The 57671-nt window shown below is 71.4% G+C and carries 50 protein-coding genes (1 of these 50 running past the window's edge); 32 read left to right on the top strand and 18 right to left on the bottom strand.

Annotated elements, in window-relative coordinates:
• The 7 genes in view from SRB5_RS13215 to SRB5_RS13185 are tightly spaced (at most 37 nt apart) and all read left to right on the top strand, a layout consistent with a single transcriptional unit that may run on beyond the window.
• Positions 1-380 carry the final stretch of a hypothetical protein gene (locus tag SRB5_RS13215; RefSeq protein ID WP_228390022.1) on the top strand. The gene continues 754 nt to the left of window position 1, outside the view, so the window shows 380 of its 1134 coding nt (coding positions 755-1134); its start codon lies beyond the left edge, outside the window; it ends in the stop codon at positions 378-380.
• Positions 377-2968, top strand: coding sequence for a lantibiotic dehydratase (locus SRB5_RS13210; protein WP_153452121.1), 2592 nt, complete (start codon positions 377-379; stop codon positions 2966-2968). The genes SRB5_RS13215 and SRB5_RS13210 overlap by 4 nt, the downstream gene beginning before the upstream one ends.
• Entirely contained in the window at positions 2965-4662 is a 1698-nt protein-coding gene (locus SRB5_RS13205) for a hypothetical protein (RefSeq protein ID WP_323377854.1), read from the top strand. Before SRB5_RS13210 ends, SRB5_RS13205 begins: the two co-directional genes overlap by 4 nt.
• Positions 4652-6562: a TOMM precursor leader peptide-binding protein gene (locus SRB5_RS13200; protein ID WP_153452119.1), complete on the top strand. Its 1911-nt coding sequence runs from the start codon at positions 4652-4654 to the stop codon at positions 6560-6562. Before SRB5_RS13205 ends, SRB5_RS13200 begins: the two co-directional genes overlap by 11 nt.
• Before the next feature lie 7 nt (positions 6563-6569).
• Complete coding sequence (locus SRB5_RS13195) at positions 6570-8087, top strand: hypothetical protein (RefSeq protein ID WP_153452117.1); 1518 nt, start codon at positions 6570-6572, stop codon at positions 8085-8087.
• Between the two features lie 37 nt (positions 8088-8124).
• The gene (locus SRB5_RS13190) at positions 8125-9036 is read left to right on the top strand and encodes a thiopeptide-type bacteriocin biosynthesis protein (protein WP_153452116.1); all 912 of its coding nucleotides are present in this window, start codon (positions 8125-8127) and stop codon (positions 9034-9036) included.
• Positions 9033-10208, top strand: coding sequence for an FAD-dependent monooxygenase (locus tag SRB5_RS13185; protein ID WP_323377853.1), 1176 nt, complete (start codon positions 9033-9035; stop codon positions 10206-10208). Before SRB5_RS13190 ends, SRB5_RS13185 begins: the two co-directional genes overlap by 4 nt.
• 63 nt (positions 10209-10271) lie before the next feature.
• Here the strand turns inward: SRB5_RS13185 and SRB5_RS13180 are convergent, their stop codons facing one another.
• Positions 10272-11780, bottom strand: coding sequence for a SagB/ThcOx family dehydrogenase (locus SRB5_RS13180; RefSeq protein WP_153452114.1), 1509 nt, complete (start codon positions 11778-11780; stop codon positions 10272-10274).
• 180 nt (positions 11781-11960) lie between these two features.
• Between SRB5_RS13180 and SRB5_RS13175 the strand changes: the two genes are divergently transcribed.
• The 3 genes from SRB5_RS13175 to SRB5_RS13165 are packed head-to-tail and all read left to right on the top strand — an operon-like array spanning position 11961 to position 15443.
• On the top strand, positions 11961-13520 hold the full coding sequence (locus tag SRB5_RS13175) for a class I adenylate-forming enzyme family protein (protein ID WP_153452112.1): 1560 nt from the start codon (positions 11961-11963) through the stop codon (positions 13518-13520).
• Positions 13517-14359, top strand: coding sequence for a 2-amino-3,7-dideoxy-D-threo-hept-6-ulosonate synthase (locus SRB5_RS13170; RefSeq protein WP_153452110.1), 843 nt, complete (start codon positions 13517-13519; stop codon positions 14357-14359). Before SRB5_RS13175 ends, SRB5_RS13170 begins: the two co-directional genes overlap by 4 nt.
• Entirely contained in the window at positions 14331-15443 is a 1113-nt protein-coding gene (locus SRB5_RS13165; protein ID WP_153452109.1) for a 3-dehydroquinate synthase II family protein, read from the top strand. The genes SRB5_RS13170 and SRB5_RS13165 overlap by 29 nt, the downstream gene beginning before the upstream one ends.
• A 34-nt stretch (positions 15444-15477) precedes the next feature.
• Here SRB5_RS13165 and SRB5_RS13160 read toward each other — a convergent pair whose 3' ends face one another.
• Positions 15478-16446, bottom strand: coding sequence for a helix-turn-helix transcriptional regulator (locus tag SRB5_RS13160; RefSeq protein WP_153452107.1), 969 nt, complete (start codon positions 16444-16446; stop codon positions 15478-15480).
• 746 nt (positions 16447-17192) lie between these two features.
• Between SRB5_RS13160 and SRB5_RS13155 the strand changes: the two genes are divergently transcribed.
• Complete coding sequence (locus tag SRB5_RS13155) at positions 17193-17702, top strand: Rossmann-fold NAD(P)-binding domain-containing protein (protein ID WP_153452105.1); 510 nt, start codon at positions 17193-17195, stop codon at positions 17700-17702.
• Between the two features lie 53 nt (positions 17703-17755).
• Positions 17756-18361, top strand: coding sequence for a response regulator transcription factor (locus tag SRB5_RS13150; protein WP_153452104.1), 606 nt, complete (start codon positions 17756-17758; stop codon positions 18359-18361).
• Between the two features lie 36 nt (positions 18362-18397).
• On the opposite strand, the gene SRB5_RS13145 is transcribed toward SRB5_RS13150, so the two are convergent.
• On the bottom strand, positions 18398-19912 hold the full coding sequence (locus tag SRB5_RS13145; protein WP_323377852.1) for a class I adenylate-forming enzyme family protein: 1515 nt from the start codon (positions 19910-19912) through the stop codon (positions 18398-18400).
• A 37-nt stretch (positions 19913-19949) separates the two neighbouring features.
• Positions 19950-21404 carry a multicopper oxidase family protein gene (locus tag SRB5_RS13140; protein WP_323377851.1) on the bottom strand — a complete coding sequence of 485 codons (1455 nt, stop codon included), beginning with the start codon at positions 21402-21404 and terminating at the stop codon, positions 19950-19952.
• A 254-nt stretch (positions 21405-21658) separates the two neighbouring features.
• On the opposite strand from SRB5_RS13140, the gene SRB5_RS13135 reads away from it, so the two are divergent.
• On the top strand, positions 21659-21820 hold the full coding sequence (locus tag SRB5_RS13135; RefSeq protein WP_153452100.1) for a thiazolylpeptide-type bacteriocin: 162 nt from the start codon (positions 21659-21661) through the stop codon (positions 21818-21820).
• Positions 21821-21959: 139 nt separating this feature from the next.
• Here the strand turns inward: SRB5_RS13135 and SRB5_RS13130 are convergent, their stop codons facing one another.
• Positions 21960-22763: an ABC transporter permease gene (locus SRB5_RS13130; RefSeq protein WP_153452099.1), complete on the bottom strand. Its 804-nt coding sequence runs from the start codon at positions 22761-22763 to the stop codon at positions 21960-21962.
• The gene (locus SRB5_RS13125; protein ID WP_323377850.1) at positions 22760-23728 is read right to left on the bottom strand and encodes an ABC transporter ATP-binding protein; all 969 of its coding nucleotides are present in this window, start codon (positions 23726-23728) and stop codon (positions 22760-22762) included. Before SRB5_RS13125 ends, SRB5_RS13130 begins: the two co-directional genes overlap by 4 nt.
• Positions 23729-24007: 279 nt before the next feature.
• On the opposite strand from SRB5_RS13125, the gene SRB5_RS13120 reads away from it, so the two are divergent.
• From SRB5_RS13120 to SRB5_RS13075, 10 genes are all read left to right on the top strand, one after another.
• A complete protein-coding gene (locus SRB5_RS13120; RefSeq protein ID WP_323377849.1) occupies positions 24008-25204 on the top strand; it encodes an FAD-dependent monooxygenase in 1197 nt (398 codons plus the stop codon).
• A gap of 150 nt (positions 25205-25354) precedes the next feature.
• A complete protein-coding gene (locus SRB5_RS13115) occupies positions 25355-27526 on the top strand; it encodes an iron-containing redox enzyme family protein (protein WP_153452094.1) in 2172 nt (723 codons plus the stop codon).
• Positions 27523-28896 carry a hypothetical protein gene (locus SRB5_RS13110; protein ID WP_228390021.1) on the top strand — a complete coding sequence of 458 codons (1374 nt, stop codon included), beginning with the start codon at positions 27523-27525 and terminating at the stop codon, positions 28894-28896. Before SRB5_RS13115 ends, SRB5_RS13110 begins: the two co-directional genes overlap by 4 nt.
• Before the next feature lies 1 nt (position 28897).
• Entirely contained in the window at positions 28898-29710 is an 813-nt protein-coding gene (locus SRB5_RS13105) for an MBL fold metallo-hydrolase (RefSeq protein WP_194292917.1), read from the top strand.
• Positions 29711-29723: 13 nt separating this feature from the next.
• Positions 29724-30860: an acyl-CoA dehydrogenase family protein gene (locus SRB5_RS13100; RefSeq protein ID WP_153452091.1), complete on the top strand. Its 1137-nt coding sequence runs from the start codon at positions 29724-29726 to the stop codon at positions 30858-30860.
• A 25-nt stretch (positions 30861-30885) separates the two neighbouring features.
• Positions 30886-32334, top strand: a complete 1449-nt coding sequence (locus tag SRB5_RS13095; protein ID WP_153452089.1) for an FAD-binding oxidoreductase — start codon at positions 30886-30888, stop codon at positions 32332-32334.
• A 31-nt stretch (positions 32335-32365) separates the two neighbouring features.
• A complete protein-coding gene (locus SRB5_RS13090) occupies positions 32366-33805 on the top strand; it encodes a KamA family radical SAM protein (protein ID WP_228390020.1) in 1440 nt (479 codons plus the stop codon).
• Entirely contained in the window at positions 33802-35193 is a 1392-nt protein-coding gene (cysS, locus tag SRB5_RS13085; protein ID WP_323377848.1) for a cysteine--tRNA ligase, read from the top strand. Before SRB5_RS13090 ends, cysS begins: the two co-directional genes overlap by 4 nt.
• 189 nt (positions 35194-35382) lie before the next feature.
• Complete coding sequence (locus SRB5_RS13080; RefSeq protein WP_153452088.1) at positions 35383-36972, top strand: NAD(P)/FAD-dependent oxidoreductase; 1590 nt, start codon at positions 35383-35385, stop codon at positions 36970-36972.
• 72 nt (positions 36973-37044) lie between these two features.
• On the top strand, positions 37045-38346 hold the full coding sequence (locus tag SRB5_RS13075; RefSeq protein WP_153452086.1) for a cation:proton antiporter: 1302 nt from the start codon (positions 37045-37047) through the stop codon (positions 38344-38346).
• A gap of 92 nt (positions 38347-38438) precedes the next feature.
• Here SRB5_RS13075 and SRB5_RS13070 read toward each other — a convergent pair whose 3' ends face one another.
• The 7 genes from SRB5_RS13070 to SRB5_RS36435 form a co-directional block, all read right to left on the bottom strand.
• Positions 38439-39095, bottom strand: a complete 657-nt coding sequence (locus SRB5_RS13070) for a contact-dependent growth inhibition system immunity protein (protein WP_153452084.1) — start codon at positions 39093-39095, stop codon at positions 38439-38441.
• Positions 39096-39105: 10 nt separating this feature from the next.
• Positions 39106-39405 carry an RNase A-like domain-containing protein gene (locus SRB5_RS13065; RefSeq protein ID WP_323377847.1) on the bottom strand — a complete coding sequence of 100 codons (300 nt, stop codon included), beginning with the start codon at positions 39403-39405 and terminating at the stop codon, positions 39106-39108.
• A 31-nt stretch (positions 39406-39436) separates the two neighbouring features.
• Entirely contained in the window at positions 39437-40003 is a 567-nt protein-coding gene (locus SRB5_RS13060; RefSeq protein ID WP_153452082.1) for a hypothetical protein, read from the bottom strand.
• A gap of 14 nt (positions 40004-40017) precedes the next feature.
• Positions 40018-41778, bottom strand: a complete 1761-nt coding sequence (locus tag SRB5_RS13055) for an RNase A-like domain-containing protein (RefSeq protein ID WP_153452081.1) — start codon at positions 41776-41778, stop codon at positions 40018-40020.
• Positions 41778-42080 (bottom strand): WXG100 family type VII secretion target, encoded by a 303-nt coding sequence (locus tag SRB5_RS13050; protein WP_153452079.1) that lies wholly within the window; start codon positions 42078-42080, stop codon positions 41778-41780. Before SRB5_RS13050 ends, SRB5_RS13055 begins: the two co-directional genes overlap by 1 nt.
• Positions 42081-42106: 26 nt before the next feature.
• Positions 42107-42421, bottom strand: coding sequence for a WXG100 family type VII secretion target (locus SRB5_RS13045; RefSeq protein WP_407703913.1), 315 nt, complete (start codon positions 42419-42421; stop codon positions 42107-42109).
• Between the two features lie 579 nt (positions 42422-43000).
• Positions 43001-43432: a helix-turn-helix transcriptional regulator gene (locus SRB5_RS36435; RefSeq protein WP_228390019.1), complete on the bottom strand. Its 432-nt coding sequence runs from the start codon at positions 43430-43432 to the stop codon at positions 43001-43003.
• A gap of 531 nt (positions 43433-43963) precedes the next feature.
• On the opposite strand from SRB5_RS36435, the gene SRB5_RS13035 reads away from it, so the two are divergent.
• Positions 43964-44341, top strand: coding sequence for a VOC family protein (locus tag SRB5_RS13035; protein WP_153452076.1), 378 nt, complete (start codon positions 43964-43966; stop codon positions 44339-44341).
• A gap of 18 nt (positions 44342-44359) precedes the next feature.
• Here the strand turns inward: SRB5_RS13035 and SRB5_RS13030 are convergent, their stop codons facing one another.
• Together SRB5_RS13030 and SRB5_RS13025 are read right to left on the bottom strand one after the other, a co-directional pair.
• The gene (locus tag SRB5_RS13030; RefSeq protein WP_153452074.1) at positions 44360-45778 is read right to left on the bottom strand and encodes a serine/threonine-protein kinase; all 1419 of its coding nucleotides are present in this window, start codon (positions 45776-45778) and stop codon (positions 44360-44362) included.
• Positions 45765-47888, bottom strand: a complete 2124-nt coding sequence (locus SRB5_RS13025; RefSeq protein WP_153452073.1) for a protein kinase domain-containing protein — start codon at positions 47886-47888, stop codon at positions 45765-45767. Before SRB5_RS13025 ends, SRB5_RS13030 begins: the two co-directional genes overlap by 14 nt.
• Positions 47889-48051: 163 nt before the next feature.
• Between SRB5_RS13025 and SRB5_RS13020 the strand changes: the two genes are divergently transcribed.
• Genes SRB5_RS13020 through SRB5_RS13005 form a run of 4 tightly spaced genes read left to right on the top strand, consistent with a single transcriptional unit; the run spans position 48052 to position 50712 of the window.
• Positions 48052-48510 carry a hypothetical protein gene (locus SRB5_RS13020; RefSeq protein ID WP_153452071.1) on the top strand — a complete coding sequence of 153 codons (459 nt, stop codon included), beginning with the start codon at positions 48052-48054 and terminating at the stop codon, positions 48508-48510.
• Between the two features lie 15 nt (positions 48511-48525).
• Positions 48526-49311 (top strand): FHA domain-containing protein, encoded by a 786-nt coding sequence (locus tag SRB5_RS13015; RefSeq protein ID WP_153452070.1) that lies wholly within the window; start codon positions 48526-48528, stop codon positions 49309-49311.
• 44 nt (positions 49312-49355) lie between these two features.
• A complete protein-coding gene (locus SRB5_RS13010; protein WP_153452068.1) occupies positions 49356-50147 on the top strand; it encodes a hypothetical protein in 792 nt (263 codons plus the stop codon).
• A 43-nt stretch (positions 50148-50190) separates the two neighbouring features.
• The gene (locus SRB5_RS13005) at positions 50191-50712 is read left to right on the top strand and encodes an ATP-dependent Clp protease proteolytic subunit (protein WP_153452067.1); all 522 of its coding nucleotides are present in this window, start codon (positions 50191-50193) and stop codon (positions 50710-50712) included.
• A 27-nt stretch (positions 50713-50739) separates the two neighbouring features.
• Here SRB5_RS13005 and SRB5_RS13000 read toward each other — a convergent pair whose 3' ends face one another.
• Both SRB5_RS13000 and SRB5_RS12995 read right to left on the bottom strand, forming a co-directional pair.
• Positions 50740-51606, bottom strand: a complete 867-nt coding sequence (locus SRB5_RS13000) for a DUF7192 family protein (RefSeq protein ID WP_323377846.1) — start codon at positions 51604-51606, stop codon at positions 50740-50742.
• A complete protein-coding gene (locus SRB5_RS12995; RefSeq protein WP_153452065.1) occupies positions 51603-52922 on the bottom strand; it encodes an AAA family ATPase in 1320 nt (439 codons plus the stop codon). Before SRB5_RS12995 ends, SRB5_RS13000 begins: the two co-directional genes overlap by 4 nt.
• 300 nt (positions 52923-53222) lie before the next feature.
• Here SRB5_RS12995 and SRB5_RS12990 point away from each other — a divergent pair, with 300 nt between their 5' ends.
• The 4 genes from SRB5_RS12990 to SRB5_RS12975 all read left to right on the top strand — a co-directional run bounded on the left by SRB5_RS12990 (position 53223) and on the right by SRB5_RS12975 (position 57228).
• A complete protein-coding gene (locus tag SRB5_RS12990; RefSeq protein ID WP_153452064.1) occupies positions 53223-53699 on the top strand; it encodes a hypothetical protein in 477 nt (158 codons plus the stop codon).
• A gap of 38 nt (positions 53700-53737) precedes the next feature.
• Positions 53738-55165 (top strand): hypothetical protein, encoded by a 1428-nt coding sequence (locus SRB5_RS12985; RefSeq protein WP_228390018.1) that lies wholly within the window; start codon positions 53738-53740, stop codon positions 55163-55165.
• A gap of 30 nt (positions 55166-55195) precedes the next feature.
• Positions 55196-55759: a hypothetical protein gene (locus SRB5_RS12980; RefSeq protein ID WP_153452061.1), complete on the top strand. Its 564-nt coding sequence runs from the start codon at positions 55196-55198 to the stop codon at positions 55757-55759.
• Positions 55760-56427: 668 nt separating this feature from the next.
• On the top strand, positions 56428-57228 hold the full coding sequence (locus SRB5_RS12975) for a hypothetical protein (protein WP_228390017.1): 801 nt from the start codon (positions 56428-56430) through the stop codon (positions 57226-57228).
• Here SRB5_RS12975 and SRB5_RS12970 read toward each other — a convergent pair.
• Positions 57188-57671, bottom strand: a 484-nt coding sequence (locus tag SRB5_RS12970; protein WP_153452059.1) for an aldehyde dehydrogenase family protein, incomplete at its 5' end; no start/stop codon positions are given. The two genes, SRB5_RS12975 and SRB5_RS12970, sit on opposite strands and share 41 nt — an antisense overlap.

Raw genomic sequence — 57671 nt, 5'->3', positions numbered from 1 at the left:
CGTTCGCCTACTGCGCCGGTGCGCTGGACAGCAGCGTGGCCGACGGCACGCTCAGCCTGGAGCTGCTGGACTCGATCACCGCGTCGCAGGACCGCTCCGCGATGGGACCACCCGGCGCGCCCGAGGCCGTGCCGACCGGGGACAGTCCGGACAGCGCGTTCCACCGCGTCGTCGACGAGTCCGGCGTCATCGCCGATCCCCCGAAGTGGTTCGCGTCCTACCGGCTCCTCGTCAACCTCTTCTACCAGCAGCTCCCGCTGCTCACCGTGTCACCGATGCAGCGCTACTACATGTGCTACGCGATCTCCGAACTCGTCGACGACGTGCTCGGCGAGTCGTGGCAGAACCGTCTCTCCCGGCAGCGTGGTGACGTGCGATGACGGCCGTTACCGAACACACCGCCGCCGCGACCGGGCCGGACGCCCCCGCGGCGGCGGAACCCCTGTGGTACCTGCGGATCAACCCGCTTTGCCGCACGCGGCTCAGCGATCCCGGGCTGCGCGCGCTGCTCGGCGGGCTCCACGATGCCGAGGGGGCGGTGCGCGGCGCGGCCCGCGCGTGCGAGGACGAACTGTACGGGCTGATCGGTGCGACCACCGACAAGGACGCCCGCCGGCGGCTGGTCGACCTGCGCCGGGTCATCCACAACGACCGGGCACCGAAGACCTCCGACGTACCGGTCCCCTCGGTCGCCCGGTGGCTGGCCGCCCGCGACGAGCGGCAGCGTCTGCGGGACGGCATCGCCGCGGGGTACGAGGAAGCGGCCGAGCGGGAGCGGGCCACGCTGGCCGGGCTGCTCGGCGACGAGAACCTGCGCGGCGCGCTCGCGACGACCGCGCCGGACCTCTACGCCGACGCGGAGCGCTACCGGACCCTGGCGGGGTCCGGCCGCCCGGTTCCGGCGAGCGCCCGTAAGTCGGAGCGCGGCCTGTTGCAGTTCGTGACCCGCGCGATGGTGCGGACCAGCCCGCTGTCCCGGTTCACCGCCGTCGGCCTCTGTGTCCCCGACCCGGCCGGCCCGCCCCCGCAGGACGTGCGGTTCTCCGACGCGGTCTCGTTCCCCACCCTGGACCGCGTCATGCTCGGTTACGTGGTCGGCGGGTTGTACCCCCCGGGCGACGACGTGTGGGTCGGCCTGTCGCCCACCTCGGCGCTCGAGGGCGGCAAGCTGTTCTTCCTGCAGCGGACCGACACCGGGTTCCGCCGGCTCGCCGCGCCGGTGGCCGGGCGGGTCGCGCTGCTGCTCGACGCGGTCGTCATGGGCCCGCGTCACATCCGCGACGTCGCCGGGGACCTGGCGGCCGCGCTGGGCTGCACCCCCGAGGAGGCCGCGGGGACGGTCGCCGGCGCGATACGCCAGGGTCTGCTGTGCACGTACCACGAACCCGAGGACGGCAACGCCCCGCTCGATCACATGCTCACCCACCCGGGTACCCCGGCCGCCGGTCAGCTGGCCGACGTCCGGGCCCGGTTGTCGAGGATGGCCACGGCGCCGCCCGACGAACGGGGCCGGGAGACGGCCGCGATCTCCGCCGCCCTCGCCGAGACGAGCAGGCTGGCGGGGCGTCCCGGGCACGTCATGGTGGTCGAGGACTACGTGATCCCGCCGCAGCCGGTGGCCACCGGGTCGTGGCACCGGCGGCTCGGTGACCTGTCGGCCGGTGTGGAGCTGCTGTCGGTCTTCGACTGGATGCACGACGTACGGGCGGTGCTGACCGCCTCGTTCGTCGACCGGTTCGGTCCCGGCGCCAACGTTCCGCTGGTCGAGCATGCCGGGGCGCTCGTCGGCGAGGTGATGCGGCGGACGGCGGTGCTGGACGCGGCGTTCCGCGCCGGCCCGGGCTCGGGGCTGCTCGACGGCGTCGGACCGGCCGGCGACTGCCTGGAACGGCTGTACGCGCTGCGCCGCTCGGTGACCGAGGAGATCGGGGCCGGCCTGACCCGTGCCGCGGGGGCCGGCGAGCCGGAGCTGGCCCTGCGGGCGGATGAGGCCGTGGAGCTCGTCGCGGCGCTGCCCGAGCGCTTCCGGCGCGACCGGCTCAGCTACGGCGTACTCGTCCAGTCCGCCGGCGACCGGCTGATCTGCAACGATGGCCTGCCCGGCTACGGCATGCTCTACGCCCGGTTCCTGGACGCGGACCGCCGGCTGGGCGGTTCGGCCGTCTCCCATGTGGCCCGCCGGCTCGAGGCGCAGTACGGGTGGGACGGCAGCCGTGTGTTCGAGGACCTCGGGCTGCACCGGCTCAACGTCAACGCCCATCCGCCGGTCCTGCCCGACGGGCTGCGCCCCGCCGACTGGTTCGCCCTGCGCCTCGCGCACGATCCGGACACCGACACGATCCACGTCGAGGACGCCGACGGCCGTCCGTCCCGGGTGCTGCCGCTGGGCACCGGGCATCCGGGCCTGTTCCCGCCGCCGTTGTCGGTCGCGGCCGGGCTGGTGATCAGCGGCCGGCTGTTCAACAGCCTGCCGGGCAGCTGGCACACGGCGAACCCCTGGGACGGGAAGGACACCCGCGTGTGCCCGCGCACGGTGGTCGGCGACGTGGTGATGTCGCGGCGCCGCTGGTACGGCGGCTCGGAGTTCGCCGGGGCGGTCGCGAGCCCGGGCGAGCCGGACCGGCTGCTCGCGCTGACCGCGTGGCGGCAGCGGCACGGCGTACCGGAGGAGGTCGTGGTCAAGACTCCGCCGCAGGAGGAGGGGCCGGGAGCGGTCGGCCCGCCCGACGCGCATGCCCGGCGGCTGCGGCAGAAGCCGCAGTACGTCGATCTGACGAGCGCCCTGGGCGTGCGGGTGCTGCCCCGGATGCTGGCGCGCCGGGGCGAGGACGGGGCCGGGGACGGGGGCGTGGAGTACCTGGAGGAGGCGCTCCCCGCGGTGGCCGACGGCACGTACGCGACCGAGTGGGTGGTCGAGGTCGAGCGGCGGCCCGGCGGGCGGTTCGAGTACGGAGGGGAGCTGTCGTGAGGATCAAGGCGAGGCCCGGGCTGCACTACGCTCCCGTGGCCGGCGGGGTCTACTTCGCCGGGGCCCGGTCCCAGTTCGTGATGCGGGGTTCGGACCTGCTGTTCACCGTGGCCGACGTGTGCGTGCCGCTGCTCGAGGACGGGGCCACCGAGGACGAACTGGTGGCCGCGCTCGGCTCGGAGCGGGCCCGGCCGGCGGTCCGCCATGTGGCCGCCGGCCTGCGGGAGAACGGCCTGCTCCTGGAGGCCGAGCGGCTGACGGCGCCGGAACCGCCGCCCGATGTCCGCGAGCGGTACGCGGAGTCGCTGGCGCTGCTCGAGTCCGTCGGCGCCGACCCGTACGCCGCGTTCGCCCGGCTGCGCGCGGTGACCGTGGCGCTGGCCGGTCCGCCCGAGGCGGTCAAGCCGGCCGCCCGGGGGCTGCACCGGGCGGGTGCGGGCCGGGTCGTCGTCCTCGACGGGGACGGCGGCCGGGACGTCCCGGCCGGCACCGACGCCGACGTGGTGCTCTGGTGTGTCGGTGCCGACGGTGAGCTCCCGCCGCCGGCGGCGGGCGACCGGGCGGTGACCGTCGTGCCGGTGCTGCTCGACGACCGGGTGCTGCTCGCCGGGCCGGTCGTGCGCGACGCCGCCGGTCTGCGCGCCTGGACGGCGCTGCGCTCCCGGGCGCTCGCGTGGGCCGGCGCCGGGGGTGCGGCCGGACCGCCCCGCCCCGTCGCCGACGCCCTGGCGGGCGCGCTCGCCGCGCAGTTGCTGTTCGAGACGGTGACCGACGTCGCCGGCGACGGCGAGGCCCACGTCGTCCACGGCCCGGACCTGAACGCCGACCGGCTGACCGTACGCCCGCCGGCGCCGGCCGGGACGGGTGCCTGGCGGCGGCTCGCCGACGCCCCGCCGGAGGCGACCCCCGCCCCGGACGACGCGCTGGAACTGGCCGGTGCGCTCACCCCGCGATGGACCGGGCTGATGGAGCCCCTCCCCGGCGAGACGCTGCCGCAGATGCCCCTGGCCCTGCGGGAGGCCGAGGCCCGCTCCGGAGTGGCCGGCCCGGTGGCCGGGTGGGGCACCGACCAGCGCTCGGCCACCGTGGCGGCCGTGCTGACGGTGCTGCGCCGTGCGGCCGGCGACGGCTCCGGCGGCACGGCGGGCGCCGTCGGAGCCGCCGGCCTCACCGAGGAGGCGTGGCTGCTCGACGGCACGCTGCGACTGCTCGCCGGGCACACCCGGCCGCTGCGTACGGAGCCCGCCGACGCGCTCGGTCCCGAGGCCCGGCGGTACCTGCGCGAGCTCGAGCGTCTCGAGCCGGGACGGCACACCGTGCAGCTGCGGTCCGTGCCCGGCGTCGACTGGCTGCTCGCCCGGGTCGAGCCGGCCGACGGCGCCGCGGAGGCCGCCCAGGCGTGGGGTCCGGACGCGGACACCGCGGTCCGGTACGCGCTCGGCACGGCACTGGCCCGGGCGCAGACGAGATCCGTGACCGGGGCGCGGGACCGGGTCCCGGCGCTGAATACCGACGCCCTGTCCGCCGCCCCCGCCGGGACGCTCACCGCCCTGCGCCGCCAGGTGTGTGCCGCGTACCCCGCCGGACACCGGGGCCGGCGGACCGGGGCCGACCCGGTCCTCGGCGAACTGCCGCTGTGGTCCGGCCCGGTCGAGTCCGCCCCGACGACGCGGGAGCCCGCCGATGGAGACTGACCTCGACCGACCGCGCCTCGGCCCGGCGCTGGACGGCACCCCGTGGGCCCGGGCGCTCGCCGGCGCGCGGACGCCGTCCGGCGCCGTGGTGACCCTCAACCGGGGCTGGGACCCGGTCTGGGAACGGGCCATGTGGGAGAGCAGCGCGGCCGAGGGCCGCGAGCACCTGTCCGTCCGGATCGAGTACGACGAGGTCGTCATCGGCCCCCGCTGGGTCCCGGACGGCGACGCCGGCTGCGCGGGCTGCGCCGAGACGCGCGACCGGATCATCCGCGACCACCCGCTGACCGACGATCCGGCCCGGGCGCGCACGGCGGCCCGCACCCACCGGGCGATGCTGGCGGACGTGTTCGCCGCCGCCCTCGCGTACCTGGCCGACCACCCGCTCGGCCCCGGCGAACTGTACGCGGTCGGCGGGGACTCGAGCCGCCGGCACCGGGTGCCGCGCAGCGTGCACTGCCCGCTGTGCGGCGCGAAACCGGACCGTCACGACCCGGCCCGCCGGCCCGAGCCGCTGACGCTGCGCTCCCGCCCGGCCGCGCCGGGGAACCCCGCCAGAGGTGCGGCCGGTGCCCGGCTGGGCACGCCCGACTGGCTGCGCGACCGTCTCGTCGACCCCCGGTTCGGTCCGGTGCGCGCCCTCATGCGCGAGTCGCGCACCCCGTTCGCGATGAACATGGCGGTCGTTCCGGACGCCCCGGCGATGGGCCACGGCCGGGCCGTGCGGTTCGCCGACTCCCAGGCGGTGGCGATCCTCGAGGCGTACGAGCGCCTCGGCGGCTTCCCGTTCGACGCGCCGGTGCTCACCGGCCTGCCGTACGCCGCGATCGCCGGCCACGCCGTCGACCCGGGCACCCTCGGCCGGTACACGGACGAGCAGCTGGCCCATCCGACGTGCCGGGTCACGCCGTTCGACGCGTCGACCCCGATGGACTGGGTGTGGGGTCACGAGCTCTCGGGCGGCGAGCCGCTCCTGGTGCCCGCCGACATCGGTTTCTACCAGTACGAGTACAACTTCCGGATGGCCCGGCGGGCCGCGCGGACGGCCGGCACCCGCCACCACCGACACTACTTCCACGAGTCGTCGAGCGGCTGCGCCGCCGGCGGCAGCTTCGAGGAGGCGGCGCTGCACTCACTGTTCGAACTGGCCGAACGAGACGCCTTCCTGACCGCCTGGCACCGGGCGGCGCCGCTGCCGGCCATCACCACGGAGTCGGTCACCGACCCGGCGGCGAGCGCGCTCATCGAGCTGATCGAGTCCCGCGGGTACGACGTACACCTGCTGGTCGCGACCCGGGACATCCCGCTGCCCGTGGTCTGGGTGCTCGCCGTGCACCGCACCGGCGGTTTCCCGGCCACGTTCACCTCGGCCGGATCGGGCGCCGAACCGGGCAGCGCGATTCGCAGCGCCCTGCAGGAGGTCGCCCAGCTCGTCACGAACCCGGTCGACTGGGAGCGCGCCGACGTCGAACCGATGCTCGCCGACCCGTGGCGGGTGGAGGAACTCGAGGACCACGTCCATCTCTACACGCTCCCGGAGGCGCTGCCCCGGGCCACCGCCGCGCTCGGCGGCCCGACGCTGACCCTCGCCGAGGCGTTCCCCGACTGGCCCGGCACCCTGCGCGAGGCGGGCGGCGGTGACGTCCGCGGGGCCCTCGACTGGATGGCCGCCCGGTTCGCCGACGCGGGGATGCCGCGGATCGTCCTGGTCGACCAGACCACCCGGGAGCACGCCGACAACGGCATCGCCGTGGTGAAGGCCGTGGTGCCCGGCATCGTGCCGATGTGCTTCGGCCAGGCGCAGCAGCGGCTGGCCGGTCTGCCGAGGCTCACCGCGGCGCTGGCCGGCACGCCCGGGGCCGGCCGGGCGCTCCCCCTCGACCCGCACCCCTTCCCGTGAGGACACCATGACGGCGACATTCCGGCGTCGCGCCCCGGTCGACCTGCCGGGGCCGGACGGCGACAACACGATCGCCCGCGAGCCGCTGTGGCACGCGTACGGCACCGGTGACGACGACCCCCGGCCGCCGTCCTGGGCCGGGGACCCGACACCGCCGCCCGAGGCGCACGTGCCGCCGCCGCCACCGGCGTCCGTCCGGGACGGGAAGGCCGCGGCGCTGCCGGTCGGCACCGTGGACCTGCTGGAGCGCGCCCCGTACCCGTACGGCCGGATCACCGGCGGGCCCGCCGGGGCGGACCGGCTGTGGCACGCGCTGGTCGCCTCGTTCGGCGTGCACCGGCGCGAACCCGACAACCCCTTCAACGACCACCGCGGGTACGCCTCGCCGCGCTGCCTGTTCCCGGTGTCGGTGTTCGCCGGCGCCGGCGACCGGTGGCGGCTGCTCGATCCCGGCCGGCACACCACGGTCGAACTCGCGGGCGCCGGGCGGCCGGACGGGGCGGCCGATCTCGTACTGGCCGGGCGGTACACCGCCATTCCCCGGTCCTACCAGTGGTTCCGCGGATCGCTCGTCAACCTCGAACTCGGCATCGCGCTGCGGGCGCTGGCCCTCGGGCTCGACCTCTTCGGGCTGGAGGGGCGGCTGGCCCTGCCGGACACCGGCGCCGGCGGGCTGCTGGCCTCGCTCGGACTCGCGCCGGGGGAGTGGTCGCTGCCGCTGACCGTCCGGATGGGGGACGGGCGGCCGGCCGGCACCGCCCCGTCCGCCGAACCGGCGGGGGACGCGGTGGACCCCGAGGACGTGGCTCTCGCGGATCTGGTGCGGGTCAACCGGGCGCAGGCCTTCACCGGGCCGGCCGCGCCGCTGGGACCGGGTGCGCCGGACGGTGCCCTCGTCCCGCCCGGCGCGCCGTCCTGGGCGGAGCTGTTGTGGCGCCGCAACTCCGGCCGGATGCCCCGCGGCATGCACGGCATGACCGGCCGCCGCCGCCGGGTGCCGGCCGAGGCGCTCACCGACGCGCTGCGCTGGCTGCTCGTCCCGCCGCCCGGCGATCCGCTGGCCGCCGCGTTCGCCGGGGTCACCACGACGGTCGTGGTCCAGGACGTCGACGGGTACGCCGACGGTGTCCACCGGGTGCGCGACGGCGAGGCCGTCCTCGTGTCCGCGGACCCGGGGGCGCCGGCGAAGCTGGAGGCGGAGTACGGCTACCCGCTGACCCCCGGGAACGGCTGCGCGCTGCGCCACGCGTCCATGATCTGGTATCTGAGCGTCCGGCCGCGGGACCTGACGGCCCGGCTCGGCCCCGCGGGGTGGACCGCGTCCCAGTACGTGACCGGCTGGGCCGCGCACGGGCTGTGCCTCGCCGCCGCGTCCGCCGGGCTGTTCGCCCGGCCGGTGCGTGCCTACCGGGAGATCCCCACACAGCGAATTCTCGGCCTGGACCCGGACGACATGATCGTGCTCTCGGTGGTCGTCGGCTCGCCCCGGCCGTCCGGTGCGACGCTCCTGGACCTGCGGCTGTGAGTCCCGACGTAATCCCGACGAACACGAGGAGGACCGGATGACCGGACCCCTGCCGACGGTGGCCGCCACCGTGTGGAGCCCGTGGCACCTGCACCTGGCGTCGGACGCCCGGACGCTCGCCGACCGCGTGGTCACCGACGTGGTGGCGCCGCTCGTCGCCGCCGTCGGCGACCGGCCGTGGTTCTTCATCCGCTACTGGCAGGCCGGACCGCACGTGCGGCTGCGTATCGGCGACCTCGACGAGTCGATGTTCGAATTCGTCGAGAACACCCTGCGCAAGCGCTTGGAGGCGGTCGGCGAACTCACCGGCGAGGAACGCCCGGTGTCCGAGGCCGACTACCGGGCCGGCGCGGCGCGGCTCGCGGCCGACCGGCGTGGAACCGACCGGGAGGTCGCCGAGCTGCTCGCCCCGGGCGTCCACCGGGCCCGCTACGAACCCGAGTACGAGCGCTACGGCGGCGAACTCCTGATGCCGCGCACCGAACGGCTGTTCCAGCTGTCCAGCGAGCTCGTGGCCGGCATGCTGCCCCGCCTGACCGGCTCCGGCAAACGGGCGGCGGTAGCGCTGCGCGCCACGATGTCCGCCGCCGCCGCCCTGGGTGATACGGCCGCCCAGGCCGACTTCTACGCGCGCGGGCTGGCCGCGTGGCGCGACGCGGCCCTCGACAACGGCTTCCCGGCCGGGTATCTCGAGCAGCTGTGCCGCCCGGCCGCGGAGGCCGGTGCCGGGGCCCGGGTGGATCCCGCCGCACACGGCGCGTTCGCCGGGTGGCACACCGCGCTCCTGGAGCTCGCGCGTGCGGCGCGCCGCGGCGGCGGTCCGCACCCGGGCCGGATCGTGTCCTCGCACGTCCACATGATCCACAACCGGCTCGGCCTGGGCATGGCGGAGGAACTGCGCACCTACGCCTGGCTCGCCGGGTCACTGCCGGGCGCGGTCCCCTCGTGACGGCGCCCGCCCGGCCCCGGGTCCTGGTGGTCGGCGCGGGCATCGGCGGTCTCACCCTGGCCGCCGTGCTCACCCGCCTCGGCATTCCGTGCGAGGTCTACGAGCGGGCCGAACGGCTCACCGAGGCCGGCGCCGGGCTGCAGCTCGCCCCGAACGCCGTGCGCCCGCTGCTGCGGCTGGGCCTCGGCCCGGCGCTGCGCGAACACGGCGTACGGTTCGCGGCGAGCGAGGTACGCGGCCGGCGGGACGAGCCGATCGCCCGGACGGAGCTCGGGGACGACTGCGAACGCCGGTTCGCCGCACCGTGCTACGGGATGCACCGCCGGCACCTGCACGCCGCCCTGCGCGCGGCGGCCGGGCGGGCCCCGCTGCGGCTGGGACACCGCGTGGTCGGTGTCGAGGATCACGGCGAGGGCGCCCGCGTCGTGTTCGCCGACGGCTCGGACCGCTGGGCCGACCTCGTGGTGGGTGCCGACGGCATCCGTTCGGTGGTCCGTGGGTCGCTGGCCGACGACGCGCCGGTGTTCGCCGGGTTCGGCGCGTATCGTGCGCTGGTCCCGGCGGAACGGCTGCCGCGGGCCGCGCGCGAACCCGTCGTGCGCGTGTGGATGGGGCCGGGCCGGCATCTGGTGAGCTATCCGGTGGCCGGCGGCGGGCTGGTCGGCTTCGCCGCGATACTGCCGCTGGACGCGCCGCCCGCGGACCCCGTCGCCGAACCGGGCGGCCTGCGTGCCGCGTTCACCGGCTGGCGGGGTCTGGTGCCGGACCTCCTCGGAGCGGCGGACACGGTCCGGGTGTGGGCGCTGCAGGACCGTGAACCGCTGGCGCGCTGGGCCACCGGCCGGGTCACCGTACTCGGCGACGCCGCCCATCCGATGCTGCCGTTTCTGGCCCAGGGCGCCAACCAGGCCGTGGAGGACGCGGTGGAACTGGCCGCCGCCCTGGTGATGTGCGGCGGCGATGTCCCCGCCGCGCTCACCTGCTACGAGGCGGCACGCTCACCGCGCACCACGGCGATCCAGCGGCGGGCCCGCGAACACGCCGCCGCGCTGCACCTGCCCGACGGCCCCGGCCGGCGCGCCCGCGACGCCGCGCTCGGCCGTACGCCGGGGCTCGACGACCGGGCCTGGCTGTACGGCCACCGGGCCGGCGTGGTGCGGGTCCCGGCGTAGGGACCCCCTGGAGCCGGCCCGCCCGCGGCCCGCGCCGCTGGGGCAGCGGGCCGCGGGGGTACGTCACCAGGTGGGCTTCGGGAGTTTCGCGCTGGCCGCGAGAGCCCACTCGGGGCTGTTGGCCATGTGCCAGGTGTCGTCGGGCGGCGGTGTGGTGTCACCGGGGGCCCGCAGGCTGCCGAGCATGAAGTCGCCGACCGAGGACTCGCGCAGATAGTCCAGCCCCAGGACCCGTGCGGCCAGGTCGGCGTCGCCGTTGCCCAGACCGCACGGGGCCAGGCCCATCGCCGCGGCGACGAGGTACATCGTCTGGTACAGCACGCCGGTGTGGCGCAGCGTGGTGGCGTACGCGATGGCCCGGTACTTCCAGGACAGGCGCTGGAACCGCGAGGTGACGGTGAACAGCACGTCCGGCCGGTTCGGCAGGCCGGTGGACCGGGAGGCCACGGTGAACATGGCATGCCGGTCGGCCTCGTCGTCGTTGACGAGCACCAGACGGTGGGCGACGGGGTCGTAGTAGTAGATGCCCGCGGCCAGTCCGGCGCAGCGGCGGACCGACACGTACAGCTCGAGGTCGTAGGCGGCACCGCCCGTGGGGTAGGGCCGGGCCGCGACCTCGTCGCCGCCCCCGTCCCCCGGGACGTGACGGGCGCGGACCCGGCCCACCCGGTAGAGGAACTCGCCGAGCTGGTCCGCGGTCATCGGCTCGTCGTCGTACTCCCGCACCGACCGCCGGCCCTCGAGGGCGACGGTGAGCGCCGGGTCGCGGGCCAGCAGTTCGTCGAGCGCGGGCCGGTAGAGCGGCACGGCCGGGCCGGACGGGGGCTCCTTCACGGCCGGTCGCGGTTCGATCTGCCCGGTGTACGGATACACCGCGCCGAACGGGTCGTCATAGCGCCCCGACCGGATCCGGGAGTGGAACAGCAGGTCATGGAAGTCCCACTGCCGCAGGGTGGGATCGGCGTCGGAGCGGAACCGGCCGTCCGGTCCGGCCGCCTCGAGGAGATCGAGCCCGATCAGGTGGCCGAGCAGCGCGGTGACGTCGTCCGCAGAGTGACCGTCCGCGCCGGTGAGTTCCGGTACGGTCCGTGCGGTGCCGAGCGCGGCGACCAGATCGCGGGCGGCCCGGTGGACCAGGACGATCCGGACGGCGGTCAGCGGGGACTCCAGCACCAGCGCGCCGTCGCGGGAACGGCAGAACGCGAAGCGCGACAACCGCAGCGGAACGCCGGACGGCACGTCGCCCGCCCGGGGGGCCACACCGCGTGCCGTCGGCTCGACCCGGGCCAGTTCCCGGCCGCCGGCCGTGATGCTCCACGTGAGCAGATGCCCGGCCCGGCCGAGGAACGAGGCCACCGAGGTACGCTCCGCCGGCGGCAGCGGGGCGAGCAGATCGGCCACCGGCGTGGGCTGTTCGGTCAGCCGGCTCAGCACACCACGCAGACCGTCGCGGACCGGGCGCAGCCGGATCGCTCCGGCCGGGCCGACCAGATCGGCGTGGTCACCGTCGAATTCCACCCGGACGCTGTCGCGGAAGGCGACGGCGCCGGCGGCAGGCGATTGCGTAGGCATGCCGCCGATGGTCCGTCCCGCCGTTGTGCCCGGACCAGCCCCGCGAGCTGATCGATGACCATTGTGTGCGGTGCGGTGACGATTGTCAGCGCGATGTGCCCACCGCCTGTACACGTTAACTCCCGGACCGCACAGTGCTGTCAGAGATCTTCGCTGTCGTACGAGGTGAAGGGGGTGACGATGTCCGCTGGACACCCTGGCACGGATCACCCGGAGCACTATGTGCACCGGATCCTGCACACGGCGGCCGGCCGCCCCGGTGCGGTGGCCCTGCGCCGCGACGGCCGGGCGGTGACGGCGGGTGAGTTCGCCGCATCGGTGACGGACGCCGCGGCGGCGCTGCGCCGCGCCGGTGTCGCCGCCGGCCGTATGGTGGCGATCCTCACCGTGCCGAGCCATCCGATGATGCTGACCGTGCGGTACGCGGCACACCTGCTCGGAGCGCCCGTCGTGCACATCCGGTCGATGAACCCCCGCTCGGACGCGGAGTCGCTGCCCGCCGATATCCAGGCCGAGGTGCTGCGCGCGACCGGCGCGCGGACTCTCGTGGTGGACGGGGACAACGCCGCGCGGGGCCGACTGCTGGCGGAGGCGGTGCCCGGGGTCACGGTCCTGGACGGACGGACCGGGCTGGGCCGTGACGGCGACCCGGTGCCGGAGCCCGCCCCGTACGACCGCGACGCGCTCGCGCTGATCGACTTCACCAGCGGCAGCACCAACCGGCCCAAGATGGTGCGCCAGTTGTTCGGCACCCGGCAGACGCACGTCGACCGGCTCGTCGCCGGCCTCGACCCGGACCGGCCGGCCACGCTGCTGTCGGTCACCCCGCTCAGCCACGCCGGCGCGCCACTGGTCGACGCCGTCCTCGCCGGCGGCGGCACGGTCGTGCTGCACGAGACCTTCGACGCCGGCGCCGTGCTGCGCGACATCGCCGAACTGCGGGTCACCGACGTCTATCTGGGGGTGCCGCACCTCTACCGGCTGCTGGAACACCCCGCGGCGGCACGGGCGGACCTCTCGTCGCTGAGGCAGCTGGTCTACAGCGCCACCCCGGCGGCACCGGCCCGGATCGCCGCGGCCGTGGAGATCTTCGGGGACCGGCTGATCCAGGTGTACGGGACGACCGAGGCCGGCGGCATCACCTGCCTGACGCCGCTCGACCACCGGGAACCCGAACTCCTCGGCACGGTCGGACGCCCGTTCCCGTGGGTGGATGTCGTACTGCGTGACCCGGACGGCGGCGGCGAGGTGCCGCGCGGCGCGATCGGCGAGGTGTACGTCAGGTCGCCCACCGTGACGGCCGGCTACCTCGGTGCCGGCGAGTCGCCGCGGGACGGCTGGCTGCGGACCGGTGACCTCGCCCGGTGGGACCGGCACGGCTATCTCAGGCTGACCGGCCGGGTCGGCCACATCGTCAAGAGCGCCGGCCTGAAGATCTACCCGGCCGAGATCGAGCGGGTGCTGATCGCCCACCCGGCGGTGCACAACGCGACGGTGTACGGCGTCCGCGACGACGACTACGTCGAGCGGGTACACGCCGCCGTGGAGCCGAACGCCGGGGCGCACTGCGACCGCACGGTCCTCGCCGCCCACGTCGCGCAGGCGCTGTCGGCGATCCACGTCCCCTCGGCGATCACGGTATGGGAGCGGCTTCCGCTCCTCGACTCCGGCAAGCCCGACCTGCGCGCGATCCGGGCCGCCGACGCGAACGCCGAAGTGTCCATGAAAGGAGCCAGATGAACGCCCACAGCCATTTCGCCCGTTCGCTGCGTATGCGCCGGCTCTACCACCATGCCCCGACGGGCCTCATGGTGACGCCGCTGGACCATTCCGTCAGCGACGGACCGATCGTGCCGCGCGGCAGCTCGATCGACGCGCTCGCCGGCCAGCTGGCGGCGGCCGGTGTGGACGCGATCGTGGTGCACAAGGGCAGTCTGCGGCACATCTCCGTGGAGCGGTTCGCCCGGATGTCACTGATCGTCCACCTCAACGCGAGTACCGCGCAGGCTCCCGACCCCGACGCCAAGTACCTGGTGACGGGTGTCGAGGACGCGGTACGGATGGGCGCGGACGCGGTCAGCGTGCACGTCAACCTCGGATCGGCCGGTGAACGCCGGCAGATCGCCGACCTGGGCCGCGTCGCCGACGCCTGCGACCGGTGGAACCTGCCGCTGATGGCCATGGTGTACCCGCGCGGGCCCGGCATCGCCGACCCGCGCGACCCGGCCCTCGTCGCGCACGCCGTGACGATCGCGGCCGATCTCGGCGCCGACCTCGTCAAGACGGTGTTCACCGGCTCGTCGGCCGAGATGCTCGACATCACCTCGGCCAGTCCGGTTCCCGTCCTCGTCGCCGGCGGCCCGGCCGGGGCCGGCGAGGACACCGTGCTCGGGTTCGTCGGGGACGCGCTGGCCGGCGGGGCCGCCGGTGTCGCGATGGGCCGCAACATCTTCCAGTCCGCCGACCCGGGGCAACTGGCCGGGAAGGTCGCCCGGCTGGTGCACCGGTTCCCCGGTGATGACCTTGATGACCTGATCGGAGGACGGCACGATGACCGACGAAAAGCTGTGCTGGCTTGATATCCGTACGGCCGGCCCGGCCACCGGCGCCGTCGTCGAGGAGGCCGTGCACCAGCGCGTCGACGGCCTCGTCACGGACGACCCGGCGACCCTAGCGGGCCTGCCCCCCACGGTGCGCAAGGTGCTCGTGTTCCGCGGGGAACCCGGCGACGGTGTGGACTTCGGCGCGGCCGACATCGTGGTCCTGCCGGGCCCGACGGCGGCGCGCGCCGAGCTGACGGCGGCGTACCCCGGCGTCGAGTTCGGCCGGTTCGTCGAGATCGTCGACGCGGACACCCTGGAGGAGGCCTGCCGGTCCGCGCGCACCGAGCGGTGGAGCGTGCTGGACTTCCGCGATCCGACGAAGATCCCGCTGGAGATCGTCATCGCCGCGGCGGCCGGCGCGGACGGCACGATCGTGACCCTTGCCTCGGGCGTGGAGGAGGCCGAGATCATCTTCGGCGTGCTGGAACTCGGCTCCGACGGCGTGCTGATGCCGGCTCGCGCGGTCGGCGACGCCACGGCGCTGCGCCGGGCTGCGCTCGGCGGGGGCGGCGAGCTCACGCTCGTCGAACTGGAGGTGACCGGCAGCACGCACATCGGCATGGGAGAGCGCGCCTGCGTCGACACCTGCGCCTACCTCGGCCAGGACGAGGGCATCCTGGTCGGGTCCCACTCCAAGGGCATGATGCTGTGCGTGAGCGAGACCCATCCGCTGCCGTACATGCCGACCCGGCCGTTCCGGGTGAACGCCGGCGCGATCCACTCGTACACGCTGGCCGGAGCGGGGCGTACCCAGTACCTCAGCGAGCTGCGCTCGGGCGCGAAGGTACTGGCGGTGGACATCAAGGGACGCACCCGGCTCGTCGGCGTCGGCCGGGTGAAGATCGAGTCCCGGCCGCTCATCTCGATCGACGCGGTGGCCCCGAACGGCCGGACGGTCAATCTGATCCTGCAGGACGACTGGCACGTGCGGGTTCTCGGGCCGGGCGGGACCGTGCTCAACAGCACCGAACTGAGGCCCGGGGACAAGGTCCTGGGCTATCTGCCGACCGCCGACCGTCATGTCGGCTATCCGATCGGCGAGTTCTGTCTCGAGCAGTAGCCGGTGAGTCGTCTCCCGCGGCGCGGGAGACGACTCACGTCCACCCCAGCTTCGACGCCTTGACACCGAGTTCGAACCGGCTGGACGCGCCGAGCCGGTCGGCGAGTTCGGCGACCATGCGCCGTTCGGTGCGCAGGCCGATGCCGAGGGCGCGTGCGATGGTGTCGTCCTTCGCGCCGGTGGCCAGCAGCCGGATCAGCTCGCGCTCCTGCGGGGTGAGCCCGCAGTCGTGTACCTGCGGTGGCTCACCGAGGGCCGTCGCGTGCTCCCAGTACGAGTCGAACAGGGCGCGCAGGGGCAGCAGCAGGGCCGGGTTGGTCAGGACCAGTGCCGCCGACTCGCCCTCCTCCGTACTGTCGCCGACGACGGCGCACCGGCCGTCCATGATGATCAGCCGCATCGGCAGGGTCGGCACCGTGCGGATCTCGCCGCCGCGGTCGATGACCCAGTTCACGTGGTCGAGCGTGCCCCGCTCCCGGAGGATGCTGTCGAGGTACAGCGTGCGGAAGCGGACGCCGCGGGCCAGCGCGCGTTCGTTGATGGGCTTGGCCGCCTCGGCGCCGTCCTTGCTGAGCGTCTTGTCGGGGACGAAGGCGCCGACCTCCTGCCGCGTCTGCGCCGCGAGCATCTCCAGCCGGGTGCGGATCCGGTCCGCGCCGACCAGCCGCTCGGTCCCGGTGAGCCCCGCCTCGCCTTGTGCGGCGTACTCGGCCGCGAGGGTGGTCAGCGCCGCCCGGTGCTGTTCGATCCGCTGCTGCCGGACGGCGAGTTCGTGCTGTTCGCGCTGGATGAGTAACTCGAGGCCCAGCGTGGGGCTGACCGCCCGGTACCGGCCCTGCTGTTCCCACGAGGGGGCCAGCAGCGAGTGTTCCATCAGCCAGTCGACGGCTTCCTGCACCTGTTCCTCGTCGAGCGACAGATGGCCGGCCAGCGCCGACACGTCCTGTTCGCTGTGGAGCAGGATGGTGCGGTAGACGATGAGAGCAACTTGACTCGGCTCCATTGAAGCACCCAAGTGTCCCCCGGAGGCACTCAGTACGGAGGTATGGCCCCCGTTTGTCCCAAGTCGGTTCCTGATCGAGGTTCCCGTCCCGGATGTTAGCTGGATACCAACCAGTATGTGGACTGCTCCTGGAACTAAACCATCGACACGGAAGTGCAGCTTCCTGCCCGGCAGCATCCTGGTCGACATCCGGCCACCCGGACGGACCGATTCCGGGGTTGGCTTGGGGTATGTCACGTTGACAGTGATCCCGCGATCACGGGGGGGATCAGTCATGTATCTACGCGAGGAGAACAGCATGAGGAGCAGAACCGCTGCTCGACCGGCCGCCGTACTGCTTGCCGCCCTGACCTGCGCGGCGGCCCTGGCAGCAGCCGGCCCGGCGGTGACCGGAGGATCATGGGCCGCCCCCGGGGCCCATCGGGCGGGTCACGAGGCCGCGGCAGGTCCTGACCAGCGTTTCGCGGGCGGTGCCACCGGCATCACACCGGCCGAATGGTATTGGCCCGAGCCCCACGATGCCTGGATCAGTGACCTCGTCTGTGCTGTCGTTCCGGGCGAACACGCGTCCCACATCGACTGTGAAGGCACGGGGAACGCGGCCGTCTGACCCCGTCGGTGCGGCTTCGAGGGCCGATCAGGACACCGGGTGCCCAGGTATCACCCGGACCCCTGAGCCCGCGACAAGCCGCCTCCTGGCCTACGCCCTGAGTTCCGGGGCCTTCGTCTGAGGAGTCTCCCATCCCATGGAACAGCGTCTGCTGGAGGGGCTGGTCTTCCTGGTCGTCGACGGGACGACCGGCCCCGGCCGGACCATGGCCGTTCGGCTCTGTGCCCATGGGGCGCGGGTGGCCGTCGTCGGCGTCGTCCTCCCCGGACGGCCCGACGACGTGACGGCCGCCGCGGCACTGACCTGTCAGGAAATGACACGGCCCGGCCGGGTGGCACTGCCGTACCAGCTCGACCCGGCCGACGGCGACGCCGTCGGCCGGCTCCTGGCCGAGGTCTGGGAGGACCTCGGCCCGGTCTCGGCCGCTCTGGTGGTCGTCCCGCGGGACACGGAGTCCCCGGGCCCGCCCGCGGTCATCCGGACACTGTCGGCGCGTATCGCCGAGAGCCTCCCGGACGGCTGCCGCCATCTCGAGCTCGACCCGGGACGCGGCGGCCGGGACCGCCATGCGCTGTCGGCCCAGGACACCTGGGCCCAGCGAGTGCTCAAGCTGCTGGTCAACGGGCCGGAGCCGGACTCCCGCTGACCAGGCCGGATCGAATCGCGCTTCTCCGCGTCGACTTCCCATGGGGGACTTCCATGACCATACGCGTCGCCGTCGGCGGTGATCAGCCGCTCTTCCTCGAGGTACTCGCCAGAACCCTGGACACCGCGGACGACCTGGACGTCGTCGCCGTGGCACACGACTACGAGACGGTGCTGCCCACCGTGGAGCGGACCCGTCCTTCCGTCCTGTTGCTCGGCGAGACCACGCTGGGCGGCGAACCGCTCTGCCTCGCCTCCGCCGTGCGCACCACGCAGCCCGCGTGCGGGATCGCGCTCATGGTCGGCTCCGTCACACCGTCCGTGGTGGACCGGGCCGTCGCGGCCGGCGCGCTGGGCATCGTGCCGAAGACGGCGCGATTCTCCCAACTCGTCACCACCGTCAGGGGGGTGGCCGGCGGCTGCCTCACCGTGCATCCGGCGCTCTTCCAGTCCACGAGGGCCACCCCGTCCTCGCTCAGCGTCCGTGAGGTGGACGTGCTCCGTCTCACCGGCGGCGGCGCCACCGTCAAGGAGATCGCCGCACAGCTCTACCTGGCGTCGGGGACGGTGCGCAACCTCACGTCCTCCGCCATGAAGAAGCTCGGCGGACGCAACCGCTTCGACGCGGCGCGCATCGCCGGCGAGCAGGGCTGGCTGTAGCGGCGACGCCGGTGGCCGCGCGGGGGCCGGCGGTGCCTACCCGGCGGCCCGCAGTCTGGAGAGGTCGATCTTCCCGGCCGCGGTGAGCGGCAGCTGCGGCCACACGGTGATGCGGTCCGGCGCGTACTCCGGCGTCAGCGACGCGGCGACGTACTCCCGCAGGTCGCACAGCGCCCGGCCGGCGGCGCCGTGCAGCTCCACGGCCGCGTGCACCCACTCGACGTAGTCGCGGTCCCGTACGGCGTAGACCGCGGCCTGTCGCACCTCGGGGTGGCGCAGCAGCACCCGTTCGATCGTCGCCGGGTCGAGCTTGAGCCCGCCGCGCTTGATGACGCCGCCGGTCCGCCCGGTGAGCCGCAGATAGCCGTACCGGTCCCAGCGGCCCAGGTCGCCGGTGCGCAGCCAGCCGTCCCGGAACCCCGCCTCCGCCGAGGCGGGGTCGCCGAGATAACCTGCCGCGACCGTGGGGGACTTCACCCACACCTCACCGGTCCGGCCGCGCTCGACCGGTGCGCCGGTCGCGGGGGCGCGGATCTCGACGCGTACCCACGGGAACGGCCTCCCGGCCGAGCCCAGCAGCGCCGGCTCCCGGTGGTCCAGGGGATTGAGGCTGCTGATCCCCCCGGCCTCGGCGGTGCCGTACACCTGGGTCAGCACGTCTCCGAACACCTCGACGGCCCGGGCCACACGGGCGGGAGCGGCCGGGGTGCCGCTGTAGGTGATGCGGCGCAGCGCCGAGAAGTCCGCCGCGGCCGTGCGGGGATGGTCGAGCAGCCGGTAGAGGTGGGGGACGCCGAGGTAGATGTCGGTGACCCGGAACCTTGCCGTCGCGTCGAGCACCGCGTCCGCGTCGAAGGTGTCGTGGAGCACCAGGGTGCCGCCGCGCGCCAGCACGGCGTCGGCCATCGGCGCGGTGGTGTGGCTGACCGGGGTGACCGACAGCAGGGTCGCGGGTCCGGCCGGATCGAGGCCCGCGGCGAGCCGGCCGACCAGTTCCGCCCGGTTCGTGTACAGCTGCCGTACCAGCTTGGGCCGTCCGGTGCTGCCATGGGTGAAGTCGACGGTGGCGACGGCGCCCGGCGCCGGCGGGACGGGCGCCGGGATCCGGGTGACGGGGCCGGACCCGATGCCCACGACGGTGGTGTCCGGGACGCGTACCGCCAGCCATCCGGCGCGCCGGGCGCTGTGCTCGTCGACGAGAAGGACCCGTGCCCGGGTGGCTCGCAGCAGTTCGGCCTGCACCGCCAGCCGTGCGGCGTCGGCATGCGTCCTGGGGTTGCCCGAACGGATGTGAACGCAGGTGGCGCCGAGCAGGTGGACGGCGTAGCGGGCGCTCAGCATCGGCGGCCGGTTCGGCTCGGTGAGCACGGCGACGGTGTCACCGGGCCCGACGCGGTTCTCCCGCAGCCGGGCGGCGGTGGCGAGCACCGAGCCGAGCAGCTCGCCCGCCGTCGTCGCGCCGCCGCGGCCGTGCACGACCGGGCGGCCGGGGTCCCGCTCGAGCGCCCGCAGGATCGTGTGTACGCCGTGGTCACCGTTGATGGCCCTCACCCCTTTGGTCCCGGCCGCCGAGCGAGTGGATCCGTCGCTACACGATCTCCATCTGCGCCATCATGCCCATCGCACTGTGGTCGATCATGTGGCAGTGATACGGGAACACCCCGCGGTGGCTGTCGAAGGTGAGCTGCAGGCGGACGGACTGCCCCGGGAAGAGGAACACCGTGTCCTTGCGCCCGGCCTCCGCCGGTGGCACCGGCTGTCCGTCCCGTTCCAGGATGCGGAACTGCACCAGATGCGTGTGGAAGTTGTGCGGGATCGTCTCGCTGGTGTTGGTGACCGTCCAGACCTCGGTGGTGCCCCAGGCGATCGTGGTGTCGATGCGGTCCGGGTCGAAGGTCTTTTCGTTGATGTACGCCATGTGTCCCGTACCCGGCTCGTCCATCCGCAGGGTGAAGGAGCGCTCGACGGTCGGCTCCGGCAGCGCCGGGTAGGCGGCCAGCGTGGCCGGCACCGTGCTGCGGTCGGGCGCGGGGTCGCCCACGTCGAAGCGCATCACGGAGCCGACCTGGTCCGTCGGGCCGGGGCCGATGAGGTTCTGCAGCAGCAGCTGGGTGCCCGGCGCGTAGCGGGAGAAGTCGATGACGAAGTCGGCGCGCTCCCCGGGGGACAGGACCAGTACCTGGGTGGACACCGGCGCCTCGAGCAGCCCGCCGTCGGCGCCGATCTGGACGATCTCCCCGCCGTCGGACAGGCACAGGACGAAGACGCGCAGGTTGGCGGAGTTCACCATGCGGAAGCGGTACTTGCGGGCCTTGACGCGCATCCGGGGCCAGGGCCGGCCGTTCACCAGGATCGTCGAGCGGTTCTCCGCGTCGCCCATCGCGTAGACCATGGCCCCCTGATCGTCGAACCGGGCGTCGCGGACCATCAGGGGGACGTCGAACTCCCCGGACGGCAGGCCGAGCGCGTCCTCGTCCCGGTCGCCGAGCAGGTACAGCCCGGACAGGCCGCGGTAGACGTGCTCCGCCTCCATGTGGTGGGCGTGGTCGTGGGTCCACAGGGTGGCCGCGGGCTGCCGGTTGTCGTAGACGTACGTCTTCGTCGCGCCCGGCGCGATGGTGTCCATCGCCCCGCCGTCGCTCTCCATCGGGTTCGCGCCGCCGTGCAGATGGACCGAGACCGGGGTGTCGAGCGCGTTGGTCTGCCGGACCACTGCCCGGCGTCCGGAGCGGGCCCGGACGGTGGGGCCGGGGAACGAGCCGTTGTAGGCCAGGACCTCGGTGCGGGTGCCCGGCAGGATCTCGCGGAAGACCCGCGAGGCGGTGACCGCGTAGTAGTCGGTCGTCGCGGTGCTGCGGTACGGCCTGAGCCGCGGCGGCACGGTGAGCGGCACGGAGAACTGGGCCACCCCCGCCGCGGCGGGGGTGGCGGCCCTGGCGGGCGGGACGGCGGCGAGCGTCTCTGCCAGGGCGCCGGCCGATCCGACGGCTCCGACGGCTCCGGCCGTGAGGCCCAGACGTATCGCATGACGGCGAGTGAACACGAGGAGTCCTTGGGTTGAGACACCGGCAGATTCCGGCTGGTCCCGGGGAGGGGGGACCCCGGGACCACCCGCGACCACGAGCATGACGGCCGGAGCCGCCGAATTCGCGGTTCCCGAAGGAATCATGACCGCCGTAATGCCCGGCGATGATAAGTGTCAGCAGCCGCCCGCGAGTACTGGTCCGAACACCGCCGACTCAGCACGATGAATTCCGCAGTCACTCGACTGCGATCGAATTCCGAAAGGATTCCGAAATGATGGACCAGATCAAGGACGTGGACGTCTTCGAGGCGTTCGACATCGACGAGCTCGAGACCCTCGAGGTCGCGCAGGGTGTCGCCCTGCCCGAGATGGGCGCCTCCAGCGGCTCGATCGGCACCTCGTCCTCGTCCAGCTCCACCTGCTCGGCCTGCTGACAAGCGGAACCAGGTGCGTGCCCACCCGACTCGTCAGAGGCGGGTGGGCACCGCCGCGTTCACGGCGCGGTGGACGCGCGCGACGGCCCCCCGGCCGAGGAAGGCGGCCGGGGGGCCGGGCTGTGGGCGGCGGCGGGGTCTACGCGGGCCGCGCGTCCCAGCGGAACCGCCGCACCGCGACGACGGCCCCGGCCACGCCCCAGGCCGCCAGCACGCCGAGGGCGTCCCAGTCGTAACCGCCGTGCCGGGTGAACGGGGCGAGCATGGCGTCGTTGAACGGCTTCACGGGCAGCAGGCCCGCTATCCGGTTCAGCACCTCGGAGTGCACGGGGAAATAGCTCCCCGAGATGAACACCAGCGGGAACTGGATGAACTGCACCACCGCCGGCGCCGCCTCGGCGTCGCCGACGAGGGAGGCCACCGCGACCCCGAGCGCGCAGAAGCTCGCCGCCCCGAGCAGCAGCGTCAGCGCCACGGCCGCCCAGTGCGCCGGCAGCGGCGCGCCGTACAGCCGGCCGACGCCGACGACGAGCACCACGTCGATGACACTGACCAGCACGCAGTGCGCCAGCAGACCGGCGAAGTAGACCCAGGCGGGCAGTGGCGTGGCGTGCAGCCGCTTGAGCTGGCCGCTCTGCCGGCGCAGCGAGAGGACGATCGCCAGCTGGGCGTAGCAGGCGCCGAGCACCGACACCGCCGCGATCATCGGCGTGTAGTACTCCATCCCCGACATGCCGAAGAAGAACGAGCCGCTGTCGCCGCTGCCGAACACGGCGCCGAAGATCACGATGACGACGACCGGGAAGACGAACGTGAACACCATCGCCTGCGGATTGCGCCAGAACGACAGCTGCTCGTAACGGATCTGATGGACCAGCAGCGCCGGCCGGCCGCGGCGCGTCGTCGCGCGGTCCGGCTGCCGGACGGGGGTCAGGACGGTCATGCGCGGCTCCGCTCGGGTCGTCGACGCCGCCGCGGCCGGACCGGGGCGGCGGCCTCCGGCTCGTCGTCCCGCGTGGCCGTCAGGTCGAGGTAGACGTCCTCCAGGGTCGGGCGCTCCACGGTCAGCCCCGCCAGCGGCGTGCCCCGCTCCAGCGCCCAGCCGGTGAGCCGGTGCAGCGCGGCGGTGGGCTCCGTGACCACCGCGGTGACGCGCCCGGGAGCCACCGTGTCCAGCGGCAGCGGTACGTCCGCCGGCTCGGTGCCGGGCGGCAGCGTGAACGAGATCCGGCTGCCGGCGCTGTCCCGGCCGCCCAGGGTCGCCGGGGTGCCGGTGGACACGATCCGGCCGCCGGCGATGACGGCCACCGAGTCGGCGAGGGCCTGCGCCTCGTCCATGTAGTGGGTGGTGAGCACGATCGTCGTACCGCCGTCCCGCAGCCGTCGCACCACGTCCCAGGCAGCGCGCCGGGCCTCCGGGTCGAAGCCGGTGGTGGGTTCGTCGAGGAACAGCAGCCGCGGGTCCCCGACCACGCCGAGCGCGAGGTCCAGGCGCCGCTGCTGACCGCCGGACAGGTCCTTGGCCCGGGAGCCGGCCTGTTCCTCCAGGCCGACCAGGGCGATGACCTCGTCGGCCGGGCGCGGCCGAGCGTAGTAGCCGGCGTGCCGGAGGACCGACTCCCGTACCGTCAGATACGGCTCGGCCGTCATGTTCTGCAGCACCAGCCCGATCTGCTCACGCAGCACGCGCCCGTGGGCCGGATCCCCGGGATCGTGCCCCAGCACCTCGACGTGGCCGCCGTCACGGGCACGGAAGCCCTCGAGGATCTCCAACGTGGTGGTCTTGCCGGCGCCGTTCGGCCCCAGGAGCGCGAACACCTCGCCCTGTTCGACGGTGAAGTCCACGCCGCGCACGGCCTCGCGCTCCCCGTAGGACTTGCGCAGGCCGGTCACGGCCACCGCCGTCACCACAGCTGCTCCGCTGTCCGCACTGTCTCTACCTCCTGGTACGACGTCGCTGGGGCCCGGTCGGGGGCCTGCCGCGACCGTACGCGCGCGGTGTGGCCGCGACGGCGCGCGGACGGGGAGGAGATGACGGACGTCACGCGTCCCGCGACAGTTGTCAGCCGCCACCGCCCCGCCGTTGCCCGGATCCGGCGGGCACATCCATCCTCGCGATCACGACGGCGCCACGGTCGGTCGCAGTCACGGGACGAGCAGCCACGAGACGAAAGGCAGGGCCGCAACGTGCAGTCGAGTCCGACGGGCGCGGACGGGTCGACGGAGCGCATCACGGTGATCGGCGCCGGTATCGGCGGCCTGACCCTGGCGGCCGCGCTGACCCGGCACGGCAGGAGCTTTCGCCTCTACGAGAAGACCCGCCGGCTGGCGGAGGTCGGCGCGGGCACCCAGCTGTCGCCGAACGCGGTCCGGCCGCTGCTGGAGCTGGGCCTCGGTCCCGCGCTGCGGGAATGCGCGGTGCCGATCAGGGCGATGGAGGTACGCGGCCACAGCGGGCGGCTGATCGCCAGGACCCCGCTCGGCGCCGAGTGCGCACGCCTCTTCGGCGCCCCCTACCTGACCGTCCACCGGGCCCACCTGCACGCCGCGCTGGTGTCGGCGATCGACCGGGACCGCCTGCGGCTGGGCCGCCGGCTCGCCGAGGTGCGGGAGACCGAGGGCGGCGCGCTGCTCGGGTTCGAGGACGGGGCCGTGCTGCGCGCGGGGGTCACGGTCGGCGCCGACGGACTGCACTCGGCGGTACGTGCGGTGTTCCGCCGGGACGCCCCGGTGGCGTCCGGCACGGGAATGTACCGCGGGCTGCTCCCGATGACGGCGCTGCCCGCGGCGGCCCGGGAACCGGTGGTGCGGATCTGGCTGGGCCCCGGCGGCCACTTCGTCTGCTACCCGGTCGCGGCGGGCGAACAGCTGAGCTTCGCGGCGACCGTGTCGCTGCCCGACCCGGCCGACGGCGAGCAGGGGCAGAGCCGGGCGGCGCAGGTGTTCGGCGGCTGGCGGGGGCTGGTCGCGGACATCGCCGCCGCCGGGGTGGGGCAGCGGTGGCCGGTGTCCGACCGCGATCCGCTGGACACCTGGTCGCGCGGCCGGGTGACGCTGCTGGGCGACGCCGCGCACCCCATGCTGCCCTTCCTGGCCCAGGCCACGAGCCAGGCCGTCGAGGACGCGGTGGAACTCGCGGCGTGCCTGGCGGAGACCCCGGCCGCCGACGCCGACGAGGCTCTCGCCCGGTACGCGGCGCTGCGCGGTCCGCGCGCCAGGGCCCTGCAGCGCGCCGCCCGCCGGACCGCGGGCCTGCTGCACCTGCCCGACGGCCCGGCCCAGCGGCGCCGCGACGCGCTGTTCGCCGAGAGCGCCGCCCTGCCGGAGCGCGGCGTGCTGTTCGCCCACCAGGCGGGGCGCCGTTCGCTGCCGACGATGGTGTGACATACCCGCCGTCATCCGTCACTTATCCGATGACCAATGTCACCTACACGCATGTGACCCGCGAGAATTCCCGAACGCCGCGCCTAAGGTCGCCGACAGGCACCGAAATCGATGTACCGCGGCCAGGAACACGGAAGTTGGAGATGAGCCATGTCGGCCGAGAGCGCGCACTCCGCACTGCTGTCAGAAAGCGGAAATACGACGGACGAGTCGGAATACCGGTGGCTGTTCACCGAACTTCTGGACCCGGAAGCAGACCATTCCAGGCTGCCGCTGGACATCGGCACGCCGCCCATCACGGAATCCGCGGCCGGCGCGGACGACACCGACCTCCTCCAGCGGCTGGAGCAGGAGGCCGCCTCCTGGGCCGCCGACGAGACCGCCCGGTTCCGGACGCTGTTCGACAAGGTCGCGGGGACCGCCGACCGCGACGCCGTGGTCCGCCGCGTCCTGCTGGACTGTGCCCCCTTCGCCCTGGTGTCCGGCGCCTGGCTGCAGTGGGCCTGCAGCCCGGCCAACGTCGACACCGAGATCGGCATGCGGCTGCTGTCGCTGTTCGCCACGGACGTCGGCGTCGGGCGCGTGGAGGCCTCGCGCGGCCACGCCTATCTGAACCTGCTGCGCCGGGAGAACCTCTCCGAGCTGGCGATCCCGACCTCACGGCTGGCGCTGGACCGGCAGCTGAGCGACCGGGTCTTCCGGATGCCGGCGCGGGTGCTGGCCATGAGCCGGCGGCCCGACGACCACCTCCCCGAGCTGATGGCCGCCGACCTGTGCCTGCGCGCGGCCGGTCTGATGCCCGCGATCGCCGCGGTCCGTCCGCTGCTCACGGACGGATTCGACTGGGACTCCCTCCACGCGGACGGCGCGGACGAGGCGCTGTCCGGTTCGCGTGGCCTCGTCGCGCTGCACCTCACCGAGAACGCCGGCGACCGCGACCGGGTGGTGGCCGGTTTCCACTGGATGCTGCGCAACCTGCGGGACTGGAGCGAGGACATCCTCGCGGACGTCACCACCGTCCTCGACCCGGCGCACGAGATGGCCGAACTGCTGCGCTTCAAGGCCCGCGAGGGCGCGGTCTACCACCAGCGCTTCGAGCTCGAGGGCAAGCCGCTCAACAAGTGGTTCGAGCTGGCGGCGGACGGCGACTTCACCGCGCTGCTGCGGGCGCTCGCCGACTCCCGGCTGATCAGGCCCGGCGACCCGGACCGCAGCCCCCTGGTGAACCGGCTGGTCGGCGAACGCGGCCCCATGTTCCGCATCTTCACCCCCGAGGACCTGGCGGTCATCCGGCGCTGGATCGCCTCCCTGCCCGCCGCCGACCCCACCGAGGCCAAGGGCGAGGGCCCCCGGACCCGCTCCGTGTCCGGGCACGCCCACCGCGGCGCCCGGCCGGCGCAGGCACGGCCGTCCGGCTCCGGCGACGGCGAACCGGCCGACATCCGCGAGGCGTTCCACCTGCTGACCCGCCGCCGGGACACCCCGGGCCTGCGCCGCTGGTCGCTGGCGTACGTACGGCAGTGGCTGGCGCGCTCCGGCTGGCAGCTGCCCGACGCCGAGCACGTGCCGCCCGCGCAGTGGGACCCGGAGGCCCTCAACCTGTGGATCCACGACCAGCACGAGCGGCAGGCCAAGCAGTTCGACGTCACCGGCACCTATCTGGTGCCGCCGCGCGAGGAACTCATCGACCTGATCGTGCAGGGTGGTCTGCGTGCCCTGATCGACGGCGCCTGGCTGCAGGGCTTCACGGACTACGAGCACGCCTCCTCCGACGTCGGCCGGCTGCTGTTCCAGATCTACTGGGACGAGCTCGGCAACGGCGACCTGCCCATCAACCACACGGTCCTGTACCGCGAACTCCTCGAGGACATGGGCATCAGGCTGCCGCACGTCGCCACCCGGGAGTTCGCCCAGTGGCGCGGCTTCCGTGACGCGTCCTTCGAGGTTCCGGTCTACTGGCTGACGATCAGCCGGTTCCCGCGGACCTTCCTGCCGGAGACGCTGGGCCTGAACCTCGCGGAGGAGCTGTTCGGCGTCGGCGGCAGTCTGCGCCAGACCCAGCTCGGGCTGAAGACCCACGGCTTCAACACGCTCTTCTACGACATCCACAACACCATCGACAACGTGGCCAGCGGCCACTCCGCCTGGGCCATCGACGCCATCGGCACCTACATGTCGTCCGTGGCCCGTTCGTTCGGCGCGGACATGCAGGCGGAGACCTGGCAGCGGATCCGGACCGGCTTCTACTCGGCCACCCCGCCGTTCTACGTCAACGGCATGCTCGCCGACCAGGGCGCCGGCGCCACCGGGACCCGGTCATGAGTCTGTGGGCGGAGGAGCAGACCCGGAGCGAACAGGAGCAGCGGGTCGACTTTGTACGCCGCTCGCTGCCCGCCGAGGGGCTGTTCGCCGACAAGGAATGGCGGATCTCACCCGAGGCGTTTGCCGTGGACGCGAAGCTCGGCAAACGCCTGCAGGGCTTCGGCGGTACCCTTCTGCGGTTTCTGCGCGCCGCCAACAAGCTCTACCTGGACAGCGCCGCGGGCCGGGAGCCCGGCTGGATCGCCGACTACCTCGACGCCGGGAAGCCCCGTGACCTGGTCGAGCACGCCAGGAGCGGCTCCTTGGCGAACGTTCTGCCGCGGGTCATCAGGCCGGACCTGATCCTCACCGAGGACGGTTTCACGCTCACCGAGATCGACAGCGTTCCCGGTGGCATCGGCCTGACCGGCTGGCTCAACGAGACGTACGCCGCACTCGGCTGTCATGTCCTGGGCGGCGCCACCGGGATGCTGTCCGGCTTCCACGGCATCGCCGGGTCCGCCGACGTTCTGGTGTCGGAGGAGTCCGGGGACTACCGGCCCGAGATGGACTGGCTCACCCGGCGGATCACCGAGGAGACGGGGTCGGACGGCGGCCGCGTCCGGCAGGCGGAGAGCTTTTCCGTCGAAGACGCACGGGCGGACGGCGGGCGCCGTCCCGTCTACCGGTTCTTCGAGCTGTTCGACCTGCCCAACATCCCGCCGGCCGACGGCCTGATGAAGGCGGAGGCCGCGGGCGACCTGGTCATCACCCCGCCGCTCAAGCCGTATCTGGAGGAGAAGGCCTGGCTCGCGCTGTTCTGGATGCGGCCGCTGCGCGAGTTCTGGCTCCGCGAGCTGGGCAGCCGGAACATGCGCCTGCTGCAGCAGGCCATTCCGTACACCTGGATCATCGACCCGGCTCCACTGCCGCATCACGGTTCGCTTCCCCGGCTGGAGGCGCAGAGCTGGGCGGACGTGGCCGCGTTCAGCCAGCGGGACCGGGAGCTGGTGATCAAGATCAGCGGCTTCCACGAGGACGCGTGGGGGAGCCGCAGTGTGGTGGTCGGCTCGGACGTGTCCCAGCAGGACTGGGCGGCGAGCATCGAGCAGGGCCTGGCCGGCTTCGGCACCAGCCCGCGGATCCTCCAGGTGTTCCACAAGGGCCGGACGGTCGAGCAGTCGTACTACAGCGAACCGGACCGGAGGATCAAGGAGATGACGGGGCGGGTGCGGCTGTGCCCGTACTACTTCGTGACCGAGGGGCGGGCCGACCTCGGTGGCGTGCTGGCCACGATCTGCCCTGCCGACAAGAAGATCATCCATGGCATGCAGGACGCGATCCTGGCCCCGGTGGTCGTATCCCGTACGCGGTCCCCGGAGGTCGACTGACATGCACATAGGCACCATCGGCGACGTCCATGCGCTGCGGGACCGCCTCGACGTTCCCGGCATGGGATTCCTCCCGGTCAACGCCTTCGTCGTGCACGCGGACGAACCGGTCCTCGTGGACACCGGACTGCCGGGCAGCCGGGCGGAGTTCCTGGACGCCGTGGGTTCGGTCGTCGACCTGCGGGATCTGGCGTACGTCTGGCTGACCCACCCCGACCGCGACCATCTGGGTGCCCTCGACGCGGTGCTCGAACTGGCGCCGCGGGCACGGCTGGTGTGCACCGCGTCCGCCGCCGGCTATCTGGCGCTCGGGCAGCAGGTCCCCGAGGAGCGGATCCACGTGATCGCCCCCGGCGAGTCGCTGCCGGTGGGCGGCGGCCGCCGGCTGCGGGCCTTCCGGCCGCCGCTCTACGACAACCCCATGACCGTCGGCTTCCTCGACTCCGGCAACGGTGCGTGTGTCACGTCCGACTGCTTCGGCGCGATGCTTCCCACGGCGGACAGCGCCGACGCGGCGGACATCGCCGACCTCGATCCCGCCGCGGTGCGCGCCGGCCAGACGTTCTGGGCCGGCGTCGACAGTCCGTGGGTGCACGTGGTGGATCCGCGGCGGTTCGCCGCGACGTACGAGGATCTGCGCCGCTTCCGGCCGGGTCTGATGCTCGGTGCCCATCTGCCGCCGGCGGCGGACGGATTCGACGGCTTCCTCGACCTGCTGGCCGATCTGCCCCTGAGCACCCCGGATCAGCTGCCTCCCGGCGATCTGCTCGACCGGGCGGTCGACGACCACCTCGACCGTGTGACCCCCAGGTAAGGAAAGGCACGCCATGGAATTCATGCAAGCGGATCGTGAGGCCTGCGACCGGCTGCTGCCGGGACTGCGTGAGCGGCTCCTCGAGCTCCCGTTGTCCGAGCTGGAGTCGGCGGACAGCCCGGCGCTCGCCCTGTTCCGCGAATACGGCGGCACCCAGCTGCTGATCCCCGCCGACCGGGGCGGACTCGGCGCGTCCGCGCTCGACGCCGTCCGCGTCGTACGGGTGCTGGGAGGCCTGGCGCCGTCGATGTCCGTGGCCACCGCGATGCACCACTTCTCGATCGGGATGCTGTACTCGATCGCGGACCTGTACGGCAAGGACACCGAGATCGAACCGATCCTCGAGCGGGTCTCCGGGGAGAAGCTCCTGGTGGCGTCCGGCTTCGCCGAGGGCCGCAGCAACCAGGGCATCCTGAGCCCGAACACGGTGGCCCGCCCGGTGCCCGGGGGCTATGTCGTCGACGGGGCGAAGAAGCCCTGCAGCCTGTCCCGGTCCATGGGCCTGCTGACGACGAGCGTGGCCGTGCCCCGGGCGGACGGCACCAACGAGATGGGACTTCTGCTGCTCCCCGCGGACACCCCCGGCATCTCCGTGCACCCCTTCTGGTCGACGTTCCCGCTGGCCGGCGCCGAAAGCAACGAGGTGCGGCTGACGGACATCTTCGTGGAGCCGACGAAGATCCTCCGGCCGCCGCCGGGGTTGACGGCGCAGCTCAGCGAGCTGGAGGAAGCGGGCACGATCTGGTTCCAGATGATCGTGACCGCGGTGTACACGGGCATGGTGAGCCGGCTGGCCGCGCTGGTCCTGGAGCGAGGGCGCGGCGCGGCCACCGACCGGGCCAGGCTGCTCATGGCCGTCGACTCGGCGGCGATGCTGGCCGAGGGCATCGCACGCCGGGTGATGAGCGGCGACACCGGCAACGACTGCGCCGCCGCGGCGCTGGTGACCCGGTTCTCGGTGCGCGAGGTGCTGACGCAGGCGCTCGACCTGGCGGTCGAGCTGCTGGGCGGCATGTCGTACATCCAGTCCACCGACGTCGCCTATCTGACCGCGGCCGTCCACGCCATCGCCTTCCATCCGCCGTCGCGGACGAGCATGACGGACGCCCTGCTCGACTACTACGCCGGCAAGCCGCTGGTCATGGCCTGACACCCCCGGCCCGCAGGAGTCCACCATGCGACGCGACGCACATCACGAAGAGCGGCAACGGGTGGATCCGTCCGCCCCCGCGGTATCCGACCGGGACTGGCGTTCCCTCGCCACCCTGCTGTCGGACGGCGGCCGGCTGCTGCGGCCGGGCGACCGCGGCTATGCGCTCACCCGCCCGGTCAGCAACCGGCGTTACGCGAGCGTGCTGCCCGGCGCCGTCGCCGCCTGCCGGGGCCCGAAGGACATCGCGGCGGCCGTCGACTGGGCCGGCCGCCGCGAGATGCCGTTCGCGCTCCGGTCCGGCGGACACAGCTACGCCGGCTACTCCGCCACCACCGGGCTGCTGATCGACCTGTCCGGACTGGACACCATCACCGTGGACGAGGACGCCGGCGAGGTCACCGTCGGTACCGGGGTGACCCAGGACAGACTCCAGCGCGCCCTCGCCCCGTACGGGAGGACCTTCCCCGCGGGCCGCTGCCCCACCGTCGCCATGGGCGGGCTGATCCTCGGCGGCGGCATCGGGTTCTCCTGCCGCCGGTGGGGCCTGGCCTGCGACGCCCTGGTCCGCACGGATGTACTGACCGCGGGGGACGGGGTGGTGACCTGCTCGGCGGACTCCCACGCCGACCTGTTCTGGGCGTGCCGCGGCGGAGCGGGCGGAAGCCTCGGGGTGAACACCGCGTTCACGCTGAGGACCGAGCCGACGGGCCGCGTCACCCTCTTCGACATCGAATGGCCGGTGCACGAGGCACGGCCCGTACTGGCGGCCGTGCAGGAGCTCGCCGCCCGGGCACCCGGCGAACTCGGCGTCCGCATCGATGTGGCCACGTCCGGGAGCTGCCCGCAGGAGGCCGCGGCGCGGGCGTCCGTGAGTGCGATCGGGCAGTACCACGGTCCCCGCGCGGAACTCGAGCGGCTGCTCGCTCCCGTACTCGAACCGGCTGCGCGGCCACGGATCCGGATACGGGAGTGCGAGCACCGGGAAGCCTTCGAGTCCTTCGCCGAGATGCCGCCCGTGAACCGGTTCGCGGTGAAGTCACGCATGGTCCGGGACGCGCTGCCGGCCGAGGCCGTCGACGTCGTGGTGGAGGAGATCCGGCGCTGGCCGGGCAGCCGCGACGAGGACGGTGCCAGTGCCGCCCTGTTCGCGCTGGGCGGCGCGGCCGGCCGGATCCCGGCCGCCGCCACCGCGTTCGTGCACCGGGACGCCGCCTTCGTCCTGGCGCTGGAGACCAACTGGACGGACGACGACCCGCCCGAAGCCGCCCGCGCCGGCCTCGACTGGCTGGAGCGGCTGCACGAGCGGCTGCGGCCGTACACCGCGGACGGGGCCTACCAGAACTTCCCCGACCCGGAGCTCGAGAACTGGCGCGCCGCCTATTACGGCTCGAATTACGACCGGCTGGTCGGCGTCAAACGCGCCTATGACCCGGACGACGTCTTCCGCTTCGCGCAGAGCATCGGTTCATGACGGCCAGGAGAAAGCCACCCCAGGAGGGGAAATGAGTAGTCCGGACTACAGATATGTGCGCCAGGAGCTGGTCGAGCCGGACTGGCGGCGATTCCCCGGGTGGCGCGAGGTGACGGCCGTGCAGTGGGAGGACGTCCAGTGGCAGCGCTCCCACTGCGTGAAGAACGTGAAACAGCTGCGGGCGGTGTGCGGCGACCTGCTCCAGGACTCGTTCTACGACGACGTGACCCAGGACCAGAAGTGCTACGCCACGATGCCGGTCCTGATCCCGCCGAACATCCTCAACACGATGGTGCCGATGCCGTCCTCGCTCACGCCGGCCGACTTCACGGCCGCGTTCTACGAGGACCCGGTGCGCCGGTACATGCTGCCCGTCTTCAGCGACCGCCGCCCCGACTGGCCGAGCCACCCGCTGGCCGTCCGCGACTCCCTGCACGAGCGGGAGATGTGGGTGACCGAGGGTCTCACCCATCGCTATCCGACCAAGGTGATGGCCGAACTGGTGTCCACCTGTCCGCAGTACTGCGGACACTGCACCCGGATGGACCTGGTCGGCACCTCGACCCCGCAGGTGGAGAAGGTCCGCTTCGACCTCAAGCCGGTGGACCGGACCGACGCGATGCTGGCCTACCTGCGCGAGAACCCCGGTGTCCGGGACGTCGTGGTCTCCGGCGGGGACGTCGCCAACGTGCCCTGGCCCCGGCTCGAGGCCTTCGTACGGGCGCTGCTCGACCTGGAGTCCGTACGCGACATCCGGCTCGCCACCAAGGGACTGGTCGGTCTGCCGCAGCACTGGCTGCAGCCCCAGGTGCTGACGGGCCTGGAGCTGATCGGCCGGGAGGCCGCCCGCAGAGCCGTGAACCTGGCGATCCACACCCACGCCAACCACGTGCAGTCCGTCACGCCCCTGGTGGCGCGGGCGGCGCGGGCGGTGCTGGACGCGGGCGTACGCGACGTACGCAACCAGGGCGTGCTGCTGCGCGGGGTGAACGCGACCCAGGCCGATCTGCTGGACCTGTGCTTCGCGCTGCAGGGCGAAGCGAACATCCTGCCCTACTACTTCTACATGTGCGACATGGTGCCGCACTCGGAGCACTGGCGGGTCTCCGTCGCCGCCGCCCGCGAACTGCAGCAGCAGATCATGGGCCAGCTGCCGGGCTACGCCACGCCACGGATCGTCTGCGACGTGCCGTACCTCGGCAAGCGCTGGGTGCACCAACTGCAGGACTACGACCACACACTGGGCATCTCGTACTGGGGTACGAGCAGCCCGCGCACGACCGCCGACAAGCCCGGGGAACCGGAACCCGCCTGCTACTACGACCCCGTGCACACGCTGCCCCAGGAGGGCCGGCAGTGGTGGCGCGGCTTCAGCCGGTCCCCCGGAGCCGAACCGCCGCGCCTGCCCGGCCCCGGCGGCCCCGCCACGACGCCGCAGTACGCCTCCCTGACGGCCGGGGTGGGACAGTGATCCGCCTGTACGACACCGGCGTCCGGCGGATCCGCGACTTCGTCCCCCTGGTCCCGGGCCGCGTCTCGATCTACCTGTGCGGCCTGACGGTGCAGGCGCCCCCGCACATCGGGCACGTCCGCGGCGCGATGAACTTCGACGTCATGCGCCGCTGGTTCCAGTACCGCGGCCACGAGGTCACGTTCGTGCGCAACGTGACCGACATCGACGACAAGATCATCGCCAAGCAGACGGAGCTGGACCGTCCGTGGTGGGCGATCGGCTACGCGAACGAGCGGGGCGTCAACGCGGGTTACGAGGCCCTGGGCTGTCTGCCCGTGACGTACGAGCCGCGGGCCACCGGCCACGTGCCCGAGATGATCGAGATGATGAGCGCGCTCATCGAGAAGGGCCACGCCTACGCGGCGCACGGCAACGTCTACTTCGACGTCCGCTCGTACCCGGACTATCTCGCCCTGTCCAACCAGGAGCTGGCCAACCTGCGTCAGCCGGAGGGTGAGGCGGAGGCCGGCAAACGCGACCCGCGCGACTTCGCCCTGTGGAAGGCCGTCAAGCCCGGCGAGCCGTCCTGGGAGACGCCGTGGGGCCGCGGCCGGCCCGGCTGGCATCTGGAGTGCTCGGCGATGGCGCACAAGTACCTGGGCCGCTCCTTCGACATCCACGGCGGCGGGATCGACCTGATCTTCCCGCACCACGAGAACGAGATCGCGCAGTCGAAGGCCTACGGCGACGACTTCGCGAGCTACTGGGTGCACAACGCCTGGGTGACCATGAGCGGCGAGAAGATGTCCAAGTCGCTGGGCAACTCGGTGCTCCTGACCGAGATGATCCGACGCTGGCGCCCGATCGTTCTGCGCTACTACCTGGCGACCCCGCACTACCGCTCCACCATCGAGTACAGCGAGGAGTCGATGCTCGAGGCCGAGGCCGCCTTCACCCGCATCGAGAACTTCGTCCGGCGCGTGGTGGAGCAGGCCGGGGGCGCGGTCGAACCCGCCGCCGAGGTACCGGCCGCCTTCGCCGAGGCCATGGACGACGACCTGGGCGTCCCCCAGGCTCTCGCCGTCGTGCACGCCACCGTCCGGCAGGGCAACACCGCGCTGTCCACGGACGACAAGGACGGGGCCGTCGCCCGGCTCGCCGAGGTGCGGGCCATGCTCGGGCTGCTCGGCCTGGACCCGCTGCACGAACACTGGGCCGGCGAGAGCGAACGCGGCTCGGATCTGCGGGGGGCGGTCGACGCACTCGTACGCGTGGTGCTCGAGATGCGCCAGGCGGCCCGGGCCCGCAAGGACTACGCCACCGCCGACGCCGTCCGCGACCAGCTGCTTCGGTCGGGGCTCGTCGTCGAGGACACCCCCGACGGGCCGCGCTGGACGCTGGGCTGATCTTTTCCTTTCCTCCGGTCAAGAGCTGACGGAGCAATTCGTAAAGCTCTGACACTCATCACGAATGTCCATTACACCGATCACGGCCGTGCCGCCGCATCGATGAACCGGGGCGATTCCCCGGGAAACTGGAAACGCCGGAAACCCCCGTTCGAACGACCACCGACTCCCATACGTAAGGACGTCATCATGGCAGCAACTCCCCCTACCCGTACGTCGGTCGCCGTTATCGGCGGTGGCCCGGCCGGTTCCACCGCCGCCGCACTGCTCGCCCGGTCGGGAATCGACGTCGTGGTCCTGGAACGAGCCAAATTCCCCCGATACCACATCGGGGAGTCACTGCTCGCCTCCTGTCCGCTCGTACTCGAACTCAGCGGCGCCATGGAGAAGGTTGACGCGGCCGGCTTCACCGAGAAGCGCGGTGGCCTCTTCCGCTGGGGCTCGGAGCAGGACTGGGTGGTCAACTGGCTCGACGTCTACGGCCCCGACCGCCGCTCCTGGCTCGTCGACCGCGCGAAGTTCGACAAGATCCTCCTGGACAACGCCCGTGAACAGGGGGCGGTGGTCTACGAGGAGGCCATTGTCCACGACGTCGAGTTCGACGACGGCCGGCCCGTCGCCGTCGAGTGGTCGGGCGGCCCGGACGGCGCGCCGCGTCAGCGGCTGGCCTGCGACTGGGTGATCGACGCGTCCGGGCGCGCGGGCGTCCTGTCGGCGCAGAAGCTCAAGGACCGCGAGCACCACGAGGTGTTCCAGAACGTGGCCGCCTGGGGCTACTGGCAGGGCGGCAAGACCCTGCCGAACACCCCGCCCGGCGGCCTCAATTCCATATCCGCGAAGGACGGCTGGTACTGGCTCATCCCGCTCAGCGACGGCCGGCTGAGCTGCGGCTACGTCACCCACCGCGACGTGTTCCGGCGCCGCCGGGCCGAGTACTCCTCACTGGAGGAAATGGTCAAGTCCGTCGTCATGGAATCCGAGCACATCCGCCCGCTGATCGACGGCTGCGAATTCGTCGGACCGGCGCGCGCCGAACAGGACTACTCGTATGCCGCCGAGAAGTTCTGCGGCCCCGGCTACATGCTGTCCGGCGACGCCGCGTGCTTCCTCGACCCGCTGCTGTCCACCGGCGTCCACCTCGCGCTGTACAGCGCGACGATCGCGGCGGCCGGCATCGTGGCGATGCGCGACGGCACCGTCTCCGAGACCGAGGTACTCGCGTTCTACGAGTACTGCTACAGGCGTTCGTACGCCCGGCTGCTCACCCTGGTCGGCGGCATGTACGAGCAGTACGGCGGCAAGCAGACGTACTTCTGGTCGGCGCACAACCTCAGCCACCAGGTGCCGCTGCTGGACCGCGAGGCCGTGGGCGAGCGCGACTTCGTCGACCTCAGCGCCGGCCTCAGTGACTTCATCGAGGCTCAGAAGCCCGACGGCGAGGGTTATCGCCGGGTGCTCACCGACCAGCTTGTCCTCGGTGCCCACAAGGCCCAGTACGACGCGGTCGCACTCGGCAAGGTTCCGGCCGACCGGGGGCCGTTCGACTTCAGCTACCTGGACGAGAACAACCACTACCAGCGCGAGGCCCGGGAGGCCGAGGTGGAGGAGGCGGCCGGGTTCACCCTCGTCACCGAGCCGCGGCTGGGCCTGGCCAGGATCGGCACGCCGGCGGAGGAGAGCGCCCGCCGGGAGGGTCCCGACCCGCTGAACGACGGTGGTCCCGGAAGCGAGGCGCTGCTCAGCTACTGGACGACGCCGGAGACGTCCGCGAAGAACTGACGACGTCTTCACCCGGGGAGGCCTTCGTGACGGAGGCCTCCCCGCGACCTGTAACCGTTGAGGAGCCACTGAATGAAGAGCCTCGCTCAGCACTCCGATCTGCTGATCGCGGTCGTGATCGCAGACATCGCCGTCGTCCTGCTGGTGGGCAGCGTCCTCGCCCGGCTCGTCCGATACCTGCGGCAGCCGCCGGTCGTCGGCGAGATCATCGCCGGCATCGCGCTGGGGCCCAGCCTCCTCGGCCTCCTGCCGGGCGACCCCTCGGAGCACATCTTCCCCACCGAGGCCCGCCCCTATCTCGCGGTGATCGCCCAAGTCGGGCTGCTCGTCTTCATGTTCGCCATCGGCTGGGAGTTCGAAAAGGGTTTGCTGGCCGGGAAGCGCCGGACGGCCGGCGCGGTGTCGATCGGGTCGATCGCCCTCCCGTTCGGCCTGGGTCTCGGCCTGGCCGCACTCCTCTACTCCCGTCACGACACCGTGGACGGCAACCACACGTCGTTCACCGCGTTCGCGCTGTTCCTCGGTGCGGCCATGTCCATCACCGCGTTCCCGGTGCTGGCCCGGATCCTCGTCGAGCACCGGATGACGCGTACCCCCGCGGGAGCGCTCGCGCTGGCCGGCGCGGCCATCAACGACGTGCTGGCGTGGTGCCTGCTCGCGGTGACCGCGGCGATCGTCACCGCCGGCGGCGCGCACGAGGCCATGTCGCAGATCGCAGTGCTGTCGGCCGTTTACGTGTCCTTCATGGCGCTGGCCGTACGCCCGCTCCTTGCCGCCCTCACCCGCAGGATGGTCCGCGACCGGGTGCCGTCGGTGTACGTCGTCATCGTCATCGCCGGGCTGTTCCTCTCGTCGTACGCCACGACCTGGATCGGCATCCACGCGATCTTCGGCGCCTTCGCGTTCGGCTTCGTCATGCCGCGGGAGCCGCGTGAGGCACTGGCCGACGGCCTGAAGCGGCCGCTGGACGGGATCAGCATGGTGCTGCTGCCGGTCTTCTTCATCGTGACCGGCCTGAACGTCGACATCGGCGCGTTGTCCGGGCGCGGTGCCCTGGAAGCCGCGGCCATCTTTGCGGTCGCCTGCGTCGGCAAGCTGGTCGGCGCGGCCGTTCCCGGCAGACTGACCGGGATGTCCTGGCGTGAGGCGGGTACGCTCGGCCTGCTGATGAACACCCGCGGGCTGACCGAGCTGATCATCATCAACGCCGGGGTCAGTCTGGGCGTCCTGGACAGCCAGATGTTCACCATGATGGTGCTGATGGCCCTCGGCACGACCGCGCTGGCCGCCCCGCTACTGCCCAACCCCCCGCTCGCGCCCGACCAACCGGCTCCCCGTCCCGTCGCACTCGCCGGATCGGCCAGGGCGGTATAGCGGCCGGGCGCGGTTGAGGGGCGCCGGCTTCGAGCGCGTCGAGGGGGACTTGCCGCCGGCGGGCGACGGCTGTGGGACTCCGCCTGTCGCCGCTACGCCGTGCGAAGCCGTTCGGCGATGCTCAGGAGCCAGGCACTCGGCGCATGAGCTGCCGGCGGCTCCACTTCCTGCCCCAGCTCGGCGGTGGCGACGGCGTACTCGGACTCGCTCAGACGCAGGGCGAGGAGGGCGTGGACCTCGCCGACCACGCGGGCGACGAGGTGGGAGTCGGTGCTGGTGCGGTAGTCCTCGAGGGCGGTGTCGTGGTCGGCGAATTCGTCGGGCATGTCCTGTGAGAACCATCCGCCGAGCAGTTGCCCGAGCTCGGGGAACCGGGCGTGCCACTCCCAGTGGGTCTCCGGAACGGCGGGAGGTGGCACGACACCTTCCTCGACACTCCGCCGGATGTGATCGGCGACGACGGTGAGCCAGCCGAGGATCCGCTCGTCGGGCAGGCCGACATCGGGCAGGTCGTAGTACTCCCCGACCTGGGCCCGCAGACGCCCGGGCGGATTCCGGGCGTACTCCCGCACCTGCACTTCGGCGGTGGCGAGTGCCCAGGGCCGGGTGTGCCAGGTCTGCCGCAGATATGCGGTGAGGGCGGTGCTCGGCTTCTCGTCGGTGTCGTCGGCGGGTTGCCCCGCGTAGGCGCGGAGGACCTGGTCCATCTCGCCGTGGCGACGGTCGTGTTCGTAACTGGTCAGCGGCATGATCGGACGCTCACAGATAGACGGGGAAGGTGGCGTGCACGACGAACCCGTGCGCGGAGGCGGGCTCACGACGCAGGACGACCCGAGCGGCCCGCACGTCAACGGCTCCCCGCCCGGCGAGGGCCATGGCCTGCAGGAGCACCCGCCCGACGGGCTCGTCCCGGGAGGGCCAGACGGCTTCGATCGTCAGACGGGCACGGGTGGACCGGGCGAGCCAGCGGTCGATGGCGGGCTCGTTGCGGGTGATCACGTGCTGGGTTGCCCATTGGGCGGTTTCGCGGTTGGGGTAGGCCGCGGTGCGGGTACGCACAGAGGGGTCCTTAGGATCGCGGGCGAGATCTTCACAGGTTCCTGAAGGACCAGATCATTCCGATCTCCGTCGTGGAGACCAGAAACAAACCTTGATCGCAGTCGTAATGGGAAATCCCGTTCCAGCTGGCCACTCGCTGATAATAGTCGATATTTGCGCTATCCGATCCCGTGTTTGCGTAGAAGCGAGAGTTTCCCGGGAAGCGCGAAAGGATGATATCAGCTCTATTCTCCCACTCGCCTCTTTTCTCGGTAAAATCTGGTGTTTCTGGAGCGTTGAGCCATGGAGTGGCGAGCGCCACCAGGAACTTCCGGGCTGACGGTCGGGCGATTTCAGTCATGCGGGCTGTGAATAGTTCTGTTTTCTCTGACGTGTTTGGAATTTCGGCGAATGGGTAGTATGGATCCTTTTCTCTCTCGAAGTCGCGGCCAAGGAAGTCGATCGATTTCCAGCCGCGGTTATCGTAAATTCTGCCGCGCAGGAGTGACGGCACATCGTTTACCCAGTGGCTGTTCTCCCTGTCTCTCACTCGCACTGTTCTGCGGGGCCCGTACATGCCTACTGCTTCGGCCCATGAATGCTCGTCGAGCTCGCTCATGATCCTATCCTCGATCAACTTGGCATGGACGTGTAGACCACGTAGGGAGGCTGAAGGTTTGGTTCGTACTTCAGCACGGTTTCTACGCCGTGAGTGTATCGCGCCGGCATTATTTGACCGTTTGTGACTGGCACTGTACGGCCGGTGATTTCCGGCCCCATGGTCCCGTTGGTAACCGCTACGACACTGAACGCCTTCGTTTCTCCAGGGCTAGGTGGTGGGGGGCCCTTCAGCCATGCACCGATGGCGGTCGAATTGTTGTCCAGAGTGTATTCGGTGAACCTCTGAGCCGACTCAATATCGGTGAAACTCGAAGCCGCGGGAATGTCAGGCTCTGTGCCGGAACCGCTGGTCTCGTCCCGCAGTCTCTGGTTCAGTTGTTCGTCTGTCAGGCCTACGTGTTTGTCAATGCTGTGGCTGCCGAACAATTCCTCCTCGGTTGCCAGGTCGAGTGAGTATTTCCCGACCGGTGCGTTGGGCCGCTGCCAACTGTGGTCCTTCTTGAAGTCGTTCAGGGAGCGTGCACCGTAGCCCTCTGCACGTGCAGCTTCGGCGTTGAAAGAAGGTACGCTCAGTAGCGCTTCGCCGAGGTTGTGCTCGAGCGCTCTCAGTTTGTTTGCCGATTCGCTGAACGCCTGATGGTAGGCCTCGACTGCCTGATCGCAGCCAGACTTGTCCATGTGGGAGCGAAAGGTCATAACAATTTCGCCGAACGTCAAGGTCGCTGTGAGTTTGGTCAGTTCGACGAGATCGAGATCGGTGGTCAAGTCCCGGACGGTGGCCCTGGCGGCATCCGCTCCGAGCTTACTCGTCGTCTCTTCCGTTTTATTCCGCACTTCGGCAAGGCGAGTGAATTCGGCCTGCACAGTCTTTGCGGTGTGGACGAGGATTTCGATGATCGGTCGCCTTTTGCTGGGCTGAACCTTGCGGTTTGTTGCCCACTCATGCTCCTCGGGTCCCTTCGGAACGGATACCCGATTTCCCTGACCATCGAGAGTCCTACCCCACTCGGTGGTACCCCAAATGGTCTGGCAGAACGCTTTCATCGCGCCTTGCCATTCGTCATTCCCTTTGCTGTTTGTGATAAATTTGATGGCTGTGTTGAAGTCCTTGGATGCGCTGTTTGCGGCTTCGGCCACGGCCCGCCAGGCTTCGGCCATAGCTGTGAATTCTTCGCTCTCGGCGCCCGGCGTTATCTCGTGAGTCTTGCCGAGCCGCAAGCCGTGTTCGATTGCCGGACGTATGAGTCCGGCGAGGGCATCGGGAATCTCTCCGAGCGCCCCGGAGAGGGCCCACGAGTCTGCGTCCCGGCCGGTTCCCGACCACTTGATTTCGTTGACCGGACCATACGTGGGAGGTGTGTGGATGACGGCAGGCAGTGGTTTCTGCGGAGGTGGCGGACCGTACCGCGCGCTCGCGTGCCAGTCGGCCAGCACGTACTTGTTCGCTGTGTCCGTCAGCCCGACGGAGACGCCGCCCACGCTGACCACGCTCCTCGCCCAGAGGTGCAGGAACTTCTCGTTCACGGACTTGTAGGCGGCCGCGAAGTCGTCGGCACCCTTGCCGGCGCCTGCGGACTGGCTGTAGTTGTTCAGCACGTCGACGAGCGACTTGGCGCCCTTGTCGTAGTCGAACTGCCCGTCCCGCACCATGAGCGACGTGTAGAAGACATGCTGCGGCTGCACGTCGAAGCCGCCACCGGCACTCGGCTTGGGGACTCGTGCCCTCGCGGCCTCCGCCTTGCGTTCCTGATCCGTCGGCAGCTTCTTCGACATCAGGCCGCCCCCCATCCGCGCAGCACCGCGCGATGTGTCTCGGCGTAACCGCTGTGCCCCACGGTCACAACCTCGTGCAACCACTTCTGCGCCGCCTGCAGATCCTGCGCGGAGCGGTCCCACTCGTCGAGCTTGTCGACGAACGCGTTCCGGGCCTCGCCCTCCCACGACAGCACGACAGGCACGACACGGCCGTGGAGGTCGTCGAGCTTGCTGTTGAGCTGCCGGAGGATTGTCTCGAGCTCGCCGGCCAGCTCCTGCAGCGCAGCGAACGAGACATGGATGTACTCGTCTTCTGACATGAATCCCCCCTGGGTGTCTGACCGGGCTAGATGTCTTCGAGGCGGCTGCGCGGCACCGGCGGCGCACTCCGGGTCGACAGCCGGCCGACCTCGCTGTCCATGTCGACCGGGACCTTCCGCATCGCGTCGAGCACATCGAGATCGCTCTCGCTGAACCCGTCACGCCCCAGCCGCACGGCCTCCTCGATCAGCTTCATGACCTCGCGGATCCGCACCGCGTCCTCGGCGGCGGCCCGATGGAACTTGCGGTACGCGGAGGCCGCCGGTCCCTCCCATCCCGCTTCCACGCTGTCGACGATGGTGTCCATCCGCCGCACCTGCTGGTCCAGGTGATCCTGCATGGCGTGAAGATCGTCCGCGAGTCTGGTGAGATCGTCCTCCGACAGGCGCAGCCCAGGACCACCGCTTGGCCCCGGGCCCTTTCCGGACATGCTCATCGAGCCTCCGTTCACTGCCGGTGAGGCATGGTGTACGGCTTCATGGTCGGGTGGCCGGAATCGCGCGGCACAACGCGGCGCCGCACCTCGGCCCGTGTGACTCCGGCGCCCTGCGGCTCCATCGCCGCAAGCCCCGACAGCAGCCAAGAGACCGTCCCCGCCCCGGCTGCCCCAGTCACAACTCGAACACCCTCGCATACGCGACGCACGATTCTCAATACAAATCGTGGTCGATCATGCGCGTTGTGCCACCATCGGTGCCGTGGCCGAGTGCCGGGCGTGGAGGCTCACCGCGCTGACGCGGACTTTCGTGACCCTGAGGTGCTTAGTGCGTGAGACTCATGCGCATTGGCCTGACGGCTGCCTCCGTTCCTTGATCGCAACGGCGTGGTGGGATGACCGGGCGCATGCCCCGAGACCGCCCGCCGCCCCCCGACGTCACCCGGCGGAGGTAGCCACCCACCGGGGCCCGGCAGTGCCGTGTCACCGCTCAACCGAACCGCCATGCGTTCGCCGTGTCAGAAGGCGGCGCAACGCGGTTGGGGTGTGGCCGAGGTGTTGGCGGAGGGTGCAGGTGAGGTGGGCCTGGTCGGCGTAGCCGAGGTCGGCGGCGAGGGTGCTGAGGCTGGTCTCGCCGGCTTCCAGGCGGTCCAGGGCGCGGCCGATGCGGACGCGGTGGCGGTAGTGGGTCACGGAGACGCCGAGTTCGCGGGGGAAGGCGCGGCTCAGGCGGAAGGGGGACGCGCCGAGGAGTTCGGCGAGGGACACGAGGGTGGTGGAGGCGGGGTGTTCGGCGGTGATCGCTTCGCGGGCAGCCGCGACGAGGGCGCGGTCGCCGGTGGTGGGCCCGCCGACGGCGGAGGGCGTCGGTCCGGGGACCGCCCGGGTGACCGCGGTCGCCAGCAGGGTGAGCAAGGCATCGGTGGTGGCGTAGTCGATGTCCGAGGAGCGGGCAAGAGCAGGCGGCGATGGGCCAGGTCGAGCGCGGGGTCGACGTAGATCGTCCCGGTCGCCTTCCTGGGCCCGTCGCCGGCCAGGGAGCGCCAGAGTGCGGGGGCGACGCTGATCGACGTGCAGTGGTCGCCGCCGACGGGGTGGGCGAAGCTCTCCTCTTCGCCCGGGACCGCGAGGTAGGCGAGGCTCGTGTCCAGGTCGACGGCCGGTCCGGCGGCACGGCGGCGGAAGCGGCCTCGCCGTACCAGCACCACGCGGTACGCGCCGCACACCTCGGGAGCCGACCAGCGGGTGTGGTCGCTGTGGCAGGCCACCGCGCTGATGTCGAAGTCGGGCCGGGAGACGACGGGTTCGGCGGAGAGCATGGTCCGCACCGTACGCGGCACGTCTGACATTCCGGCCGCCGCAAGGATGTTCAAGACCGCGGCGGGACGTCCGGGGGAGGCTCAGCGCCGAAGCCGGTCAGGCTTTCACGATACGAGGAGTCAGCTCATGTCCGTTGTCGAACAGCTCGCCACCGTGGTCGTCGACTGCGCCGACCCCGTGGCGCTCGCCACCTTCTACCAGAAGGCCACCGGCTGGGAGCTCACCCACAGCGACGAGGACTTCGCCTCCCTCGGCGCGGACGGCGCGGGGCCGGGACTGGCCTTCGTCCGTGTCGAGGGTTACGAGGCGCCGCGGTGGCCCGAGGGGAACAAGCACGTCCACCTCGACTTCACCGTCCGCGACCTGGACCGCGCGGTCGAGGAATTGCTCGCCCTCGGAGCCTCCAGGCCGGCCTTCCAGCCGGGCGAGGGCGAATGGGTGGTTCTCACCGACCCCCAGGGCCACCTCTTCTGTCTGGCCCCGGCCGCATCCGCCGGCGACTGACCGTCGGGTGCTCGGACCTCACCGCGCCGGGAACGAGGGCAGCGTGAAGTGCGGTGCGGGGAACGTGGGGATCGCGGGTGGCGAGAAGCTCGGGATGGGTGGAACGTGGATCGCGGGCGGGGTGAAGTGCGGTGCCGGCACCGGGTTGGTGGTGTCGGCGCTTCCCGCCAGACCCGACTCGAACGGGTAGGTCGTCAACTCCTGTGGGACGACGGACGGATCCTTCCCCTCCTGGATCTCGACGTCGTTGACGTACACGCGCATTTCGACCGCCCCGCGGTGGACCGTGAAGCGCAGCCGGTAGTCGACGGAGTCGGTTCCGGCGGGCAGCACGACGGTCTTCTTCCAGGTACGCGCGACTTCGGGCAGCGTCGTGTGGCGGCCGTTCACCCAGTAGGTGAGGTCCGTGAGCGGGCCGTCCCCGGTGACGACGAACCGCAGTTCCGACGGCGGCGTGGCGGGCGAGGGCGACATTGAGGGCGACAACGGGGGAGCGGCTGACGGCGTCGCGCCCCGGCTCGCTCCCGGCGAAGGACCGCGACCGGTGTCCTGGGCCAACGCCGCCACCAGCGCTCCGGTCGCCGACGGTACGACGACACCCACGCCGAGAAGCAGCTGCCGCCGCGTGGGCGTCCACGGAGGTACCGGGGCGTCGGCGGCGGCCAGTTGCCGACCGGCGATCACTTCCCGTACCCCGGTCGGCAGTTCCGTATCGCCCGGCTGCGAGGCCGCCGAGGTCAAGGCCGCGATGCGCCGGGTGAGTTCGGCGGCGGTGGGCCGGGCGGTGGGGTCGGGATCGCGGCATTCGTCGATGAGGGCGCGGAGCTCGCCGTCGGGTTCGGTCGCGAAGGCCAGCGTGGCGCCGAGGGAGAAGACGTCGCTCTCCGGTCCCGCGTCGGCGGCCACCTGCTCCGGTGCCATGAACCCCGGTGTGCCGTCGGCGGTCGAGGACCGCCCCCGCGCGGCGATGCCGAAGTCGATCAGACGGGGGCCGGCGCTGGTCAGCAGGATGTTCGCCGGGGTGACGTCCAGATGGGCGATGCCCGCCCGGTGCAGTGCGCCGAGTGCTTCGGCGGTCCCGGCGGCGATGTGCCGCAGGCAGGCGTCGGGCAGCGGCCCGGTGTGTTCGACGGCGTCCCGGAGGGTGGCGGACGGCAGGAACTCCAGCGCCATCCACGGGATCGCCGCCGCGGCGTCCGCGTCCAGCACCGAGGGGGCGTGCGGCCCTCCGGCCGCCGTGGCGATCAGGACCTCGTCGCGGAAGCGGGCGCGCGCCGCGGGCCGGCGGGCATGCTCCCGGTGCAGCACCTTCACGGCGACCGCCCGGCCGCCCCTGGACCGGCCGAGGTAGACCGTCGCCGTACCGCCCACGGCCAGTCGCGCCAGGATCCGGAACGGTCCCAGGCGGCGCGGATCGCCGCGTTCAAGCCCGTCCATGCGCCTCCCCGTCCGGCGGCGTCAGCGCCTGGACGCCGCCCGACACGGTGGCGACGACCAGCACATCGCCGAAGTCCAGGATCCCCGCGCCGTCACCGAACTCGGCGCCCGAGGGATCGGTGGTCTCGCCCTCGTACGTCCACAGTGTCCGTCCGCCGGCGGTGTCCAGCGCGTACAGCGTGGTGTCGACGAGCGCCCAGAGCGTACGTCCGGACCGGCCCAGCGTCACCGGCCTCATGCCTCCGGTCCCGATGGGCCGTGACCACGCCGTCTCCCCGGTGGCGGCCCGAAGGGCGCGTATCTCCGGCTCCGGACCGCAGACGTACACCATCCCCTGCCCGCAGTGGCGCACGGTGCATCTGTAGTCGATGTGCTTCTCCCACAGCCGGGCCCCGTCGTCCGCGCGTAGTGCGATCAGGGAGTCGAAGGCGTTACGGGTGAAGACCATCCCGTCCGCGGTGACGGGCGGGTCGGGTTCGTCCACCCGGCGTTTCCAGCGGGTGCGGCCGGTGCGGGCGTCGAGCGCGGTGATCCGGTCCTCGTTCGTCGTCAGCACCGCGTCGGGTCCTCCGCCGATGTTCAGCCCGCCGGGTGAGGCGGTCCAGCGGGTCCGCCCGCTCCCGGTGTCGAGGGCGGTGATGTTCGACCCCTCCGCGTAACAGACGACCTGCCCGGCGGCCAGGATCCCCCAGGGGAAGAACGGCACCTCGGCGGTCCACCGGCTCCGGCCGGAGGCCACGTCGAGGGCCCGCAGCGTGTACGGCTCGGTGCTGTCGCCGCTGCGACGGGGGTCGAAGGCGAAGACCGCGCCGGCCCCCGCCGTGAGGAAGCCCGACGGTCCCCGGGCGTCGGCGCGGCGTGTCCAGAGCTGCTTGCCGGACCTCGGGTCGAGTACGCGAACCCGCCCGTCCAGGGAGTCCGCCACGGCGAGGGCTGTCCGTCCCGCGGCGATCAGGTACCGGGGGCCTCCGTCGCTGGCCGCGACCTGCTTGGACCAGAGCCGAACGGCCGGCTTGCGCGCCACCGGGGACGAGGAGGGCCTCGACGGTTCACCGGCGTCCTCGGTACGCGTCGCCTCCCACGCCTTCCACACGACCGGCACACCCGCGGCCGCGGCGGTCACCCCGATGCCGGCCCGGAGCAGCCGGCGCCGTCCGGGACGCCCAGGCGGCACCGTCGTCCCCGGCACACTCCCGGAGTCGGCCGTCGTCTCCCCGGGCGACGCCTCGTACGCCGTTGCCGGAGGGCCGCTGCCGGCGATCGCCCGGCCGAGGGCGATGGGCAGCCACCCCGTCCCCTCGACGGACCCGGTGGGCCGGCCGAGCCGTCGTAACAACTCGCCGGCGGCGGGCCGGCGGTCCGGCTCGCGGCGCAGACACAGCTCGACGGCCGTACGCAGCGCGCGGTCACGGATCCCGAGGGGACCGGTACGGGCGGCCCGTACTCGCTCGAGGACGGCCGCCCGGTCGCCGCCCTCGAACGGGGAGCGCCCCGTCGCCGCGAACACCAGCACGGAGCCGAGCGCGAAGACGTCACCGGGGGCTCCGGACACCGCACCCGACGCCTGCTCCGGCGACATGTACGCCACGGTGCCGAGCAGGGTTCCGCGGACGGTGAGGTCACCCCCGTCCTCGGGCCGCACGAGCCCGAAGTCGATGACCCGCGGCCCGAATTCGGTCAGCATGATGTTGCCCGGCTTCAGGTCCCGGTGGGTGAGCCCCACGCGGTGGATGTCGGCGAGCGCTTCCGCGACGGCGCAGGCCAGCAGCCGTACGGCCGACTCGGGCAGGGGGCCGTACGATTCGACGGCCTCGGCCAGCGACAGACCGGGCAGGTATTCCATCGCCAGCCAGGGGATGCCGTCGTCGCCGGTGTCGAGCACCGCGGCCGTGAACGCGCCGTTCACCTCCCGGGCGGCCGCCACCTCACGCCGGAACCGCTCCCGGTAGCGGCCGTCGACGCCGTACTCCCCGCGCACGGCCTTGACGGCCACGGGCCGCCCGCCCGGCGACCGGCCGAAGTACACGACGCCCATCCCCCCGGCGCCGAGCCGCCCCGACAGCTCGTACTCGCCCAGCCTGCGGGGATCACCGGGTTCCAGGGGACGCACGCCCGTGCCTCTCGTCTCACGCTCCGTACACACGTGATCCCATTAAAGCCAACCGTGGTGCCACGGGAGCAGCTTGCCGGAGATATCCGGGACGGGTCCCGGACGCGGTGCGCCATTCTGGGTCCGCCATGGACGAACCGGATCCTCACCAGGGAGCGAGCGCATGCGCCTGACCTCAGCCACGAGCCGCCCTGCCGCCCTCGTCGCACTGGCGGCGGCACTGCTGCTGACGGGATGCGGGAGCGACGGTACGGACGGGTCCGACCCCGGCCGGCCGGACACGGCCCGGTCGACGGCCGCGAGTACGAGCGCTCCTTCCCGCCCCGACGACGAAAGCAACCCGGCTCCGGACCGTAACGACGAAGTGGACGAGGCGTTCGACGCGGCCCGCAGCGTTGCCCTGCAGAGCGGCCTGCGCTATATCGACCCGGCACTGGGCACACCGGAGAACATGGCCGAGGCCGACGCCAAGGCCGACGCACAGTGCGCCGACCTGCAGCGGAACGTCGCCCGGCCGGACCAGGTCGCCGCGCGGCGATTCAGCACCGGGAACCACCAGGTGACCGAGGCCGACGGCAAGCGGATCAACACGCTGCTGCGCAACACCTACTGCGGCCGCTGAGCCGAGGAGCGCCTTATGACTCCGACCACCAGCCTCGCCCGCGACTCCGGGCCGGCCGTGCCCGGCACGCTGCGCGCCCGCACGGTCAACGGCAGGCTCGAGGCACCACCGCGGCAGGGCCTGACCCTTCGCTTCGGCCGCGGCCCGACGAAGGACAAGCCCCGGGACCGAACGGTGGACCTGGGTGTCGGCGTGGACGACCTGTCCGTCAGCCGGCAGCACGGGGAACTGACGTTCAGGGAAGGGCAGTGGTGGCTGCGCAACACCGGACTGCGGCTGATCCGGCTCCCCCGGGGGCTGACGATGCACCTCAGCACCGAACCGATCCCCCTCGGCACCGGCTACACCCCGGTGTTCGTCAAGGGATCCGGCAGCCGCGAGCATCTGGTGGAGTTGTACGTGAAGGGACACGATGAGGACCCGATGCCATGCCGGGAAGCCGAGACGATCTGTCCGCTCGACCCCGACGAGCGGCTGCTGCTGGTGTTACTGGGCCGGCGTTATCTGCGGTACGAGGAGAACCCGCGCCCCCTGACGTACACCACGGCCGCCGCGGAGCTGGCCCGGCTGCGGCCGGACGCGGAGTGGACGGACCGCCGGATCGAGCACCGCGTCGAGGTCGTGCGGCGCCGACTCCAAGCGACGGGATTCGCCCGTCCGTTGCGACCCGACCGGCCAGGCGACGACACCCCGCTGCACAACCTGATCCGGGCGCTCGTGGAGTCCACGACGCTCGTCCCGCCGGACCTGGAGCTCATCGACGCCGGCGCGGCGGTGGCGCGGGACCGGTCCCGGGTATGACCCCTATCATCCCCGCAGGACCAGACAGAGCAGGGGACCCTCGCATGACCAGGACACCGAGCAAAGTCACCCTCCTGCCGGAAACGGCGGGATCCCTGAGCCACCCGGACCGTCACGCCGAGCCCGGCACCCTGTTCGTCCGGGGCTCGAACGGCGGCATGAGCGTGGCCCCCGACGCGAACTTCACCCTGTACTTCGGGCGCAACGTACCCGAGGTCCACGTCTGCGTCGGAGCCGGCGACAAGAAGGTCAGCCGCCGCCAGGGCCTGATCACACGTGAGCCCTCCGGCTGGGTGCTGCGCAACACCGGGAAGGCCCCGATCCGGCTCCCCGGATCCGGCCTGGTCCTCGGCGGCGACGGAGCCCACCTGCCCGTCGGGTACACACCCGCGTTCATCGTCTCGGCGCAGCGCGAGCACCTGCTCGAGGTCCGGGTGGCCGGGCGTTCGGAATCGGTCGCGGGATGGGACACCGACCGGATCCGCGAGGCGGAGACCATCGAGGAGACGCGGGGGATCAGCGACGAGGAGAAGCTGGTCCTCGTCTGCCTCGCCCAGCGCTATCTGCGCAACGAGCCGTCGGCGGCGCCACTCACCTGGGCGCAGGTGGCCTTCGAACTGGGGGAGTTGTGCCCCCGGGAGAAGTGGAGCACGAAGCGGGCCGCCCGGGTCGTCGAAAAGGTGCGCCTGAGGATCAGCGAGAAGCACGGCGTGCGCGGTCTCGTCGAGGACGAGATCCCGCAGCCCGTGGGAAACGCGCTCAATCACAACCTCATCGATGATCTGCTGGTCACGACGACCATCCGCCGGGCGGACCTGGACATGCTGAGGAAGTGATCGCGGGCGTTACCCGAGGTACGGTCGGCAAGCAGGGGGATCCATGCGCAACAGGGAGATTTTCGGGAGCCGGGTCGTCGAGCTGCACGGCGAGATCGACGACGCCGCGGCGAACCGTGTGGTGGCTCAACTACTGCGGTTCGCGGCCGAGGAGCCGCGCCGGGACATCCATTTGTTCATCGAATCGCCGGGCGGCTCCGTCACCGCGGGGACGGCCGTCTACGACGCGATGACGCTCGTCCCGTGTGACGTGGCCACCTATACGTTCGGCCTCGCCGGCGGGATGGCGCAGTTCCTGCTCTCGGCCGGTGCACCGGACAAGCGCATCACTGTGCGCGGCGCCCGCATAGTGATGAGGGGGCCTTCGTTCCCCCGAAGCGACGCACACGTCGACGCGAGGCTCGTACGAGTACGCCACACGCTCTCCGAACTCATGGCCGCGCGGATCGGGCACAGCCCCTGGCGGATCCGCAGGGACTGGGACGCGGAACGTGACTTCACCGCGGAGGAGGCACGTGCGTACGGCCTCGTCGACCGAGTCCACGACCACCCGCCCGGCGTGTGAAACCCGGGTCGGGAGTTCGCGCACCCCTCACGCCCGTAGCAGCTTGAGATTTGTGAACACCTCCCGGCACCAGGCCAGCGCGGAGTCCACCGACACCCACTGCGGATCCTCCGGCGCCAGATACGGCAGGACGTACGGCTCGGTGATGCCCTCGGGCAGGTCCTCCGCCAGGCAGTCGTACGGGGCGTAGCCGTATCGCGCGCCCTTCATCCGCCGCGCCTCCTCCGGCGGGGCGCTGTCCCACACCGCCATCCACAGCCGCCGCAGCATGGCCGGATGCGCCGTCGCGAACATCAGCCGGCCGATGTCCAGCGGCTCGGCCGCCGAGATCACCCGTGTCACGGCGGCGAACCGGTCCTGCTTGCTCACGTACGCGCAGAAGCCCGACCAGATCTCCACGCTGTGCCCCGCCGCGATGATCGAGGAGCAGAGCGCGGCCAGCGCCACCCCCCGGTGGAGTACCGCCGAGTGCGGGGTGGTGTGGTCGAAGCCGGCCGGGATCAGGAACGTCACCACCCGGCCGCGCGCCGAGATCCGCTGCGGCACCGCGTCCACCATGCATTCCGGCACCCCGCTCAGATAGACGCCGACGTCCACCTCGCTGCCGGTCACGTCCCACGCGGGTGTCATGGCCGTGGTGAGCACCTCGTCGCCGACCCGTTCACGCAGTTCGGCGACCTCGGCGTCCACCTCGGGCAGGACGGTGGTCCACCCGCCCTCGGCCAGTTCCAGCGCGCCGTCCCAGGTGGCCCCGGCCCACTTGGCGGCGTTGCGCCGCCCGGCCCCGTTGCGGATGCTGTCGGGCGCCCGGGCCCGGTCCACGTACTCCTGCCAGGACCACAGGGCGGGCAGTGCGTGGACGGTGTCCCCGGGCCGCGCTCCGGGCCGGATCACGCGACACCGTCCGTCTCGTCCGCGAGCCCCAGCGCCGAACGGTGTGCCGCCGACATCCCCCGTACCACCCGCCAGCGGATCGCCTGCCCGGTACTCGCTCCCGCCTCCAGCAGCCGGGCCGCGTCGATGCTGGCCCGCGGCGAGAACATCACCGGCAGCCGTTTCTCCGCCGCCGTGGTCCGCAGCTCGCGCACCTGCTGGACCACCTGCCGCACCGCGTCGGGGCGCGACGGCGCGTGCGCGAGCGCGAGGCGTTCCTCCAGCTCCTCGTCGACGGGCACCTCGATCACGACGAACCGGTCCAGCGTCGCGGCGTCCAGCGCCTGCCGGCCCACGTACTGCCGGTCACCGCCGGTGCCGAAGGTGTTCGCGGTCGCCACCAGCCGGAAGTCGCGGTGCGCGGTGACCATGCCGTCGGCGAACGCACAGGTGCGCAGCGACAGCGCCTGGTTCAGCTCCGCCAGCAGGCCCGGGTGACCGCTGTCCAGCTCGTCCAGGAGCATCAGCCCGCCGTGCTCGAACGCCCTCCGGAACGGCGTGTCGTGGTACGTGCCGTGGGCGTCGTAGTAGCCGAAGACCTTGCTCATCGGGGTGGTCGGGCCGAGCGACAGCGCATGGAACTCCTGCCCGAAGCCCTCGGCCGCCTGCTGGGCCATCATCGACTTCCCGGTCCCGGCCGGACCCACCAGCATCACATGGCAGCCCGCCCCGAGCGCGAGCAGCACATCGGGCAGCACCACATGGCTGTGCCCGCTGATCCGGGCCGGGTCCGGGACCGCCGCGATCCGCACCTCCACGACCGGCGGCACCTTCTCGGCGGCGGCCGCGACCGCCCGGACCGCCTCGTTACGGGCGAACTGCCCGACGTTACGGTTCAGTTCGGCCCGCGCGCCCTGCAGCTCCCCCCAGAACCGCCCCAGCTTCTCGTCCAACTCCTTGCGCGCGGTGGCCAGCGTCTCGGTGATCTCCCGGCGCTGATCACCGAGCGTGCACTCGACCGATTCCCGCGCCGCCTCCAGCGCCCTGCGCTCCGTCTCGGCCGCCAGCCCCGACGCCGCCTTCTCGGCGACCCGCCGCGCCGTGGCGCCGGCCGCGGACTCGGCCGCGGAGGCCGCCGCCCGGACGATCTCCTCGGCGTGGGCGACGCGCTCGTCGGCGACCGCGCGGGCGGCCTCGGTGGCCACCCGGCGCGCTGTCTCGTCCATGGTCTGCTGGGCAAAGGGCGACCTGGCCAGGGCATCGGCGTACCGCATGATGGTGTCGCCGGCGACGGCGCTCGCGATCTGACGGACTTCCGTCCTCAAGTTCTCCCGCATACCGGGATTCTGCGGGGACCTGTGCGGGACCCCTCCCGGAGCCATGCCACCACGTCACGATTGCTGCTGATGCCATGGGTCGCGAGATTCCTACAAACGACCGGCGGGCCACGGCCCCGGATCAGCGCGGCCACGGAGCCCTCCGACCGAGCGGCGGACTACAGCCGGGAGAGCTACGGAGAGGGCTGCGCGGAGCTCGAGGCCTTCGAGCCCGGCATCATGTCCCAGGCGAACTGCCGGTGGTGGCAGATCGGTACCTCTTGTACGGTGTCAACCCAGTCGTCCGAAAGAGGGGGGATCATGTCCTTCGAGAAGGAGTGGGCCGATCTGAAGTCCAACGCTCGTGCGATGAGACTGGATCAGGCTGCGTGCGACTCAAGAGGGCCCGGCAGTGGACGGCGTCCCGATCTCGTCGTATGCCAGGATGATCTGGGTAAGGTCGGAAATGAGGCGTATGAGCTGCACGGACGGTTACGGCGGCAGGCGGATATCAGGAGTGCAGGGGGTGGGCCCGGCAAGGACGGCGCCGGGTCGACCGACCAAGCCGTCAGCGAGCTCCGCGGACACAACTTCAGTATGGGCGAGGAACTGTCCGACGCACTGACTGTGTGGGGTGGTCAGGTACGCACTCTACTGCAGATGTGCGCGCACATTTCCAATCACCTGGACTTCACGACGAAGGCGCATGCCGAGGACGAAGCCGAGGTAGCGGCCTCAATGCGGCATCGGGACGGTTCGGCGTTGAGCGCTTCCGAGATTTCCCGGATGGTGGAATGACGGGGCGCGAGATGGAGCGACTGACGTACACCGATCTGATGAACGTCGATCTCCGCAAGCTGGAGATTGCCGGCGCGGACTGGAAGGACATGACCGCCAATCTCGTTCGACTCCGGGACTCGGCGTACAGCGGGCTGCTACTTCAGTCGGATGCCGCACGATGGGAGGGGGTAAACGCGGGGGTTACGAAGGATTTCGTGCGGCAGGCCGTCAAGGAGTTCGCAGACCTTCACAATGAAGCCGCGAGTATCCATGCTGTGCTGGATGATGCCGCGACCGAACTGACTGTGTTGCAGCGCCGTGTCCGGGACCTCACGGCGCAGGCAGGTAAGGGAGAGCCCACCAAGGGCATCCAGCCCTTGGTGATTACGGAGATGGGGGATGGCACCGTTCAGGTCGCAGAATCCATCTGTCGAGTTGAACAACACGCGCGGCAGGAGGACCTCATCCAGTGGTATGCGGATGCGATCAAGGGAGCGGTCGCCCACGCCGCCGAGATCGACGCCGCGGTGAAGAGCGCATTGGCCAAGGCTCACGGCAGGGATCCGTACAACGCCGGCCACGCGACCTACACCTCGCTCGACGAGGAACAACTGCCCGTTGCCGTCCAGCTCGCTACGCTCGGGGGTGACGCTTCGCCTCAGCAGCGTGCCAAGCTGCGGCGCCTGTGGGTGTCCCTCGGGCCGGAGGCCCGAGCCGATCTGTGGTCATCGCACAAAGACAGTCTCCTGGCCGCTGGCATCTTTTCTCCTCAGGTGAAGCGACTGGCACCGGACGGAGGCTCAGGCACACACGACAGCGAGTCGCCCGGATTCGACGATCGGCTGAACAGGGAGAAGCTCCGGGCGATCGCCGAGGGCGGTGATTGGATGAACTACACAGACGCTGCCCGGCATATGGTGCACTATCTTGAGAACAGCGGCGATCCTCTGGACCTTCCGGTCGACAAGATGATGCACGATGATCCGGGATTCCGAACGCACATCGATCAGGCGCTTTCTCAGGAGTCATCGCGGTGGAGGGAGGAGGCGCTGAAAGAATACAGGAAGTCGGGAGGTCGGCCCGTAGCTATCCCTGTGGAATCCCGTAACCAGACCTATTACTTCCCCAAGGAATCCGAACCAAATTGGTACTACGCCGTCGGTTCGACTGGGTCAAACATCACCGGGGTCGTGACGGTAACCCCTGCGGCGGACGGTCAACCGCAGGTTTCCCTCGATTACCAGGTCAACGCATGGGATCGTTACAACTGGGACAGTGGGAAGTCGGTGGACATCGGCCCCCTGCATATCCCTGATGAAGAGACAGGGCGGCTCCACAGGACCGGGATGGCTCAGGAATTTGATGTATCCGGGAATAGCTCCGTCAAGCATTACGATCTCGGATCCGGGTCATTGCCGGCGCCCGACGAACCCGGTCTGGGTGGGAGCCGCATGGATCCTGGGCGTGACAACTCATACCGCTGATGCCCGAATCCTCCCGACCATGAGGTACCCATGCACAAGAAGTTCCTACCCACCTGCCTGATGGCTGTGGTCATTCCCCTGACTGCAGTGACGGGCTGCACCGCATCCGGTGAGGGTGAGGGCGGAACCCAGACCCGTGAGGACTGCTGCTGGAAGAGCGAGGCGTCCTTTGCCGAGGTCGCAGACGTGATTGGGTTGCCCGTGCCGGCGGCAGCGGGTGACCGCCGGGCAGGTTACAAACAGGGTGAGCGATACGATGTCGGAATTCTGACCTTCCTCCTTCCCGAGAAGGCCGCCGGGGAATTCCTTAGAAAGCTGATCCCCTCCGGCACCAGGATGGTTCCGAATGCTAACCCCGATCCGAACAATCCATACACGCTTGGTGCAAGTTTCACTCACTTGGGCGTGCCGGAGCCGGAGGTCGCCAAGAGCGTGTCCATGGTCAGCCTGTGCCCAGAAGGGCAACTCAATGGGGTGCAGGATCCGCCGATCCTGCGCAAGCTCAAGCACTGCGTGAAGGTGTACGAGTATAGGGACTCCTCAGTCGGTGTGCGTATCTATGTTCGTGCAGGGTTGGAAGGCGTGCAGGAGTAGTTCTCGACTGTGTGCATGCTGAGGACTTCGCTATCTGGGAAGAGAGCCCCGACGGCACTGGTATCTGGTCGGGAAGCGAGTGAGGGTGGGCGGGGTGGAGTCGGCGTTTGCGCCAAGAGTGCGCATGCATGCAGACGTGGACTTTTTGGATGCGGGATGGGTTGCATGAATTTGTGAAAGCGCGAGTTGACTTGTCTGGCCGCCTGTGCTGCATGTGTATCGGGCGTGGAAGGGGCGCATGCCGCGCACGCGTGCCCGATCACCGACTGATGGTCGTGGCGCGTCCGGACCTGTGGCGTGTCCGAGGGCACCGCCGGATCTTTACCGTGGAGCAGAACGCTCACCCGATCTCGGGCGGCCCAGGTCTTCTATTCAGCAGCCTTATGTCGAACATTACTCCCGGTCTTCTCGTTCTCCTGGCCAACCAACTGGGTCTGCCCGTCTCGGCGGAGGACTTATCTACTCGACGATATGTGCTCGGAGCCCTTGATCACAACGATGGATCTCGCTTCGAAAGGAGTTCAGCCGGTCAGTGGGTCTGCACGCAAACCCCTGCGGACTGACTCTGGAGCGAGTGGCGCCCTATTCGATCTGTGACGCTTCGGCAAGTGGTGTAGCGTGAGACTCTTCGCCGGTTGTCCCGTGCGGAGCCCCCCAGCAGGTGCAAGGTGACACCCACTTCGGAATGGCAGTTGGCTCTGGACGCCGTTGACACGGCCTTTGCTCAGCCGCCCGCATTCGACCGGCCCATGTCCGGCTGTACCCGCTGCCTGACGGAGTCCGATCTTCTCCTGCTCGGTGGTGACGTGTCGGGAGTGTCGGACGACCTTCTCGGCTACTTCGTCAGGAAGGTGCCGGACCATTGGGACGACGATCAATACCCCGTCCTGTGGCGTCGGTTGTTTCCTCGTGCGGTTCGTATGTGGGGTCCCGGACTTGAGACCGACCCTTCGCTCGCCATGTCCCATCTCCATGGGGCCGGGCTCGCCTCGTGGCCGGATCCTGAGCGTGACGCGGTTGACCAGGCCTTCCGAGCCTTGCTGTCGTTGGCTCTGACCGACGGCCGCAGACCGACCGCCGTCTTCGACATGCTCGAAGGGATTGCCGCCGCGACGGACGGCATTGCTCCGTGGCTGTCACATCTGGCCGCGGTTCCGGGGCGTGAGGCAGATGCGGGGCTGGCCAGGGTGGCGCTGAGCTGGGGTGCTGAAGTGCTCTGGGAGGACCTGCAGTTCACCTGGTACTACTCCGGTCGGATCGATGAGGTGGCCGACTGGCTGCCGACCCTCCGCCCCCGGCTGACCTCCTTCGCCGCCATGCACCCGCGCTGCAAGACGGCAGTGGATGCCCTGGCGGCCCTCTCGGCGCTGGAACGCGGCGAGAGGGCGCCGTGGTTTTACCCGGGAGCGTCGAACGTGCTCCCCTTGATCACCGCTGGATCTGCATCACCACGGCCTTGGGCTCCGTGAAGAACTCCCGGCTGAAGTCCCCGCCCTCGCGGCCCACGCCCGAGTCACCGACGCCGCCGAAGGGGGTACGCAGGTCGCGGATGAAGAAGCAGTTCACCCACACCATCCCCGCCCGCAGCCGGGACGAGACCCGGTGGGCGCGGGAGAGGTTCTCCGAGAAGACCATCGCGTTGAGGCCGTAACGGGTGTCGTTGGCCAGCGCGACCGCCTCGTCCTCCGTGTCGAAACGGTTGACGACGCACACCGGGCCGAAGATCTCCTCCCGGTACGCGGCGGCGTCCAGCGGCAGATCGGTGACGATCGTCGGCCGAACGACCCAGCGGCCCGACTCGTCGACACCACCGGTGACGATCTTCCCGCCGTCCCCGGGAATCCCGGAGACGTACGCCGACACCTTCTCGAAGTGCCGCCGGCTCGCCAGCGACGACAGCCGCACCGAAGGA

Origin of the sequence: Streptomyces smaragdinus (genome assembly GCF_009604385.1) — a bacterium.
GTDB lineage: Bacteria > Actinomycetota > Actinomycetes > Streptomycetales > Streptomycetaceae > Streptomyces > Streptomyces smaragdinus.
This window is presented reverse-complemented; position numbering and strand designations above follow the sequence as displayed.

Coding starts and splice junctions, on each gene's coding strand:
- SRB5_RS13210 (WP_153452121.1), top strand. CDS start 377: ATGACGGCCGTTACCGAACACACCGCCGCCGCGACCGGGCCGGACGCC.
- SRB5_RS13200 (WP_153452119.1), top strand. CDS start 4,652: ATGGAGACTGACCTCGACCGACCGCGCCTCGGCCCGGCGCTGGACGGC.
- SRB5_RS13195 (WP_153452117.1), top strand. CDS start 6,570: ATGACGGCGACATTCCGGCGTCGCGCCCCGGTCGACCTGCCGGGGCCG.
- SRB5_RS13190 (WP_153452116.1), top strand. CDS start 8,125: ATGACCGGACCCCTGCCGACGGTGGCCGCCACCGTGTGGAGCCCGTGG.
- SRB5_RS13180 (WP_153452114.1), bottom strand. CDS start 11,780: ATGCCTACGCAATCGCCTGCCGCCGGCGCCGTCGCCTTCCGCGACAGC.
- SRB5_RS13175 (WP_153452112.1), top strand. CDS start 11,961: ATGTCCGCTGGACACCCTGGCACGGATCACCCGGAGCACTATGTGCAC.
- SRB5_RS13170 (WP_153452110.1), top strand. CDS start 13,517: ATGAACGCCCACAGCCATTTCGCCCGTTCGCTGCGTATGCGCCGGCTC.
- SRB5_RS13165 (WP_153452109.1), top strand. CDS start 14,331: ATGACCGACGAAAAGCTGTGCTGGCTTGATATCCGTACGGCCGGCCCG.
- SRB5_RS13160 (WP_153452107.1), bottom strand. CDS start 16,446: ATGGAGCCGAGTCAAGTTGCTCTCATCGTCTACCGCACCATCCTGCTC.
- SRB5_RS13155 (WP_153452105.1), top strand. CDS start 17,193: ATGGAACAGCGTCTGCTGGAGGGGCTGGTCTTCCTGGTCGTCGACGGG.
- SRB5_RS13150 (WP_153452104.1), top strand. CDS start 17,756: ATGACCATACGCGTCGCCGTCGGCGGTGATCAGCCGCTCTTCCTCGAG.
- SRB5_RS13135 (WP_153452100.1), top strand. CDS start 21,659: ATGATGGACCAGATCAAGGACGTGGACGTCTTCGAGGCGTTCGACATC.
- SRB5_RS13130 (WP_153452099.1), bottom strand. CDS start 22,763: ATGACCGTCCTGACCCCCGTCCGGCAGCCGGACCGCGCGACGACGCGC.
- SRB5_RS13115 (WP_153452094.1), top strand. CDS start 25,355: ATGTCGGCCGAGAGCGCGCACTCCGCACTGCTGTCAGAAAGCGGAAAT.
- SRB5_RS13110 (WP_228390021.1), top strand. CDS start 27,523: ATGAGTCTGTGGGCGGAGGAGCAGACCCGGAGCGAACAGGAGCAGCGG.
- SRB5_RS13105 (WP_194292917.1), top strand. CDS start 28,898: ATGCACATAGGCACCATCGGCGACGTCCATGCGCTGCGGGACCGCCTC.
- SRB5_RS13100 (WP_153452091.1), top strand. CDS start 29,724: ATGGAATTCATGCAAGCGGATCGTGAGGCCTGCGACCGGCTGCTGCCG.
- SRB5_RS13095 (WP_153452089.1), top strand. CDS start 30,886: ATGCGACGCGACGCACATCACGAAGAGCGGCAACGGGTGGATCCGTCC.
- SRB5_RS13090 (WP_228390020.1), top strand. CDS start 32,366: ATGAGTAGTCCGGACTACAGATATGTGCGCCAGGAGCTGGTCGAGCCG.
- SRB5_RS13080 (WP_153452088.1), top strand. CDS start 35,383: ATGGCAGCAACTCCCCCTACCCGTACGTCGGTCGCCGTTATCGGCGGT.
- SRB5_RS13075 (WP_153452086.1), top strand. CDS start 37,045: ATGAAGAGCCTCGCTCAGCACTCCGATCTGCTGATCGCGGTCGTGATC.
- SRB5_RS13070 (WP_153452084.1), bottom strand. CDS start 39,095: ATGCCGCTGACCAGTTACGAACACGACCGTCGCCACGGCGAGATGGAC.
- SRB5_RS13060 (WP_153452082.1), bottom strand. CDS start 40,003: ATGAGCGAGCTCGACGAGCATTCATGGGCCGAAGCAGTAGGCATGTAC.
- SRB5_RS13055 (WP_153452081.1), bottom strand. CDS start 41,778: ATGTCGAAGAAGCTGCCGACGGATCAGGAACGCAAGGCGGAGGCCGCG.
- SRB5_RS13050 (WP_153452079.1), bottom strand. CDS start 42,080: ATGTCAGAAGACGAGTACATCCATGTCTCGTTCGCTGCGCTGCAGGAG.
- SRB5_RS13045 (WP_407703913.1), bottom strand. CDS start 42,421: ATGCAGGATCACCTGGACCAGCAGGTGCGGCGGATGGACACCATCGTC.
- SRB5_RS13035 (WP_153452076.1), top strand. CDS start 43,964: ATGTCCGTTGTCGAACAGCTCGCCACCGTGGTCGTCGACTGCGCCGAC.
- SRB5_RS13030 (WP_153452074.1), bottom strand. CDS start 45,778: ATGGACGGGCTTGAACGCGGCGATCCGCGCCGCCTGGGACCGTTCCGG.
- SRB5_RS13020 (WP_153452071.1), top strand. CDS start 48,052: ATGCGCCTGACCTCAGCCACGAGCCGCCCTGCCGCCCTCGTCGCACTG.
- SRB5_RS13015 (WP_153452070.1), top strand. CDS start 48,526: ATGACTCCGACCACCAGCCTCGCCCGCGACTCCGGGCCGGCCGTGCCC.
- SRB5_RS13010 (WP_153452068.1), top strand. CDS start 49,356: ATGACCAGGACACCGAGCAAAGTCACCCTCCTGCCGGAAACGGCGGGA.
- SRB5_RS13005 (WP_153452067.1), top strand. CDS start 50,191: ATGCGCAACAGGGAGATTTTCGGGAGCCGGGTCGTCGAGCTGCACGGC.
- SRB5_RS12995 (WP_153452065.1), bottom strand. CDS start 52,922: ATGCGGGAGAACTTGAGGACGGAAGTCCGTCAGATCGCGAGCGCCGTC.
- SRB5_RS12990 (WP_153452064.1), top strand. CDS start 53,223: ATGTCCTTCGAGAAGGAGTGGGCCGATCTGAAGTCCAACGCTCGTGCG.
- SRB5_RS12985 (WP_228390018.1), top strand. CDS start 53,738: ATGAACGTCGATCTCCGCAAGCTGGAGATTGCCGGCGCGGACTGGAAG.
- SRB5_RS12980 (WP_153452061.1), top strand. CDS start 55,196: ATGCACAAGAAGTTCCTACCCACCTGCCTGATGGCTGTGGTCATTCCC.